The following is a 56,240-nucleotide window of genomic DNA, read 5'->3' on the forward strand; positions in this document are numbered from 1 at the left end:
GCAGTCATATGAATCGCGCAGCCTCTCGTGGCAGGGTCGCGAAGGAATGTTTGGCCCCGCCTATGAAATGCGCCTTGATATAAACAGGAGTGCACATGCCACTGTATGAGCATGTAATGATCGCGCGTCAGGATCTGTCCAACGCGCAGGCGGAAAGCCTCGTCGAACATTTCGGCACCGTTCTGGCTGACAACGGCGGCAAGCTGGTTGACAGCGAGTACTGGGGCGTCAAGACGATGGCCTACAAGATCAACAAAAACCGCAAGGGCCACTATGCCTTTCTGAAAACCGATGCCCCCTCGGGCGCGGTGCAGGAAATGGAACGCCTGATGCGTCTGCATGAAGATGTCATGCGCGTTCTGACCATCAAGGTCGACGGCCACGAAGATGGTCCGTCGGTTCAGATGCAGAAGCGCGACGAACGTGGCGAACGCCGCGAGCGCCGCTGATCAACGCCTGAGAAAAGGACTATAACCCATGGCCGCAAAACCATTTTTCCGCCGCCGCAAGGTCTGCCCGTTCTCGGGTGAAAATGCGCCGAAAATCGACTACAAAGACACCCGTCTGCTGCAGCGCTACATCTCTGAGCGTGGCAAGATCGTGCCTTCGCGCATCACTGCCGTTTCGGCGAAAAAGCAGCGTGAACTGGCCCGTGCTATCAAGCGCGCTCGCTTCCTCGCCCTGCTGCCCTACGCTGTGAAGTAAGGAGAGACTGACATGCAAGTTATCCTGCTGGAACGCGTTGCGAAACTGGGTCAGATGGGCGACGTCGTTGACGTCAAGCCTGGCTATGCCCGCAACTTCCTGCTGCCCCAAGGCAAAGCCCTGAGCGCATCGGACGCCAACATCGCGTCGTTCGAAGCCCAGAAAGCGCAGCTTGAGGCCCGCAACCTGGAAACCAAAAAAGAAGCTGAGGCCCTGGCTGAAAAGCTGGACGGTCAGCAGTTCGTCGTGATTCGCTCGGCATCGGATGCCGGCGCTCTGTACGGTTCGGTCACCCCGCGTGACGCCGCTGACGCCGCAACCGAAGCAGGTTTCACCGTCGACAAGAAACAGATCATCCTGATCGCCCCGATCAAGGAACTGGGTCTGCACACTGTCGCAGTGAAACTGCACCCCGAAGTTGAAGTCGAAATCAAGATGAACGTGGCCCGTTCGGCAGAAGAAGCTGAACTGCAGGCTTCGGGCAAATCGATTCAGGAACTGGCTGCTGAAGAAGAAGCCGCTGCTGAATTCGAGATCGCCGAACTGTTCGACGACATCGGCTCGGCCGCTTCGGATGATGATGACATGGTTGCCGACGCGGCACCGGTTGCAGAAGACGAAGCCAAAGCCTGATCTGGCCGCTTGTGAGCATTCTAAAGGCCGCGCCAAAGCGCGGCCTTTTCTTTTTTCCCTTTGTATTCACATGTCGTACCGGCAAGTTTCAGCCCATTTTCCCGTGTACGCTTGAAGGCTCATTGTCGTTCCGTATCATTGCCGCCAAAATCCAGAGGACCGAAAAATGCTTGTTTATCTGCGCCAAAGTTTCCTGGCACTGTTTCTATTTGTGTCGTTGGTTGCCTGCGGGGCAGACCAGGTCTCCAAGGCGGGTACGCCACATTTTGACCCGCCGCTCCACCCGAATGAAACGCCCGAGCTGAGAGCTTCGATCAACAGATGGGCGGACCATTACGAGATTCCGCGGGAACTGGTTCACAAGCTGGCCATTCGCGAAAGCACACACCGACCATGGGCCGTCAACCGGCCCTATTACGGCCTTCTACAGATCCTGCCAGCCACGGCGCGCTCGATGGGATACACCGGCAAAGCCGAAGGTTTGCTGGACGCCGACACCAACCTTGAGTTTGCCGGGAAGTACTTGCGCGGGGCGTGGATGCTTTCAGATGGGGACCAACGCAGGGCAATTTTTCTGTACGCCAAAGGTTTTTATCCCGAAGCTAAAGCCCGAGGAATGCTGGTCGAAACCGGGCTTAGGCCAACACCCTGACGGTCATTCGCGTCAGAATTCGATCGGAATCAGCACTTGAAACTGAATAGTGACAAAAATGTTCTATTGGGTGTCGCAATATGCGATATTGCACAGACAATTTAGACCTCTCCTTGTCATGTTTAGAAAAGTATGATGTTCTGACTTGGTGAGGTAAACGGGTTCCACTCTGTGTAATACGCATGCTCGACGACACCATCGGGCAGCAAGATGGGCCACAGCTGGTAGGCGCCACATGGAAATTGTCGATCTGAGCACCCTGCCGGATTCAGAAGTTCGATATACCGAATTTCTAAGGCAAATCTGTGAGAAGCATGACATGGATCATGCTGCCTATGCTGGTATGAATCCGGCGGCAGGAACTGTGGCTGGCTTTGTCACCTATGACGACGCCTGGACTGAGCACTACCAGAAACAGGGTCTGATCATGATTGATCCGACCATCCACATGGCTCGCCGCAGTATTGCGCCGGTGGACTGGAGCCGTTTGGAAAGAAGTCCGGACTTTCAACGCGTGTTCCGGGATGCTCATGATTTTGGCTTGCCTAGTCAGGGTGTTACGATCCCGGTACGCGGCCCTTACGGTGATATTGGCCTGCTGAGCGCTACCCGAAATTGCAGCAAGGAAGAGTGGCGTAAGCTTTACACGAACTTTATCGGCGATTTGCAGGCCATGGCCGTGCACATCCACGACAACGTCGTGTCCTCGGATCAGCTGACCGGCGCACTATATCATCCGACATTGTCCTCTCGCGAAGCGGAAATCCTGCAATGGGTCGCTGCAGGTAAGTCGCAGCAGGATATCGGCGATATTTTGTCGATTTCGCACCGAACCGTAGAAGTACACTTGCGTTCGAGCCGGGAAAAGCTTAGTGCGCTGACCACCCCTCAGGCCGTAGGGCGGGCGATAGCGATCGGGCTTATTACCCCGGGATAAACAAAAAAATCCCCAAATTCCGCCAAAATACGGGAATCCCCCAATAGAAAAATCCTTCGAGAGCGGTAACGTCAATATTACCGAACAACCACTCGAAGGGGGAAGAAATGATCATCGTGGTAGATGGCCTGAACAGACATATGTTCAGCGAAGTTCTTGACGAAATGTTCGAGTTGAGAGCACGTGTTTTTGGCGGACGTCTTGGATGGGACGTAAAGATCGAAGACGGCAAGGAAATTGATGAATTCGATCATCTGGACCCGGCATACGTAATCGGACTCGACGACGGGGGGAATGTCGTCGCAGCCGTGCGTGCCCTTCAGACCACAGGACCTCATATGTTGTCGGATGTGTTTTCGGCCATCCTCTGCGGGGAAGCACCACTGCGCAGCGCAACAATGTGGGAATCGACACGCTTCTGCGTGGACACGCAACGCCTTACACGCGGCAAGGAAAAGAACTCAGTCTCTTATGCCACCTGCGAGCTTATGATCGGCTCTCTGGAATATGCCAAGAACGCAGGTATTCAGGATATCATCACCGTAATCGATCCGGTCATGGACCGGGTTCTGAAACGGTCGAACTGCGCGCCATACGACTATGTCGGTGAAACGGTTCCCATGGGGAAAGTCTCGGCACTGGCCGCCCTGTTGGATTGCACCGATGAACGCATCTCGGGCCTGCGTGAGTTTGCAGGCATCCATGAGAACGTCTTTATGGATGACGAAGAGGCACTGGCACTGTTTGCAGCCAAGAAGGCAGCAACCCAGAGCCCGGCCAATCAGGATCACAAGCCACTGACCGAACTTGAGAAGTATTTTGTGGAACAGATGAGCGCCGCAAGAAACGAAGCTGAACGTCAGGACGTTTTGAAGCTGATCGAAGCGCTCTCGGATACGTTCACACCAGAGCAGAAGATCGCTCTGCTAGATACCCCCCGTGCTTTTGCTCATGAGGCCTGACCCCCTCACCTCATAGATACAAAAGCCACCCATGCGGAGCCGTCTGTTTACAGGCGGCTCCGTTTTTTTTACCCCTCTCTGAACAAAGAGGGAAGGAAGAGGATTATTCCTCTTCCAATGCCTCAATGGCTTTTTGCAGGTCGTCCTTGCTGACTTCCTTGTCGCTGACCTGCGCCAGCTCGAACACATAGTCGACAACCTTGTCTTCGAAGATCGGCGCGCGCAGTTGCTGCTGCATCTGAGCGTTCTGCTGCACGAACTCGAAGAACTGGCGTTCCTGACCCGGGTACTGACGCGCCTGGTTCATGATCGCCTGGGTCATCTCGGCGTCGGTGACTTCCACCTCTGCCTTCTGGCCCAGCTCGGCCAGCAGCAGACCCAGACGCACGCGGCGTTCGGCCAGCTTGTTGTGCTCATCGGTGGGTTCGATCTCACCGTGGTCATGACCGGTTACTTCAGGGTTTTCCTCGTGCCACAGCTGATGTGCAATCTGCTTGGCTTCGGCTTCAACCAGCGACGGTGGCAGGTCGAACGACACTTTTTCGTCCAGCACGTCCAGCAGGGCCCGCTTCATGACCGCGCGCGACGCGCCCGCATATTCTGCTTCGAGACGTTCCGAAATCTGAGTTTTCAGAGCGGCCAGATCCTCGGCGCCGAACTTCATCGCCAGCTCATCGTTGATCTCGGCTGCAACCGGCTCTTTCACTTCCTTGATCGTGCAGGTGAAGACCGCGTCTTTTCCGGCCAGGTGTTCGGCACCATATTCTTCCGGGAATGTCACGTTGACGTCTTTTTCTTCCTCGGCCTTCACACCGACCAGTTGCTCTTCAAAACCGGGGATGAAGCTGTTTGACCCCAGAACCAACGGGTAATCTTCGGCCGATCCACCTTCGAATTCTTCGCCATCAACCTTGCCGACAAAATCGAACACGATCTGGTCGCCATCCTTGGCTTTCGAACCCTTGCGGCGGGCTTTGAAGTCCTGAGCGGTTTCAGCCAGGTTATTCAGCGCTTCCTCGACGGCGGCATCATCCGCCTTGACGATCAGCTTGTCCAGCGCGACCGATTTCAGATCGACCTCAGGGATCGCGGGCAGCGCTTCGTAGGACATCGCGACCTCGATATCGTCGCCTTCTTTCCAGTCCTCGTTGGTCATCTTGACTTCGGGCTGCAGCGCGGGGCGGTCGCCGCTGTCTTCAAAATGCTTGTTCATCGCACCGTCGATGGATTCCTGCATCGCCTCACCCAGCAGGCGCTGGCCAAACTGCTTTTTCAGCAGCGCCATCGGCACCTTGCCTTTGCGGAAGCCTTTCATTTCGATTTCCGGCTGTGCTTCGGTCAGCTTTTCATTGACCTTGTCGTCCAGTTCGGCTGCGGTCACAACGATGTTGTAGCCGCGTTTCAGACCTTCGTTCAGCGTCTCGGTAACCTGCATTTTGGTAGTCCCCATAGGATTCGGGGCGCGCAAAACGGGCGCGCCGGGCAAATTTGACGCCTTCTATTTGCCCAGCCGCCAACGTGCAAGGGGCAAAGGCTGAATCAACCTGGTTTTGGCAAAAAAGAACGCCCCGAAAACCGGGGCGTTCGTGTTGGCTCGCTGGAAGGCAATTAAAACTTCCAGCGCGCGCCCAGTACCCAGGCTTCGTTGTTTTCGAACGACGTTCCGTCATCGAAATCGTGGTTGCGATACTTCAGGTAAACATCGGTATTGATCGCTTCGACCTTCTGCACGACAGCGATACCCCATGCCTTGGTGTCGGACCCGTTGGTTTCGAAATCCCCGCCGTCATAATAGTCGATGCCGACACCTGTCTTACCCCAGGATACCCAGTTCCCCTCGTACGAGACCTTGCCGTACCAGTAATTCGGGTCCGTCTGGCCAGCTCGGTCATCGTCACGCGTGCCGCCGGCAATCGTGAACCCCAGACCGCTGGGCAACAGCACCGAGGCCGAACCGAGTGTATCCTTGCGATCCCCTGAATTGTCATCCCGCTCCCGCACCGAATACGCGACAGCTGCCGCAAACTCTACACCGCCTGCAAAGGTGTTTTCATAGAACACGCCGACATCGTAGTAGTCATCATCGTCACTGCTGGACAGAATGTTCTGACCATATGCAAAAGCGGCCGAGAATCCGTTAACCGTTGGAGTGTCATACCGGACGCGCCCACGACGTGAGCCATCAAAGTTGCTGGAACTGTCACCAACCGTAATACCGCTCAGCACACCGTTTGTGCCGCGATAGAAAAAGCCAGAGTTCTCATCGTTTGTGAACGAATACAGCGCGGTGCCGACATAGGACAGGTCCACTTCTGCAGCACCATCTGCCGCCATGCTGCCCTGACCTGCCGAGAACTTGCCGTAGCTGCCCTTCAAGGCAAAATCCACAAACCGGATATCGTCGCGGGTCCAGCCGCTAAAGTTTGTACCGTTCTGGTTCCATTCAGTCGAATTCGGCAATCCCAACGCCGATTCCAAGCGGAAGGTAAACTCGTTCTGGCCAAATGGCTGCATCAGACGCAGGCCAACCCGGCTGTTCGACAGATCGTTGTCGAGGACCCGGGTCTCGGTATCTTGTCCGTCATCAACAGAAATCAAGGCCGGGTTAAACTGCCCGTAAAGCAGCACATAGCCGCCGCTGTTATTTTCGTATTTCAGCTCTGCGGCTGCCGGAACAGCGACCGTGGCAGTCAGAAAGGCGGCAACCGATATCTTTTTGATATTTGGGGTCATTTCACTCACCATAGTTGGTTCGGGGTTCAGATACTGCCCATTTGTTTACTGAATCCGAGCGTTCCAGTGGTCTGCGCCTTGTCTTACGCAAGAATTGTATTTTAGCAACAGAACATACTAATAATTTTGACATTTTACATTATTTTTCATTAACTTACAAGATACGGCTCCATCTCGTACTGGCAGCTTGCAAACGATTAGTGATGCCTGCCTATGCACCTGGCAAATATGCGGTATGCATCTGCACACATCTTGACAGCGAAAACATGCCATTCTGACAGAGCCTGAGCTGCTTTCTGCCCAAAACAACTAGATATTCAGCTGTTTGAAAACACCGGGCAACTGCTCAGGCAGATCCTCGGCGATCAATCCCGGCCCGAAAAGACGTGCGCATTCCACGTGCAGCCATGCTGCTGTCTCAGCCGCCGTCATCGGATCGAATCCCCGCGCCAATAGCCCGGCGATGTAACCGGCCAACACATCGCCTGACCCGGCGGTTGCAAGCCAAGGGGCTGCGCGATCATAGCATGCGGCATTGATCGAGCATCGCCCGTCCGGCGCCGCAATGACAGTATCCGGCCCTTTGAACAACACGACACATCCCGCACGTGCCGATGCCTCTCGCGTTGCGTCCACCTTGGAATAGGCGGGGCCTCTGACCGGCGTTTCGCTCAGCTTTTCCGCCAGATCGGGGAACAGCCGCGCAAACTCTCCGCCATGCGGGGTCAGAACGCAGCGGTCATGCAGCATTTCAAACAGGTTTTCTGGATCGCCCGCAAATGCCGTCAGCGCATCCGCATCCAGAACCGTCGCACGTTTCGCAATCAGGGCGACCGGCACCAGGTCCCGCGCTCGCTCCAACCCCAAACCAGGGCCAAGACAAAGGGCGTTCATCCGCACGTCCTGCAGTACGTCTGACAGCATTTGAGAACCATCAACGCACTGTAGCATGAGGGCGGTGATCCGGCTCGCCACCTCTGCCAAAGCCAAGGATGGCACCCCCAGCGTCACCAACCCTGCCCCAATTCGCAACGCCCCCCGCGCCGCCAGTCGCGCCGCACCTGTCTTGCCGGGCCCACCGGAAAGGATCAGGGCATGCCCATGGGTGTATTTGTGCTCATTCATACTCTTACCAAGGCAAACCCCAGGCAGATTATCCACAGCCTTCGAAATCTCGTCGCCCCCCGCATCCTGTCTCAATCCGATATCTTTCGTGACAACATGTCCGCAAAAATATGGTCCCTCACTCAGCACGTGGCCAAGCTTTCTCGAATGAAACGAAACCGTAAGTGCTGATCGTGCACAGCGACGTCCATGCTGAGGGAAAAGTTCTCCCACGACTTTGCCTGAGTCTGCGCAAAGACCTGAAGGAACGTCTATCGCGACCGTGCGTGGAGGAACTATGTGCGTACCCGCATCCTGACGCCGCAACTCCCTTGCCGTCTCAGCGTCATTATATGCCCAGAGAATTTCCCATAGCCTCACATCTTCAATCGATCGTGTTAGACCGGTCCCAAACAATGCGTCGATGAGAATATCCGGATACAAGATTCTGCCCCGTGCGATCTCAGATACATCCTTTGCCGAACCACCCCATCGCTCATAACTCACCCGCGCATCCGGCGGCAGCCTATCTGGATCGCCATACAGGAATACCTCAACCCTCCAGCCCAGTTCCCGCAAAAGCCGCGCCACGACAAACCCGTCACCGCCGTTGTTTCCGGGGCCGCACAATACGACTGCACGCAGCGGATCCTCTTCATCTTTTTCCAAATACTCCGGGGAGCGCGAGGGGCTGGCCCCTCGCCTGTCCAGATCCGGCCATTCCTCGAAGATCGCCTCGACAACACATTGCCCTGCCCGCTCCATCAGTTCCAAACCCGTAACCTCACCGGACCTGATGGCCGCGTGCTCGATGGCTTTCATCTGCGCTGCTGTCAGCAATTCCGTCATATCACACCTTCGCACGATTCAATTTCGATTACTTTTTGTGCAAACCGCCTAAAATTTAGCACAGAGCCTGATTTCAACGGATACCGACCCAACCGATACCGCAATCACGTTGCCGCCCGATCTTAGACGTGATCACTGCGCCTGAGACAACCATTCAAGGTGAGCCGGAATGAAAAAGATCGAAGCGATCATCAAGCCGTTCAAACTGGACGAAGTGAAAGAGGCGTTGCAGGACGTAGGTGTTCAGGGTCTCAGCGTCGTCGAAGTCAAAGGTTTCGGCCGTCAGAAAGGCCATACCGAGCTGTATCGTGGAGCGGAATATGTTGTCGACTTTTTGCCCAAGGTGAAGGTCGAGGTCGTATTGGACGATGACCAGGTGGATGCCGCCATCGAAGCCATCGTGTCGGCTGCCAAAACCGACAAGATCGGCGACGGAAAGATCTTTGTCTCTCCGGTTGAACAAGCCATTCGCATCCGTACCGGCGAGACCGGCTCGGAAGCGCTCTAACATACCAATCTTCAAGTCAGAGGAATCAAGAGAATGAGCAAGGACGCAGTTCTTCAGCTGATCAAGGAAGAGGGCGCCGAATATGTCGACGTCCGTTTCACCGACCCCCGCGGCAAGCTGCAGCACGTGACCCTGATGGCCGATCAGGTCGACGAAGACTTCCTGGACGAAGGCTTCATGTTTGATGGTTCGTCCATCGCAGGATGGAAGTCGATCGAAGCTTCGGACATGAAGCTGATGATCGATACCGATAGTGCATATGTTGATCCGTTCTACGCAGAGAAAACCATTTGCGTGCACTGCTCGGTTGTCGAACCCGATACAGGCGAAGCCTATGAGCGTGATCCGCGCGGCACAGCGCAGAAAGCCGAAGCATACCTGAAGGCATCAGGAATCGGTGACGTCGCATATATGGGTCCCGAAGCCGAGTTTTTCCTGTTTGACGATGTCCGTTATTCGAACACAATCAACAAGGTATCCTACGAAGTTGATGCAACTGACGCATCATGGAACACCGACACCGAATACGAAATGGGCAATACGGGCCACCGTCCGGGCGTCAAGGGTGGCTACTTCCCGGTGAACCCGATCGACGAAGCGCAGGACCTGCGGTCGGAAATGCTGTCGACCATGAAGCGTCTGGGCATGAAGGTCGACAAGCACCACCACGAAGTTGCGTCTTGCCAGCACGAGCTGGGCCTGATCTTCGACAGCCTGACCAAGCAGGCGGATGAGCTGCAAAAGTACAAATATGTCATCCACAACGTGGCTCATGCGTACGGCAAATCGGCAACCTTCATGCCGAAGCCTATCGCAGGTGACAACGGCACCGGCATGCACGTGAACATGTCAATCTGGAAAGACGGCAAGCCACTGTTCGCGGGCGACAAATACGCTGATCTTTCGGACGAAGCGCTGTACTTCATCGGCGGTATCCTGAAGCACGCCAAGACCCTGAACGCCTTCACCAATCCGGCTACCAACAGCTACAAGCGTTTGATCCCCGGTTTCGAAGCCCCCGTTCTGCGCGCCTACTCGGCCCGTAACCGTTCGGGTTGTGTCCGTATTCCATGGACCGAAAGCCCTAAAGCAAAACGTGTCGAGGCTCGTTTCCCCGATCCGGCTGCAAACCCCTACCTGGCGTTTGCCGCTCTGTTGATGGCCGGCCTTGACGGCATCAAAAACAAGATCGATCCGGGCGAAGCCATGGACAAGAACCTGTACGATCTGCCTGCCGAGGAACTGGCCGGTATCCCGACTGTCTGCGGCAGCTTGCGTGAAGCTCTGGAAGCGCTGGCATCGGATCACGACTTCCTGCTGCAAGGTGACGTGTTCACCAAGGACCAGATCGACGGCTACATCGCCCTGAAGATGGAAGAGGTCGAAACCTACGAGCACACACCACACCCGGTTGAATACGGCATGTATTACAGCTGCTAAGCAACCACGGCATGGATTTGCAGGGGCGCTCAAACGGGCGCCCCTGTTTCATTTGCGCCGGTCTGTCGCTGTTCAGCCTCATCGGGCGCCATAGCGCAGAATACACACTTTTTACCTTCGCCCTTGCTATGCGCCCGATGCTGAGGATCTGAAATCCTTCAAAGGCACTCCGCAGACCAATCAACAGGCATTTGCAGGAGCGGTTGGAGCCACTCCAACGAACTGCTTTGCCCAATTCAAAGCTCAAGGTAGGCTGGCCACAGATTTCAACACCATCGGATAATAATTATGTTTCGTCTTTACGTGTTAATCGCCCTGCTTGTGTCTTCGCCCCTTCTGGCCGCGCCTTGTGGGAATACCAGCGCGGGGTTCGAGGCCTGGAAGGCCGATTTCGCCCAGCAGGCCCGCAAGGCTGGTGTGAAAAAGAAGGGCCTTCAGGCGCTTGCCCAGGCGCAATACGCCACGGGCACAATCGCGGCGGATCGCAATCAGAAAAGCTTCAAATACACGCTGGACAAATTCATGCGTGTCAGAGGCGCTGATGCAATCGTCGCGCAGGGGCGCAAGCGCAAGGCAACCAATCCGGGTTTCTACGCTGCGCTTGAACGGCAATACGGTGTTCCGGCGGGCGTTCTGATCGCCATTCACGGCATGGAAACCGGCTTTGGCAATTTTATGGGAGACAGTCAGGTTGTTTCCGCAATCACGACACTGGCCTATGATTGTCGCCGGTCCGAGTTCTTTGTTCCGCACGCAATCGGGGCACTGAAACTGGTCGATGCAGGAAGCATTACCGTGGCGACAAAAGGGGCAAAACATGGCGAGTTGGGTCACACTCAGTTCCTGCCGGGCAACGCCCTGACCTATGGCGTCGATGCCACTGGCGACCGTCGGGTGGACTTCTATGACATGACCGACGCGCTTGCCTCGACCGCCAATTTTCTTCGCAAGAAAGGGTGGAAGCCAGGGCGTGGCTATCAGCCAGGGGAGCGGAATTTTCAAGTGCTGAAACAGTGGAACGCGGCCTCTGTTTATCAGCAATCCATAGCAATCATGGCCGCCCGAATCGACCAATAGCCCGGTCGCACCAAAAACACACTCCGCACCCGCTTTCGCCACATTTCCGCCACAGTGACAAACAAAAGCCTTTAGTTTCTTGGTTTCCAATGCGTAACCAATGCCGGGGTAAAATCACCTTTTTTGCATTTTCCGCCAAATTCTCCTCACGAATGGTTGTTACAGTGTTTGCTGAACAGTACGCAAAAAAGGACAGTGCAGTGGCTCGGAAGCACAGCTACCATGGCGGCCTGCAATTCAATGGCGACGCAAATGGCGCGATCGAGCGTTTTGGCACAATCGTTGCCACGACGCTGGAAGATTACGGCCATCTGGTCGAACGCAAGGCGTTGCTGAGCAATTCCGAAGCAAGCATTGTTTCAAGTCAGTACCTTGTGCGACTGACCCTGGACACAGGCACCCCCGAGCAGGAAGACCGGTACGAGCGTATGGATCGCGCCGCGGGGCTAAAAACGATAACAAAACCCCGCGCCGCAAATCCGCAAAACAGGTTGGTTCTTTCGATCACGCCGGTTTCCCCCCTGCTGGATGACTCCGAGATTTCGGAACTGATGATGGTCGTCATTCTGTATCGCATGGTCGATATCTGTTCGACCCGGCGCGTTGAATGGCTGTCGCCACACACGGTTCTGACGGTCGAGCAGTTCATGAGCGCCTTTGACACTCTGACCCCCAGCCGAACACGCGACAGAAAACAAATTTTTCAGTCGCTGACCGGGCAGTTTTCGGCAATGAATTTGCCCGAGAACGATGACACCATAAGTGTTCTTCATGCTTCGACGTCCCGCCCGATCCAGCTGACAGATGAACAATTGCTCAGCATCGCGTTTCGCAGTGAAGATACAAACAGGCCAGGTCAGGAATCGTTCGATGACGAAGATGGTGTCGTAAAGCCAAGTGACGTTTTGCGTCTCAGCAGTTGGTGCATGACGGGTGTACTGGCTGGCGTTTCGACCCCGATTGCCCTGTCAATGGCTGCTGTCAATCTGATCCGGGGTGAAGATTTTCGCCTCAACACACAGGTGCTTGTCTTTACCTTCGCGATAGTTGCCCTGAACGCAACGAACGCGTTTGCCGATGTTGCGGCCGCCTTGGGCCAATAAGAGAATTACAGAAGACCCTCCTTGGATGCCCCGCCTTTAGGCGGGGTTTTCCATTTTGGGAACCGCGTTCGCGGCCAGAATATAAGTGTGGATTGAAAAGACGACCGCATCCGTTTTCGGCAAGCGCAGCAGGGTTTGCCGCTCACTTCGCAAGTAGGACGTTTTACGTCGATCTGTGTCGCCCCGCCTGTCACTGGAGCTTCGGGGCTGAAACAGTTCGGGGTCTTCATACCAAAGCGCGTTAAAACGCCAGAGCGGACGGCCGGGCTGTATCCCGTCGAACAGGCGCTGCACCCGCTTGGCGATATTTTCGTCGTAACTTGCGACAGGCACATGGATGTCGATCAGTGGTCGCATGAATTTTTCGGACAAAAGCCAGCTGGCCGGGAAACACAGGATTGCGCCGGTCAATACATGTTCAGTTCCGCGCTTTTGCAGGATGCAAAAATCCTCCTGAACCAGCCTGCACAATGTATCAAGCGGCTGCGCCCGGTCGACTGCGACACTTACTCCGTCGGGTCTGACGACCTCCTCACCCGCATTGGGATAGACCTGCGACAGCACAAGGTCGAGCAGCTCCCGAGCGGCGGGTTCTGCCTGCGGATCAAGCGCCAGAACGTCATCGCGGCGTTCCGTCAGCAGCTTCTGCCGGCGTTGCATCTGACCTGCAAAAGCTTCGTCCCGATGCAACCAGTTTTCCATCGTTGCAGGCTGGATACCCGGTAAAGCACGTAGGTCGCCGACATCATACGGTATTTTATCTTGCAGAATTTTATTCATTCCAGTGGCTTAGCATGGGTCGAAATATTTGTCGGTCGAAAACGACAGGATCGCCGTCGCATTTTTCCAAGACGATCGATATGGGCACCTTAGGTTTGACTGAACAAGCAACGAGGTCCGTCATGAACAAGCATTACCGAGACACGCGCAAGATTGACCCCAGCCGAGGCGCTACGCTGGGTGATGGCACGCCAAACGAAAATGACCGGATCGAGATCGGACCGACACAGCTGGCTTTTGACGAATGGGCTGCTGCGGGGCTGGAACTGCCCAATCTTGCCCGGATGCGGGAACACCGCTGGAAACGACTGACGCAGGCCATCGTTGATCGCGGATATGGTGGCTTGCTGGTTTTTGACCCGCTGAACATCCGCTACGCAACCGACAGCACGAACATGCAGTTGTGGAATACGCATAACCCGTTTCGCGCGGTGCTGTTATGTGCCAATGGCTATATGGTGATCTGGGACTACAAGAACTCACCTTTCCTCAGCACGTTCAATCCGCTGGTGCGCGAGCAGCGGTCAGGCGCGGACCTGTTTTACTTCGACCGTGGCGACAAGGTGGATATTGCGGCAGATGTTTTCTCGAACGAGGTGCGCGTACTGATCGATGCGCATGGCGGCGGCAACAAACGTTTGGCTGTCGACAAGATCATGCTGCATGGTCTGCGCGCGCTTGAGGCGCAGGGCTTTGAGGTCATGGAAGGTGAAGAGCTGACCGAAAAGACCCGTGCCGTGAAGGGACCGGATGAGATTCTGGCCATGCGCTGTGCCAATCACGCCTGCGAAACCGCTGTGGCGGAGATGGAGCGCTTTGCACGCGCGAATGTCGGCAATGGAAAGACAACCGAGGATGATATTTGGGCTGTTCTGCACGCGGAAAACATCCGGCGCGGTGGCGAATGGATTGAAACCCGCCTGCTGGCATCAGGCCAACGCACGAATCCCTGGTTCCAGGAATGCGGGCCCCGCATCACGCAGCAAAACGAAATCATCGCCTTCGACACCGACCTGATCGGGTCATACGGGATATGCATCGATATCTCGCGCACTTGGTGGATTGGCGACCAAAAACCCCGCCCTGACATGATCTATGCCATGCAGCACGCGCATGAACATATCATGACCAACATGCAGATGCTGAAGCCCGGCGTAATGATCCCGGAACTTACCGCCATGTCGCACAGGCTTGATGACAAGTTTCAGGCGCAGAAATACGGCTGCCTGATGCACGGAGTGGGATTGTGTGATGAATGGCCGCTGGTTGCGTATCCGGACAAAGCCGTCGAAGGCGCATATGACTATCCGCTGGAGCCCGGCATGGTGCTGTGCGTCGAAGCCTGCGTTGGCGAAGTCGGTGGCGATTTCAGCATCAAGCTTGAGGATCAGGTTCTCATTACCGAAACCGGGTATGAGAACCTGTCCAGATATCCCTTTGACCCCCAATTGATGGGAATCGAATAAGGCCGGGCCCTCAATTCGACCAATGGGACCGGCGGACATTTCCATGCCAATCTTCCGTGGCAAGGCTGACCTGAACCTGTGAACCACCTTGGGGCGCGGGCCAGGATTGGCCAATCGCGAACCCGGCAACGCCGGCCAAAACTATAGCCAGGATCATACGTGAACGCAGGTCGGGTATCCGGGGTGCAATATCTGCATGTGACATCTGTGTCTCCTGTTTCAGCTTTCAGGAACCACAAATGGGATGTGGAGAGACATAAGTGAAACGAATGTTTGTTTGAACCATCATCAAATTTTTTGATATTAAAAGAAGGTAAGAGCTCTGCCGCCATGCGGCCCGAAGGCGGCAGGGATCTTGCGCAGTCTGTGAAACACCCATTCGTTCTCACCTTCCCGTTACGCGTGTGACTTAAGGGTTGTGACCCAAGGGGCAAATACACAGTATTGGGCGTGTTCCCCCGTACCATTCAAGGAGCCGACATGCCCACGGAACGCATCACTTTTGCCGGACATGACGGCAGCCAATTGGCGGCGCGACTGGATTTGCCGGACGGACCGGTGCTGGCTACGGCCCTGTTCGCCCACTGCTTTACCTGCTCCAAGGATATCCCGGCCGCCCGGCGCATTTCTGCCCGACTGGCTGCCATGGGCATTGCGGTGCTGCGGTTCGATTTCACCGGACTGGGCCATTCCGAAGGCGAGTTTGCCAATACGACCTTCACTTCGAATGTCGAGGATCTGATTTCAGCCGCGCAATATCTGGCTGGTCGAAAAATGGCACCTGCCCTGCTGATCGGCCACTCGCTTGGGGGCGCGGCGGTGTTGCGGGCGCGGGCTGGTATTCCGACTGTAAAAGCCGTCGTGACATTGGGTGCACCGGCTGACCCCGCCCATGTGTCGCATCACTTTGAGGCGGCGCTGCCTCAGATCGAAGAGGATGGCAGTGCCGAGGTCTCTTTGGGTGGTCGCCCCTTCCGCATAGGTAAAGCTTTTGTGGACGACATTGCCAAATCGGCCCTGTCATCTGCAATCGCCGACCTCAAAGCCGCCCTGTTGATCCTTCATGCCCCACGCGACGAAACGGTCAGCATCGACAATGCGAGCGCGATCTTTCTGGCCGCGAAACACCCCAAAAGCTTTGTAACTCTCGACGACGCCGATCATCTGATCACGCGCGCCTCTGACGCCGAATATGCAGCGGATGTTATTGCCGCTTGGGTTTCACGCTATGTGAAACTGTGCCCACCCGCTCCGCCACCGGGAGCGCCAGAGGGCGTTGTGCGCATAACCGAAGCAGATCCGGGCGGGTTCATGCAGGATATTCAGGCGGGTCCAAACCACCATCTGGTCGCGGATGAGCCCGCATCTTACGGCGGTACGGACAAGGGCATGTCGCCTTATGGCTTTGTCTCGGCCGGTTTGGGGGCCTGCACATCGATGACAATACGCATGTACGCCCGGCGCAAAGGCTGGCCCCTGACAAATGTCAGCGTCGATGTGTGTCATGACAAGGTTCACGCACAGGATGCCGGATTGGTGAATGATGGCAAGGTGGACCAGTTTCGCCGGAAAATCCGCCTGAGCGGCCCGCTGGATCAGGAGCAAAGGCAACGTTTGCTTGAGATTGCGGACAAGTGCCCGGTTCACCGGACGCTCGAAGGCTCGGCCCACATAACGACCGAGCTTCTTTCATAAGAAAGGCCGCCTGACAGGCGGCCTTTTGTTCCTTAGCGCCGCGGGCCCGGTCGATGAATGGGCGGGCGGGCAACCGGCGGACGCGCGACAGGTGGGCGCGGGCGCGCGGGAGGTTTGGCCACAGGCGGTCTCGGACGCTCGGGACGCACTGGTCGATCAGGTCGGTTGGGACGATCAACGTCAATATCCACATTAACGTCATGGTAGTAGTCGTTCCAAAGCATCGAGTCGTAAAACGGGTCATACCCGTACCCGACCCCAACCGTCACACCGTCACAGGCCGACAGCGTCAAAGTCGCGATCCCCAACCCCAGCGCAAGGGACATCCGTTTGATCAGTCTGATGCTCATCGCTCCCTCCCTCACTGAAGTGCCCGGAACGACGCGAATACGGCGTTCAGATCATCTGCATAAATCGGGTCTGCCCCGTCCCGCAGAATAGCAACTGCGATGGCAACCCGGCCTTGCGGAAGGTCAATGACGGTGGCGGTAAAGCTTACTCCCTTGCCGTCCCGGTGCCCGGTGCCCCGAAACACGCGGGCTGGCAACCCGCCAATACGGGTATCGCTGGTGCTGGTCGTCGTCGGGTCTTTGACCAGAAACTTGTCGATATCCTGCAAGTACCGGACGCCGCCCTGAATTGTTCCAACCCCCGCAGGTGATACGAAACCCATCCACACTGCGTCGTCTGTCACCGGCCGGAGCCCCATAACCCGCGCGACCGCGCGGGCATCGCCCAGTTCGGTATCCTCAATCTCGCGCGGGCCGCCGGTGCGAAGGATCCAGAAGTCGGGTACGTCAAACCGAAAAAGCGCTCGGCCTTCCTCGGTGTAGGTCACGGGTGTGTCAGCCAGTGCTGGTGCAGCTGCGCCGACGCAAAAAGCACCACAGAGGGCAAGTATCGAACGTGAAAACAAACGCATATCTCAATAACCTGATTATTTCCTTCCTTTCAGATTGAACAGTCAATGTGCTGTTTGTCCAGCATCGCTTGGCAGCAAGGTCAAGACGGGCATCAACCCCAACTGGCTGCATGATCCGGTGAGAACTAATGCGGGTACAAAACCTGCCTTGTAGCGGCACCCTGCCCGTCACTGCCTTGCCATATCCTTTGCAAGACAGTTTCCCGAACCCGTCTGCTGCTGAAAAGCCCGAACAGACGGCAAGAATCAGGGCAAACCGTCTCATATGCGCTCTCGCATCTTGTTCCCTACCTCGCACGCAGCTAAACCCCGCGCCAACGCCTCATCCAATCTGCAAAAAAGGTGCCGTCGCCTATGATTCCCCGTTATTCCCGCCCCGACATGGTCGCCATCTGGTCGCCTGAGACCAAGTTCCGCATCTGGTACGAGATCGAGGCGCACGCGTGCGACGCCATGGCGGATCTGGGCGTGATCCCGCGCGAAAATGCGGACGCTGTCTGGAAAGCCAAGGATGTGGAATTCGATGTCGCCCGCATCGACGAGATCGAGGCCGTCACCAAGCATGACGTTATCGCCTTCCTGACCCATCTTGCAGAGCATGTCGGCAGTGAAGAGGCGCGTTTTGTGCATCAGGGCATGACCAGCTCGGACGTTCTGGACACTTGTTTCAACGTACAGCTGACCCGCGCCGCCGACATCCTGATTGCCGATTTAGAAGGGCTTCTGGCCGCGCTCAAGCGCCGCGCGTTGGAACATAAGGACACGGTTCGTATCGGACGCAGCCACGGCATCCACGCCGAACCGACAACCATGGGTCTGACCTTTGCCCGCTTCTACGCCGAGATGGACCGCAACCTGTCCCGGATGCGCGATGCACGTGCGGAAATCGCCACCGGAGCGATCAGCGGCGCGGTTGGTACCTTTGCCAATATCGACCCGCAAGTCGAGGAACATGTCTGTGACAAGCTGGGTCTGGTGCCTGAGCCGATCAGCACGCAGGTCATTCCGCGCGACCGCCACGCGGCCTTTTTTGCAACGCTGGGCGTCATCGCCAGCAGCATCGAGAACATCGCCATCGAAATCCGCCACATGCAGCGGACCGAGGTACTGGAGGGGGCTGAGTTCTTCTCGATGGGCCAGAAAGGCTCTTCGGCGATGCCGCACAAGAAAAACCCGGTGTTGACTGAGAACCTGACCGGTCTGGCGCGCATGGTCCGCGCGGCCGTAATACCGGCGATGGAGAATGTTGCGCTCTGGCACGAACGCGATATCTCGCACTCATCGGTCGAGCGCATGATCGGGCCGGACGCCACAATCACGCTGGATTTTGCCTTGGCCCGCCTGACAGGCGTGATCGACAAGATGCTGATCTTCCCTGAGAACATGATCGAGAACATGAACAAGTTCCCAGGCCTTGTGATGAGCCAGCGCGTTTTGTTGGCCCTGACCCAGGCAGGTGTCAGCCGTGAGGACGCCTATGCCATGGTACAGCGCAACGCGTTGAAGGTTTGGGAACACCGCACCGACTTCAAGGAGGAACTGTTGGCGGATGCTGATGTAACTGCCGCACTCAGCCCTGCGGAGATTGAAGAGAAATTCGACCTCGGGTATCACACCAAGCATGTCGATACGATCTTTGCGCGCGTGTTTGGCGAATAACGGTTATCTTTTCAGTCTGTTAGCCGGGGGTGCTCTGCCATATGCAGAGCACCCCCTTGCTTTTTGCCAGATCAACGGAAATGCGGTATCCTGCATGTGCTTTTTCCATACGAGGGAAACATCATGATCCGAACACTCCTAAGCGCATTGGCACTGGTTCTTGTGGCCTCGGTCGGGCTTGCCTGCGAAGAGCATTCCAAACAGACCCAATCCTGCGCACCCGGTACGGCCTGGGATACTGAAACAAAAAGCTGCGCGAAATCTGTCAACAGCTGACAATTTTTGTCCAGTTCGTGAATAAAAGCGACCGTTCCACTGTTAGCTTTTTTGTAGATCACACTATGATTTCAATAAGAGCCCCGAGAACGGAGTAAAGAAATGCGCCTTTTGTTAGCTTCTGCCCTTGCCTTGCAAGCCTTTGCCTTCGCGCCAGCTGTCCATGCCGCAGGCGGTGACAGCAGCAGCCCGCCGAAACCTACGAATACGACCAAGAAATGCCTGTTCGGCCGTGTATATGACGAAACCCGTGGAAAATGCGTCAAACCCGACAAGTCAAACCTGACCGATGATCAGCTGTATAATGCGGTCCGCGAACTGGCGTATGACGGGCAATACGGGCACGCTCAGGACATTCTGCGCATCATGGATCAGGACGACGATCGTGTCCTGACCTATTGGGGTTTCACCTATCGCAAAATGGGCGAGCTGGAACTGGCAAATGTCTTTTATCAAAACGCGATCAATGCCAATCCAGACAATCTATTGGCGCGCAGCTACATGGCGCAGGGGTTTGTGTCCGAAGGCCGAACCGATCTGGCGATCGAGCAATGGCGTGAAATAAAGGCCCGCGGCGGCGAAGGCACATGGGCCGAGGCGTCGCTGCGCGAAGCGATCCGAACGGGCCTGACATACAGCTATTAAGGTTCAGGGTTATTTAACCCGACTCTCTCTAATCTGCCTGTGGTTCGAAAACTTTGGCTCCACAGGCAGATGCAGAACACCAACGCATTAATTCAAACGGTTCAAGGGGCTTCGGCCCCGTTTTCCGCAGAGGGTGGCGACAACCCGCGCCTTGTTCCCCGATCTTTGACCAGCCGTCAGAAGGCAGCTGTCGTCGTGCGCCTGTTGTTGAACGAAGGCGCCGATCTTCCGTTGGAGGAACTTCCCGATGACCTGCAAGAAAAACTGACACACCAATTGGGGGAAATGGGCCTTGTGGACCGGGTGACTCTGGGTGCTGTGGCACAGGAATTCAGCGAAGCCCTGGACAATGTCGGTCTGGCCTTTCCACATGGGCTTGCCGGAGCCTTGGATGCCGTCAGCGGAAAGATCACGCCCGCAACAGCGGCGCGTTTGCGCAAAGTTGCCGGAGTTCGCCAGATCGGTGATCCCTGGCAAAGGTTGCGCGACATTCCGGCCCAGGACCTTGCGGCCATGGCACAGGCGGAAAGCACTGAAGTGGCCGCTGTGATGCTTTCAAAAATGGATACAGCACAGGCGGCACAGATGCTGGGCCACATGCCGGGTCCGGTGGCGCGGCGGATCACCTACGCAATTTCGAAAACAGCAAATGTCACACCCGAAGCGGTTGAGCGGATCGGCTGGTCACTGGCTGCTCAACTGGATCAGCGGCCTGTTCAGGCCTTCAATGACGGTCCGGGCGCGCGTGTGGGTGCGATTCTGAACCAGTCTGCGTCCGCCACGCGCGACGACCTGCTGAACGCGCTGGATGAGGACGACGCCGATTTTGCCGATCTGGTGCGCCGCTCGATCTTTACCTTCGCCCATATCTCCAGCCGGATTTCCCCACGTGATGTTCCAGCCATATTACGGGAAGTCGATCAGCCTGTTCTGGTCGCGGCCCTTGCTGGTGCCGCCGCGGATGATGACAAGGCATCTGTCGAGTTTCTGCTGTCGAATATCTCCTCTCGCATGGCAGAAAACCTGCGCGAGGAAATCGCGGAACGCGGGCGGGTCAAGCAATCTGAGGCCGAAGATGCCATGACCCAGATCGTTGGGACGGTTCGTACCTTGTCTGACGCCGGAACAATTGCGCTGATTGAAAAGGAAGACGACGAAAACACGGGTTGAGGCAGGAAAAGGCGCACCCGCCAGATCGTTAGGGCAGCCATTTCGCCAGGGTGCTTGAGGTTACGGGTACCGGGTTGTATGTCTGAGGCAACATTTCGCAACACGCGGTGAGACACCTCCATGCCCGTCGAAAAGTCGGAGCTCAGCCGGTTTGAGCTTGGAAAATACTATGTCGCCAATCTGCTCCTGCAGGGAATCATCGGCGCTATGCGCCTGCTTCCTTATGAAAGGCGCATAGCAACCATGGGTGCAATCATGAAAACCCTTGCGCCCGTCGTTGGATTTCGCACCCGTGTCCGCCGGAATCTAAAGCTCACCTGCCCTGAATTGTCTGACGCCGAGATCACAAAGATCTATCGTGACGTGTCGGATAATGCCGGTCGGGCAATAATGGAGCATTTCTCACCCGAAGGTTTCATCGAACGTCAGGTGAACGCCAAGATATCCGGGCCCGGTATTGCTGCGTTTGACGCCGCGATTGCCGAAGGGCGTCCGGTGATGATGATCACGGCGCATTTCGGTCACTATCTGGCCGCGCGTGTTGCCCTGCAGAAACACAGCGGCAAGCCGATTGGATGCCTCTACCGGCGGATGGCCAATCCCTATTTCAACGACGCCTATGTCGAAGCCTTTTACAAAACCGGCGCGCCGATGTTCGAACAGGGGCGGCGTGGTATGGTCGAAATGGTCCGGTCACTCAAGAACGGTGGAATCATTGCCATCGTGTCCGACCTGCATGCGCTGGGGGGCGAAGAGCTGACATTCTTTGGCAAGCCTGCCGTGACATCCGTGCTGAACGCAGAGCTGGCCATCAAGTACAAGGCCGTACTGATACCGTGCTATGCCGTGCGCCAGCCTAATGGCATCGACTTTGAAATCATCCTGCATGATCCCGTTCCGCACACGGACCCAAAGACGATGACTCAGTTCACCAATGACGATCTGGAACAGATCGTGCGGCAGCATATGGGACAGTGGTTCTGGATCCATCGGCGTTGGAAAAGCTGGAACGGGCTTGGCGTTCAACCGGACGACATGCCCTGATCACTTGGCCCAAGACGCGGCAACTATTGGCCCGTGACCGGCCCTTTGCACAAGCACGACGGCTGGCAAGCCTGGTTCAAGCTGCGCCGAGTATGTCTGCGGCGTTTGCCCATCCCACCGGCCCGCAATCTGCCAGGTCTCGACAACATTGGCATAATCCAATTCCCGCCCTGCTAGTTCACCACGGCGGATCGAGGCATGGCGCAGAGGCGAATACTGAACGATACGCACGTCATAGGTCTCACCTTCGGGCAATTCTACAGGCGTCACACTCACGGTCACTTCGTCAGCGTCTCGGATTGCTGTCACCGCTGCCTCGGGGGCGGCCTTTAGATGCGCATCAATCAGACGGTCGAGCTCCTGAGCCTGAGCGCCGACAATATCGTGCTGACCATTTATGATCATCTGGGGCGTATAGATCATGGATTTTCCGTTTTCGCGGGCATAGGCCCGTTGCCGGAGCGTGTGATCAGGATCGGCATATTCGTCCTTCCAGCCGATGTAATCCCAATAGTCGACATGCAGCGCCAGCCCGATGACATCGTCGCGTTTAGCCAGCTCATGCATGATCCGGTCCGCCGGCGGGCAAGACGAACACCCCTGTGAGGTGAACAGCTCAACCACCACAGGATCCTCACCGGCCATGGACTGGGTGGCGAGCAGGCAGGATATCAGGGCGGTCAAAGCAGCGGGTCTGAACATAAAAACTCTCGGATAAAGCGGGTGTTCTCTGGGATAGCCGTTTTGCCCTTCAACCGCCAATCAACGTTTCTTGAGGGCGGTACTTGCAATTCTCCGCCTAAATGTGTGCAATGGTATACAAAATTGCAAATCCAGTGTCATTGAACCTTGAACCAGCGGCTTGGGTGATGCAGATAACATTCAGCGATGCCCGAAATCCAAGTCATTTGAGAAGGGAGGCCACCCGATGCCCATTAAAGTCGGACAGGATACCGCTAAGACACGCCGCAGCCTGAACGTGAATGGCAAATCCATTTCCTACTATTCGATCCCCGCCGCGCAGCAGGCCGGTTTGGGTGATTTCTCCAACCTTCCTGCCGCGTTGAAAGTCGTGCTGGAAAACATGCTCCGATTTGAAGACAGCGGCTTTTCGGTCTCGGTCGATGACATCAAGGCATTTGCCGAATGGGGTGCCAATGGCGGCAAGAACCCGCGCGAGATTGCGTACCGCCCTGCCCGCGTGCTGATGCAGGACTTCACCGGTGTTCCAGCGGTGGTCGATCTGGCTGCCATGCGCGACGGGATCAAGGGCCTGGGCGGCGACGCACAAAAGATCAACCCGCTGAACCCGGTCGACCTGGTTATCGACCACTCGGTCATGATCGACGAGTTCGGTAACCCGCGTGCGTTCCAGATGAACGTCGACCGCGAATACGAGCGCAACATGGAACGCTATCAGTTCCTGAAATGGGGTCAGAACGCGTTCAACAATTTCCGCGTTGTGCCTCCCGGCACCGGTATCTGTCATCAGGTGAACCTGGAATATCTGGCACAGACTGTCTGGACTGACACCGATCAGAACGGCGAAGAAGTTGCCTATCCTGACACGCTGGTTGGCACCGACAGCCACACCACCATGGTCAATGGCATGGCCGTTCTGGGTTGGGGCGTCGGCGGGATCGAGGCCGAGGCCGCAATGCTGGGTCAGCCGATCTCGATGCTGATCCCCGAGGTGATCGGCTTCGAGTTGACCGGCTCGATGGTCGAAGGCACCACCGGTACGGACCTTGTTCTGAAGGTTGTCGAAATGCTGCGCGCCAAGGGCGTGGTGGGCAAATTCGTCGAATTTTATGGCGAAGGGCTGGACCGCCTGCCGCTGGCTGACCGTGCAACCATCGCCAATATGGCGCCGGAATACGGCGCGACCTGCGGCTTCTTCCCGATCGACGGCGAGACCCTGCGCTACATGCGCAACACTGGCCGCGACGAAGACCGCATCGCGCTGGTCGAAGCCTATGCCAAGGAAAACGGGTTCTGGAGAGGCCCGGATTATGCGCCGATCTACACGGACACGCTATCGCTGGACATGGGCTTGATCGTTCCTGCAATTTCAGGACCGAAACGCCCGCAGGACTACGTCGCACTGACCGACGCCAAGGCCGCTTTCACCAGGGAAATGAAAGAGACCTTCAAGCGCCCCATGGGCAAGGAAGTCGCCGTCAAGGGCGAAGACTACACCATGGAGTCGGGCAAGGTTGTAATTGCTTCGATCACCTCCTGCACCAACACTTCGAACCCTTACGTGATGATCGGTGCTGGCCTTGTGGCCCGCAAAGCCGCAGCGCTGGGTCTGAACCGCAAGCCTTGGGTCAAAACCTCGCTGGCACCCGGTTCGCAGGTTGTATCGGCCTACCTTGAGGCCGCTGGACTGCAAGATGATCTGGACAAGGTTGGTTTCAACCTTGTTGGGTACGGCTGCACCACCTGCATCGGCAACTCGGGCCCGATCCAGAAGGAAATCTCGGAAGCCATTGCCGAGGGCGATCTTGTCGCCACGTCGGTTCTGTCCGGCAACCGGAACTTCGAAGGCCGTATCTCACCGGATGTCCGCGCGAACTACCTGGCTTCACCGCCGTTGGTTGTTGTCTATGCGCTGGCAGGTACGCTCGACATCGATCTGACGTCCGAGCCCATCGGTCAGGACAAGGATGGCAACGACGTCTTCATGAAGGACATCTGGCCAACCCAAAGCGAAATCGCGGAACTGGTTGAAGCGACCGTAACCCGCGAAGCGTTCCAGTCAAAATATGCGGATGTCTTCAAAGGGGATGAGAAATGGCAAAGCGTCGAGGTACCGCAACAGGAAACCTATGACTGGCCGCCAACGTCGACCTACATCCAGAACCCGCCCTATTTCCAGGGTATGGGGGCGGAACCGGGCACGATCTCGAACATCGAAGGCGCTAAAGTTCTGGCCATTCTGGGCGACATGGTGACCACCGACCACATCTCACCTGCGGGATCATTCGCAACCACGACGCCGGCTGGCAAATATCTGACCGACCGTCAGGTTCAGCCACGTGAATTCAACTCATACGGCTCGCGACGGGGCAATCACGAAGTCATGATGCGCGGTACCTTTGCCAATATCCGCATCAAGAACGAGATGTTGGACGGAGTTGAAGGCGGATATACCAAAGGTCCGGATGGTGAACAGACTTCGATCTACGATGCCTCGATGGCCTATCAGGCCAATGGCACTCCGCTAGTCGTGTTTGGTGGCGAACAATACGGCGCAGGCTCAAGCCGCGACTGGGCGGCCAAGGGCACCGCACTGCTGGGCGTCAAAGCCGTGATTGCAGAAAGCTTTGAGCGAATCCACCGGTCCAATTTGGTCGGCATGGGCGTGATCCCGTTCGAATTCACCGGTGGAGATACCCGCAAAACCCTGGGTCTGAAGGGGGACGAAACCGTCTCGATCCATGGGCTGGATACGGTCGAGCCGCTGCAGGTCGTGCCCTGCACCATCACCTATGCAGACGGGGCTGAGACAACCATCCAGTTGAAATGCCGGATCGATACCGCGCCTGAGATCGAATACATCGAAAACGGCGGTGTGCTGCATTACGTGCTGAGAAATCTGGCGAAGGCCAACTAAGCCTAACCGGTCTGGACAAATGACAGGGGCGCCTGCGGGGCGCCCTTTCCTTTTCTGTATTTCAGTATCCCGTTCACGCATTTTTAAGTGGATTCCTTGACCCTGCTACAAAAACCGGAGAAGCGTATGCAGGAAGTCGTCATTGTCAAATCCACGCCCCTGCCGGGGAAATTCGCGGCGCTTGCCAAACTGATCGGGGATCTGGTTGCCGAAACCCGAAAATTCCCCGGATGTCGTGCCGCTTATCTTCTGCTCTCGCCCGCAAACAACGAACAAGTCGTTGTTCACATCTGGGAAAACCCCGACGCGCTTGAAGCCTACCTGAACTGGCGTGCCGACAAAGGCGATTTTCTGCGAATCAACGATTTTCTTGAGGTCGAGCAGGATTTCCAAACCTACCAGCTCGCCTGAACCAGAGGTTGAAAGACCCTACTCTGCCGCTTTCTCAAGCGCAGGCCGGATGGTGTTTTCGATGACACGTTGCGTGATCGGGCCTGCAAAGCGCAGAATGATCGTTCCATCACCGTCGATCACGTAGGTCTCGGGAACACCGTACAAACCCCAATCAATCGCCATGCGGCCCTGTTCGTCGCGGCCGATGGCAGTGTACGGATCGCCAAGATTATCCAGGAAAGCCACGGCATTGCTCAGCTTGTCTTTGTAGTTAATGCCGTAAACCGGGATGCCTTCAGCTGCCAATGCCTCAAGGTTGGGATGCTCGGCACGGCATGGCGCGCACCAACTGGCCCAATAGTTGACCAGCTTGACCTCTCCGTCGCGCAGCGTTTCGTCGTCGAAAAGGGTCTTTCCCGGAAACTCGGTTAGAACCACGGGCGGCGCTGGTTGCCCTTCGCGGGCCGAGGGTAAGGCGTTGGGATCTTCGCGAAACATGCCGATGCCTGCGAGAACCGCAAATGCGCCAAAAATCAGAGGCGGCGCAATCATAAGGGGCGAGACTTTAGCCATTGCGCGACATCCTCTGTTCGACCTTCTCCATTTCCGCGCGCACCTTGCGCCCGCGCATCACGCTGAACGCAACTAGCGCCACGATAAGAGCGATGGAAACAGCATAAGACGACAAAACAGCGTCTGCATATTTTCCAAGATCGGGGATCATCCGCCTACCCTTTCCCGTGCCTGTAGCGCCTTGATACGACGGGCGCGAATTTCCGTTCCGGTGCGGTACAACACCAAGGCGATGAACAGCAGAACAAATCCGATGATGCAGGCCAGCAGAGGGTAGAAAAAGACATTGCTGACTTTCTCTTCCGTATCCGCCCCGGTAACGGCCCCGGCCCGCATGACCGATGCGCCCTGATGCAGGCCCTGATTCCAGAAATTCACCGCATACCGGCTGAGGATCGCAAAGACCGACCCAACCAGGCACAGAACCGAGGTCAGATCGGCTGCGGTATCAGGATCCTCGATAGCTTCCCACAAGGCGACATAGCCAAGGTAGAACAGAAACAGGATCAGAAACGATGTCAGGCGCGGATCCCAGGCCCACCATGTGCCCCACATGGGCTGTCCCCAGATGGCCCCGGTCAGCAGCGCAATCAGGGTCATTACAATCCCGATCGGTGCAGCAGCCCGTGCCGCAAGCGCGCTGACATGGTGGCGACGCACCAGCCAGACCAATGAGGTGGCCAGCATCATCAGCCAGCAATTGATCGCCATCAGGGCCGCCGGAACATGCAAATAGATGATCTTGACCGTCGACCCCTGCTTGTAGTCGTCCGGTGTAAAGAAAAAGCCCCAGGTCAGACCGACAACGATGCAGAGGATCGAGACGATCCAGAAAAACGGCAGGACCCGTTCGCTGGTTTCAAGAAACTTGCGCGGGTTGGCATATTCCCAGAGGGCGTTGGCTTTGGCTGCGATTGACATGGGCCCTATCTAGTCCGAGTTGGGGTGGTTCTCAATTGACATCCATCAAACTTGTCGCGGTTCACCGCAGATTGATACGTAGCACGGCAGCGCTGGCAAAGGGCAACAATGCGATGGTTGCCGCCGTGATCCCGGCCAGCATCAGCAGTGGCGTCTGCACCTCCATCCCTGTTGCTCCACGCCGGGCAACTTCGGCCCCGAAAATCAGGGTGGGGACGTAAAGCGGCAACACCAGAAGCGACAGCAATAGCCCGCCACGTTTCAGACCAACGGTGAGCGCAGCACCAAATGTCCCGATGACGCTCATGGCCGGGGTACCGATCAGGAGCGAGATCACCAGCCAGAAAAACCCCGGTAGCGGCAGGTTCAGCAAGACACCCAGAAACGGCGCGGCCAGAACCAGCGGCAGACCAGTGGTCAGCCAGTGGGCCAGCGCCTTGACTGTGACAACCGATTCAAGCGGCAGCGGTGCCGTGGCCAGCAGGTCGAGCGAGCCGTCTTCCCAGTCCAGTGCCAGCAGGCGGTCAAGCGACAGAAGGCAGGCCAGCAAGGCCCCCAGCCAGAGCACACCGGGCGCAATCGTGGACAGCAGCGAGGATTGCGGCCCCACGGCAAATGGCACCATCACAGTCACGATCAGGAAAAAGGCCAGACCCAGCCCAAACCCGCCGCCTGCGCGGAAAGCCAGTTTCAGGTCGCGCAGCAACAGGGCGATCACAGGAAACCTCCGTCGAAATCGTCGATGGGTTTGGGTTTGGCCTTGTTAGGACCGACGTCCAGAACCTCGCCATCAAGGCCAAGGTCGATATGGGTCGCGATCAGGGCTGACCCGCCCTGCCCCAGATGTGCCCCCACCGCATCGGCAAACATTTGCACCGCGTTCCTGTCCAGCGAGACGGTCGGTTCGTCCAGCATCCAGATTGGCCGCCCTGTGACCAGCATCCGCGCCAGCCCCAACCGCCGTTTCTGGCCCGCCGACAGATTGCCGGCGTGACGGTCGGCGAGTTCGTTCAACTCAAAAGCGTCCAGCGCCGGCTGGATGTCATATGTACCAAAGACCGCTGCCCAGAATGTCAGGTTTTCAGTCACCGACAATGTCGGTTTGAGCCCGTCCGAATGGGACGCGTAGGCGATCCGGTCCTCGGCCCCTTCGATCTTGCCTTCCAGCGGAGGCTGCAAGCCAGCCAACGTGCGCAGAAGCGTCGTTTTGCCGATCCCGTTTGGGCCCCGCAGGATCAGAGCCTTGCCCGGCGACAGCTGAAAGCTGAGGCCCTCAAGGACGGGAACACCGCCACGTGTGATCGACAGATCTGTTACAGTCAAAGTCATGAGACCCGCTTAGCGGATTGTCCGCAGGGGCAAAAGGCGAGATTTGCCGCAGGATGCCAGCGCACCACAGCTGGCACATGTCGGAGTGAGGGGCCAGCCCCTCACACTCCCCGGGATATTTTTGGCCAGATGAAGAGAATCCCGTCAGACAGGGATCAGGGCAAGTGCGATGCGGCGACCTTCGGCGAGCAGCACATTGTAGGTGCGGCAGGCGGCGGGGGAGTTCATGATTTCAACACCAAGTCCGACATTTTCCAACTCAACCCGTAGCGATTGGGGGATGTGGGCCATGTCTGCGCCCGTGCCGATAAGCAGGACGTCGATCCTGCCCGCCAGGTCCAGAAGGGGGTGTCGGTCGTCATAGCCGCCCCACTCTGCCGGGCCTGCCGGGCCTGTCAGGACAGCGCCGTGGAAGACATCGCCGCCAATTCGAAAAAAACCGGGGCCATAACCGTCTATGGGTTTGGCATCTGTAAAAGTAATCTGATTCAGACGCATGATGTCCCTTCTTCAATCCAGAAGCGGCAGTCCGGAAATGACCGCAATCAGGATGACCGAATAGGCCGCGAGGCGGTAGATCCGTTCCAGTTTCGGGTCGAACAATGCTTTGCCGATAAGCGTAGTGATCAGATAAGGCACACACAGCAGCAGGACAATCCATAGGATCGACAAATCTGCGGCACCGCTGATGAGGATGTTGAAAACGATGACAACGTCGAGCAATGCCAGAAAAATGATGGTGTTGGCACGAATCTTGCGCACATCTGTGGAACTGGCCAGATAGAACACGATGACAACCGGGCCGGTCAGCCCGGTCATGCCGCCGACAACGCCTGCGCTACCGCCGATGGCGAGACGTCCGGGCAGTCCCAGTTTACCCTCCCACCGCCAGCCAGTAACCACGGCCAGCAGGGTCAGACCGGTAATGCCGCAAACAACCCAGCGCAGCGCAACCGAGTCCACCTGCACCATGATCCACAGCCCCAGCGGCACGGTTATCGTTGCGGCAAAGCCCAGAGTGCTGATTTCGACCTTGTCACAATCCCGCCACGCCTGCGGAGCCAAGGCAAAGGTTGATGCAATACCGGTGGCGGCCATCAGAAAGACCACTTCTGCAATAGGCAGGAACTGGGTCGCCACCGGCACAAAGATCATCGCGGTGCCAAAGCCTGTGAAGCCGCGGACAAGTCCCGCGGCTCCGATGGTAAGGATCAGCCAAGTGAGGCCCGGCAGGGCCAAGGCCTGTTGTAGAGCCTCAGGCATCAATATTGGCAAACTGGTTGCCCGCCGTATTCGACGGTTTGGACCAGTCGCGCTTGACCCCCAGCCACAGCAGGATGGTTGAGGCCACGAAGACCGACGAATAGGTCCCGACAACGACACCCCAGATCATCGCGAAGACAAATCCGCGGATGACGTCCCCACCCAGCAGATAAAGCGAGATCAGCGCCAGTAAAGTTGTGACCGAGGTCATCACCGTTCGGCTCAGGGTTTCGTTGATCGATACGTTCAGAACCTCTTTCAGGTCCTTCTTTTTGTATTTCCGCAGATTCTCGCGCACCCGGTCGAAGACGACAACCGTGTCGTTCAGCGAATAGCCGACGATGGTCAGCAGCGCCGCGATGATCGCCAGATCGAAGCGGATTTGCAGTTCCGAGAAGATGCCGATGGTCAGGATCACATCGTGCACCAATGCGGCAACTGCCCCCAGTGCAAACTGCCATTCAAAGCGCAGCCAAATGTAGACAAGAACGGCGCCGATGGCCAAGACAACCGCGATAACAGCAGTCTGGATCAGCTCGCCCGACACTTTTGGGCCAACGGATTCGACGCTTTCAAAGGGCAGTTTTAGTCCGGGGTCTGCGGCAGCCAGCGCTTCGCCGACCTGGGTGATCACATCTGCGGTGACCGCTTCGGCGTCTTCCTGAGCCTGAATACGGATCATCGCGACATTTTCATCGGGACCGAAGCTTGGATCAAAAATCTCGGTGATGGTGACGTCACCCAGTTGCAGCGGAGACAAAGCATCGCGGTATACACCCACGTCGATTGCATGATTGCTTTGGGTCCGGATCGTGGTTCCACCGCGGAAATCGATGCCGAAGTTCAGCCCCTGCAGCAGAAATGAGGTGAACGCAATCACCATCATCAGGCCGGAGATTCCAAGCCAGATTTTCCAACGATTGAAGAAGTCGAACGAGGTGTTCTGCGGTACGAGTTTCAGTCTCATGTCAAACCTCGATCGTTTTCGGTCGGCGGCGTTCGAACCACATGACAACCATCAGGCGCGTCACGAAGATCGCGGTGAAGACGGATGTCAGGATACCCAGGCCCAGAGTGATCGCGAACCCGCGCACAGGGCCGCTGCCCATGGCAAACAGGATAACGGCGGTGATGAAAGTGGTTATGTTGGCGTCCAGAATGGCCGACAACGCCTTTTCATAGCCCAGATCGATGGCGCGGGCCGGACCTCTGGCGGATTTCAGTTCTTCGCGGATGCGCTCAAAGATCAGCACGTTGGCATCCACTGCCATACCGACCGTCAGAACGATCCCCGCAATCCCCGGCAGTGTCAGTGTTGCGCCGATCAGGGACAGCAAGCCGAACAACAGGCCCACGTTGATGATCAGCGCGATATTGGCGAAGACACCGAACAGGCCATAGCTGAGCGCCATGAATACCAGCACCGCGACAAAGGCCACGATTGTGGCAACTTTACCTGCGTCGATACTGTCCTGCCCCAGTTCGGGGCCGATGGTGCGTTCTTCCAGGAACTCCAGCCCCGCAGGCAAAGCACCGGCACGCAGCAGGACGGCCAGATTGGTGCTTTCCTCAACGGTGAAGTTACCGGTGATGATGCCCGACCCGCCCGGGATATGGCTTTGGATCACGGGGGCCGAGATCACTTCGTCATCCAGCACGATGGCAAAGGGTGCGCCGATATTGTCACGGGTATAATCCCCGAACTTGCGCGCACCGGATGTGTTGAACCGGAAGTTGACCGCAGGGCGGCCGTTCTGATCGAAGGACGGCTGGGCGTCGACCAGTTCCTCTCCTGTCACGACCGGAGCGGATTCGATGTTGTAATAAACTTCGTTTTCGTCAATCGACGGCACGATTTTTTCACCGACGCCTGCGACGGCATCCGGATCGGTTCCGCGCCCGACAACCGGATTAAACGTCAACTGTGCCGTTGTTCCGATAATTTCCTTAAGTTCGCCCGCACTGCCGATACCCGGCACCTGAATCAGGATGCGATCCGTCCCCTGACGCTGGATTGTGGGCTCTCGCGTACCGACTTCGTCGATCCGGCGGCGGATGATTTCCAGCGCCTGACGCACCGTGCGATCATCCGAGGCCAGTTTTTCTGCCTCGGACAGTTGAACAACAATCGTGTCGCCATCCGCACGGGCTTCGATATCTGTGGCACCTACACCTGTCAGTGTCTGCACCTGCCGGGCCAGACCGCGAACAACCTCCAACGCCTGTGGCATTCCTTCGGGCTGGCTGATGCGCACGCGAATCTCATCCGCGGCCGAGTCCTGACGGCGGATGGTTCCCACCGTGGCACGTTCATCGCGCAGCGCGTCGCGGATTTCCGGCCACATCGCCTCCATCCGGGATTCGTAGACGTCCTGCACCTGAACTTCAGCCAGCAGATGCGCACCGCCGCGCAGGTCGAGGCCAAGATTGACCAGGGATGACGGCAGCCAGTTCGGCCATTGCGCGGCTTCAGCCTGTATCTGCGGCGTGTCATTGCCCAGCTCGATCGCAGCCTTGGCGTCGTTGGATTGCTCGACCCGCGTGTAAAACGCGTTTGGCAGGGCCATGAGCAGACCGGTCACGCAGACCAGCCAGATCAGAACCCGCTTCCAGGTATCAAATTGCAGCATTACCCTGCCTTTTCAAGGAATTGTCGCGCGAAGTTACTTCGCCGGCTCGGTCTTGTTAAGAACCTGGGCGATGGTCGATTTGACCACGCGAATCTTGACGCCCTCGGCGATTTCGACCTCGATCTCGTTATCGCCTTCCTTGACCTTCGATACCTTGCCGATCACGCCGCCTTGCGTGATCACCTGATCACCCCGACGCACGGCATCAACCATGGCCTGATGTTCCTTCATCTTCTTTTGCTGCGGACGGATCAGCAGGAAATACATGATCGCGAAGATCAGGATCAGCGGGAGAAACTGGGCGATTGCGCCACCATCCATGGGACATTCCTTTGTTCTAGTCTTGCGGCACAGTTCCGCAAATTTGGGCGGAACCTATGCTTTGAAATGTCGGTTTGCAAGCAAAGGCGGTCATGTAACCCACTTGAATACAGGCATGTCCCGGCAACTACGGGCAAAGCGTTGCAGATATGTCCTAGGAACATAACCGAAACCGGGTATAGTTTATCTGAAGGGGGACACATGACACGGCCACTCAAGCCTTTCCTTTCGTTGCTTTATTTACTGACTGCCCTGTCGGTGAGCGTGTGGCTGTCTGGTGCGGCCTTGTCGCAGGAAGCACCCGCTGAATCGCCCCTGTCCGAGACTTCGGAATCGGACACGTTCATGGCCCCGGTCATCGTGGACGGGGACGTTCTGTTTCAGGTGCGAGGATCAAGCGCTCTGCCTGCTCCGGAGCGCGCCGAGGACGTACAGAACAAGATCATTGCGGTTGCGGAAGCGTCGGAAGCACCTTTGGTCGAGATCACATATGAAGAGACCGAATTTGGCATCTGGATTCTGGCCGATGGCCAAAGAATCTCGATCGTTACTAAAGCTGACTCTGAACTGGATCAGATGGAACTAAGTGTTCTGAGCGTTTTGCATGGCAATGCGATCAAACAATCCATTGAGGCGTATCGAGCCAACCGAACCGATCAGGCGCGCGTTTCCGGTGCTATCGAAGCGGCTGCCTGGACGTTGGGATTTGCCCTGTTTGTTGTCACAATCCTGTGGCTGCACCGTCGGATCAGGCGTCGCACATTGAAGCTGGTAAAACGCTACTTAAAGGATGTCGAAACGGCGACAGCCAAAAGCGTTCAGGCCGAAGCAATCGCGGCCCTTATCCGCTATGGTCTGAACTTCGTGCTGCTGATCATCTTCTTTCTCGGTTTCTACTATTACCTGTCCTTTGTTCTTTTGGCTTTTGCGGAAACCAGATATTTCGCACAGCTTCTGCTAACCTATCTGACCGAGCCGGTGCTGCTTATCTTCCGGGGCATCCTCAGCTATATCCCCAATCTGATTATGCTGGGCCTGATCACATGGGTCACGCTGTATATCATCAAAGGTCTGCGCGTGTTCTTTGATGCGGTCGAAGCCGGTTCGTTCGAAATGGGTGATTTCGAAAAACACTGGGTCAACCCGACGTTCAACATTGCCCGTGTCGTCGTTATTCTGATCGCGCTGGTTTTTGCGGTTCCCTATATTCCGGGCTCAGACTCGGCCGCGTTCCAGGGGTTAACCCTTCTGGTCGGCGCCATGCTGTCTTTGGGCGCGAATTCAGTCGTGTCCAACATGCTGGCCGGGCTGTTTGTGATTTACCGCAGGTCTACCTCAATCGGCGACCGTATCCAAATCGGAGACCATATCGGCGATGTCGTTCAGATCAAACTGATGGAGACCCATCTTAAGTCGATCAAGAACGAACTGATTTCAATCCCCAATGCACAGTTGATGAATTCAGATGTCGTGAACTTTTCGAAGAAAACTGATGGTAACGGGCTGTTGCTGCACACGACCGTTGGCATCGGCTACGAAGAACCCCCTGAAAAGGTTGAGGCGATGCTGATTGAGGCCGCCAACCGCACCAAAGGTATCAAGGCCAATCCTGAACCTTTTGTGCTGTGGACGGCGTTGGCCGACTACGCGATCAACTATCAGATCAACGGCTATACCACCCGCGGCAGCATCATTCCCAAAATCCGTTCGGACCTGCATCGAAACATTGTTGCGGTATTTAACGAAAACAATGTGCAGATCATGACGCCTTCTTATGTGGCTGACCCGCCTGAGCCTAAAATACCGGCCGGGGCATGGGAGGGCCATCTGGCGCATGAAACCCACGAAGACGCTGATAAGTCGTAACCGGTGCTACACCCTGCCCCGCAGATGGTGCATAAGCGGGTTCAGTGATTCACGCATTCAAGGATCTGAGACATGCACGACATCCGCGCCATTCGCGAAAACCCTGCCGCTTTCGACGCCGCCCTAGCGCGCCGTGGGGACGCGCCGGTGTCGTCAGATCTGCTGAGGCTGGACGAAAGCCGGCGTGCCAAGATTCTGGCAGCCGAAACCGCACAGGCCGAACAAAACAAGGCCAGCAAGGAAGTCGGTGCAGCCAAAGGGCGCGGCGACGGGGCTGAATTCGAACGCCTGCGGGCGCTGGTCGCCGAGAAAAAGGCCGAAGTCGCCCGGATGCAGACCGAGGCCAAGGATCTGGATGCCTTGCTAACCGATCAACTGGCCCGCATCGCCAACCTGCCCGCCGATGACGTGCCGCAAGGCGCGGACGAAAACGACAATGTCGAAGTCAACCGCTGGGGCACCCCGCGCGATTTCAGCTTTGCACCGAAAGAGCACTACGACATTCCCGCCGTCGCAGCCGCAATGGATTTCGAAACCGCCGCCAAAACCAGCGGCAGCCGGTTTGTGAACCTGTCCAAGGGGGTTGCCCGGCTCCACCGTGCGCTGGCCCAGTTCATGTTGGACACACATATCGACAAGAACGGGCTGACAGAAATGCAGACACCGGTTCTGGTTCGGGATGAGGCGATGTATGGCACTGATAAACTGCCTAAATTCGGTGACGACAGCTATCAGACGACCAATGGCTGGTGGCTGATCCCGACCTCCGAGGTCACGCTGACCTATTCAGTGGCCGGTGACATTCTTGAAGAGTCTGCCCTGCCCATCCGTATGACCGCCCATACCGTCTGTTTCAGGTCCGAGGCCGGAAGTGCGGGCAAGGACACCGCAGGGATGCTGCGCCAGCACCAGTTCGAAAAGGTCGAGATGGTCTCGATCACCCATCCCGGCGCGTCAGATGACGAACAAAAGCGCATGTTGCGCTGCGCCGAGGATCTGCTGGAACAGTTGGGTATCCCCTATCGCACTGTTGTTTTGTGCACCGGTGATATGGGCTTTGGCGCGCGCCGCACCTATGACATCGAAGCGTGGCTGCCCGGACAGGACACCTATCGCGAGATCAGCTCGGTCTCGACCACAGGTGCGTTTCAGGCGCGTCGGATGAATGCCCGTTTCCGGCCTGAAAGTGGTGGCAAACCCGAATTTGTTCATACTCTGAACGGTTCCGGTCTGGCTGTCGGGCGTTGTCTGATCGCAGTTCTGGAGAATGGGCAGAATGAAGACGGCACTGTTTCGCTGCCCGAGGTACTTGGCCCCTATCTGGGCGGCAAGCTGACCCTGCAACTTGACGGTACTTTGGCCTGACACACAAAACCGGCACCGTCAGGCACCGGTTAGGACATCAACTGAAGGCGAAGAGGTTTTACTTCTTCGCTTTTTTCTTGTCCTTCTTCTTTCCGCCTATCTTGCCGTCTTTCTTTTTTCCGTCCTTTTTTGACTTTTTGTCCTTTTTGGACTTGGCTTTCACCTTGTCTTTGGCCTTGGAAAAGGCGGCTTCCATCTCTTTGCGCTTCTTCGCGGCTTTTTCGGCCTTAGCCTTGGCTTTGGCCTTTTTCTTTTCAGCAGCCTCGGCTTTTTCGGCGGCTGCTTTTTCTTCTGCCGCCTTGCGTGCGGCTTCCTCGACCCGTTTCTCGGCTGCGGCTGCGGCGATTGTTTTGCGGGGTGCGGCTTTGCGTGCGGTCGGTCTGCGCGTCGCGGGCGTCCGGGCCGCAGTTCGGCGTGTTGCCGGTTTCGCAGCAGGCGGTTTTGCAGCAACGGCATCTTTAGCAGATGCAATCAAAACCAGCGCGCGCGCCTCACCGATCCGAGGGACCTTGACCAAATCAGCAGGAGTGGCCTTGGCTATCGCCTCGGCCGTCTTGAAGCCATTGGCAACAAGGGCCTGGCCAAGTGCCTCTCCTACACCTTTTATGTCGGTCACTGCGGTCATTATAGGTCCTCTCTCTGTCTCGTTACCGACTCGTATATACAAAAGATACACGAGCCCGCAAGCTGTGTGGTGGTCGCCTCTGTTCTGCCAGCTTAGTTATGGGCAAGACCAGCGGCTCGGTTGTCTCTCGGAAAGGGTACAAGGCGCTTGGCATTTTCGTCCCATAGCTTCAGGTTCAATGCTGCCACGGCCTCGGGAAACTTGATCCGGCGAGGGGTGTATTCCGGCGGCAGGTTATAGTGGCAGGCACGCAGGCGATATGATGGGATACGCGCGTTGAAATGGTGGATATCATGCAACGTGATGCAAGCCACAGCCATATCGAACCACCATCCGAAATCCAGCGCGGATGACCCCTCAAGCGCTGCTGTCTGAGGATTCAGGTCAGGGCGGCGATCCCAATAGGTGTCTTCGAAGTTGTGCTGAAGATAAACGAGGAAGACGCCCAGCATTCCACCCAAAAAGGAAAACACCAGCCAGACCCAAATGCCCGTCATACCCGCGATCAGATACAACAATCCAAGAAAAACAACGATCGACAGGTTGTGCAACACCACACCTTTGGCGCCAAAACGCGCCGTATTCTTGGGCCAGCGGTATCGGATGAAGTAGGTGAACAACGCGCCGACCGGAACCAGGATGAACGGATTGCGATACAGCCTGTAAAACAAACGCGTTTTCCAATCAGCAGCATTCCACTCTCGCAGAGTCATCGTATGAATTTCACCCGTCTCGCGATGTTCAAGATTTCCGATGCCCGCATGGTGCAGATTGTGGTTCTGCTTCATCACCTCGAACGGGGCGAAAGTGAAAGGTGACAGGCCATGCCCTGCCCATTCGTTTTGAATCCGTGTTTCAAACAGAGAGTGATGCCCACAATCATGTTGCAGCACATAAAGCCGTACTGCGGCAAAGGCGAACACGATCCCGGCGGGTATCATGATGTACCAGCGATCAACAAAGGTGATCGCAAGGGTCAACGACGCAAAATACACCGCAAATGTGCCAAAATAACTTGCCGCGGCCAATCTGTTGTCCTGCACCGCGTAATGTCTTGTATGTTCCCTCAAATCCATCCAGCCGTCTCCTTACGATGGCCGTTCAGTTTTCTGTTCAAATCTAGGTGCGGCTAGTCCGCGTGCAAGCAGTGCGTGCCCAAACAAATGCACACGCATGAATGCTAGCGTGGAGAACAGAAACTGTCACGCCCCCGTGAGGTAAGATGCTGAAAATTGGCGCAGTTACGCGCGGCCCTTAAGATGTTTGGCCAGCGCGCCCGCATTTTTCTTGCGCCGCCCCTTATATGGGTTCTTGTCGCCCTGCCCGCGCAGCGTCAGCCGGATTGGGGTGCCAGGCATGTCAAAGTCCTGGCGCAACCCGTTGACCAGATAGCGGGTATAGCTTTCGGGCATCTTATCGGGATGAGAACACATCACAACAAAACCCGGCGGCCGCGTTTTCGCCTGGGTCATATAGCGCAGCTTGATGCGGCGGCCCTGTGGGGCTGGCGGCGGGTGTTGTTCCAGCATGGCAGTCAGCCACCGGTTCAACGCCGCGGTTGGCACACGGCGGTTCCAGACGTCATGGGCGCGCAGGATGGCAGCGCGCAATCTCTCAAGCCCGCGGCCCGTTTTCGCCGAGACGGTTACCAGAGGGGCTCCGCGCAGCTGCGGCAGCAAGCGATCGAAGGCTTCTTTCAGTTCCCGCAGCTTTTCCTGCTTGTTTTCCTCGACGTCCCACTTGTTTACAGCGACAACAACAGCCCGACCTTCGCGTTCGGCCAAATCGGCAATTCTCAGGTCCTGTTGTTCAAATGGAATGGCTGCGTCCAGCAGTACGACGACAACCTCGGCGAACTTCACCGCGCGCAGACCGTCTGACACCGAAAGCTTTTCAAGCTTTTCCTGTACCTTCGCTTTCTTGCGCATTCCTGCCGTATCAAAGATCCGCATCGGAGTGCTTTCTCCGTCCGGGTCGGCCCAATCGATCCGCAGGCTGATAGCGTCACGGGTGATCCCAGCCTCGGGCCCCGTCAACAGGCGGTCTTCGCCGATGATCTTGTTGATCAGCGTGGACTTGCCCGCATTCGGACGGCCAACCACGGCCACCTGCAAAGGCTTGGCAGCGGTGATCAGGGGCATTTCGCCCTCGCCGACTTCATCCAGCTCAATATCTGTTTCCGGGGCTTCTTCGACCTGTTTTTCCTCGGCGGCATCCGCCAATGGCATCAGCTGAGCATAAAGGTCGGTCATCCCCTCGCCATGTTCACCCGACATGCGCACCGGTTCACCCAGACCCAGATTGTATGCCTCGAGCACCCCGGCATCCGCTGCGCTGCCTTCAGCCTTGTTGGCCGCAAGGATCACGTGCTTGGACCGCTTGCGCAGGATTTCTGCAAACATCTCATCCGTGGGCGTCAGCCCGACCCGCGCATCAATCATAAACAGGCAGACATCGGCCATGTCCACGGCGCGCTCGGTCAGGCGGCGCATCCGGCCCTGCAAACTGTCATCTGTCGCGTCTTCAAGCCCGGCCGTGTCGATTACGGTAAATCGCAGATCGCCCAGACGCCCTTCGCCCTCGCGCAAGTCACGCGTCACACCAGGCTGATCGTCGACCAGCGCCAGACGTTTGCCCACGAGGCGGTTGAACAATGTGGATTTGCCCACATTCGGGCGCCCCACGATGGCGAGGGTCAGCGACATGATACTCTACTTTCAAGACTCAAGTTGCGCCCTTTAACGCATCTTGCCGTCAACGGAAAGCGTGTAGATCACCTTTGGTCGAAACAACATACAGCGTCTGCCCGGCCACAACGGGGGATGCTGTCGCGCCTCCGGGAACCTCAGCCTGATGTACCAGTGTTCCGTCAACTGGATTGAAGAACCGCAGATACCCGTCGTTGGACGCAACCACGATACGACCCCCGGCCAGAATTGGGCCGTAGTGCGCGAAGATCGGTCCCCGGCGGCCACGCTTGTCCTTGACAAAGCCCGGCAGGTCCTGCGCCCAGATGACAGACCCGTCCGCCGCGTTCAGGCGCACCAGCTGGCTGCGATCACTGATCAGGAAAATGCTGTTGCCCGCAGGCCAGACAGTATCGACCGCACCTTCGTCTGCTGTCCACCGGCGTTCACCGGAAGCGGCATCAAATGCGACGGTCCGGCCCGAGTGATTGCCGATGTAGATACTGTTGCCAACAACCATCGGACCGCCGGTCACATCGACGATCTGCGCCGCAGCTCGCCCGCGACGCCCCCCCGCCACAGACGCGTTCCATCGACGGATACCGCCGCGGCGGAATGTGGCGGCTACGTCGCCCGAGCCAAAAGCAAATACGGCCAGATCAGACGCAATTGCAGGCGCAGGCGCACCCAGAACGTTCCCGACGCTTGGTGTGCCTTCGAATTGCCAGGCTATGCGTCCGTCCTTGGTGTTTACAGCCCAGCCGGTTTCGTCTCCGGCCACAACGTATAACAGCCCGTCGTTCACCAGCGGTGCGCCGCTGCCAGTCGCTTCCAAGCGTTTTTGCCAGCGCACAGAACCCGATTTGGCGTCCAGCGCAGTCAGCCGACCGAACCCTGACGACACATAAAGGACGCCGTCGGCATAAGCCAAGCCACCACCTGTTGCGTCCGAGTCGCCATCACTTGGCGGGATCAGATCGGTTTCCCATGCCAACTGCCCCTGCTGGGTGACCGCTGAAACCGTCGCCCCTGAATCCAGTGTAAAGATCAATCCGCCCGCAACCACCGGCTCGGCGGTAATGCGCTGCTTGCGCGAGTCACCCTGCCCGATCGAAACTGACCAGATCCGCTGTGGCGTCGCGCGCAAAGCGGCATGCGTGGTCCGGTACGCGGGCGTTCCCGGACTTTGTGACCAGTTGGCGTTGACCTGTTGCCCCGGCAAGCTGATCGGTTGCGAGCCGCGCTTTTCGACCGTTTCCAGATCTGAAACAGGGCGAATATCCTCGCGTTCACCGGGCAGAATGGCTTCGGGCGGCTCACAGGCCGCCAATGCGGTCAGGGCCAGCGCCGCAAAAGGCATTCCCGTGCGGGAAAAAAATCTTTTTACCATGATACTCCGAACTCGCCTGTCGTTAAGTCTTTTGTCCCGCCTGGTCAGCCTTGCTGCGCCACCAATGGTTCAGGTTCCCCACCCAAAGCAATGATCATTTGCGCGGCGCGCTGTTGCAGGTCGATACCCACCTCGGCATCCTGCCGCAGCGCCTGCAACCGGTCCAGCGCAGCATCGACATTGCCGTCGGCCACGTCAATCAGGGCCAACTGTTCTTCCGCCAGCAACCGCAGAGGAGCTCCGGGGGATGCCAACGCCTCGAACTGTTGCCGTCGATCGGCGGCAGGCAAAGTATCGCCTTGCAACAGCAGCGATTTGAAGCTTGCAATCGCGCGGTAAATCTCCGGCAGGTCGCCCTGAACGGCAACCGCGTTCAGGCTGTTGACCGCGTCCTCTCGGGATCCGGATTCGACCTGTGACGCGGACAGCAACATATCCAGCACGGCTTTCCCGCCCGGTGACATCGCCTCTGCCTGCGCAAGACCAGCAGCCCTTGCAGCCGGGTCATTTTCGGACAACGCAGCAAGAATGGTGTCACCCAATTGCTGAGCTTGCGCCGTGTCCCGCGCCTTGCGGTATTCATTGAAAGCGGCACCGCCTACGATCAACACGACGGCGACGACACCCACCCAGCCCCAGCGGCGCAGCAACAGATAGATCCGGTCGCGGCGCACCTCTTCGGTGACCTCATCAATGAAACTGTCAATATCGCTCATCCAAGCCCCCGGGCTGTCTATCTTGTATAAGTGCGCCATGTCATACCCCGGCACCAACGCCAAGCCAAGGGTCCGATTTTGCACATTTTGACCGCTTTGCTTCCCTCTTGCGAAAAAATGCAAACCGAACTATTCAGTTCAGTATGGAAAAGATGCCGAACAGACCCCATTTCATGGCGTGACAGCCCAAGTATTAATGGCGCAGATTCTTAGGAGAAACACTGTATGCGTTTGATTTCATTCATCAACGCCCTTCTCGTGATTGTTGCACTGTATTTTCTGGTGTTTGAACGTGACACCTTGTTCGCCTTTGCCGGACGCGGTGATGCCGTGGAAGCAACACAAGACGAAGCAGCGGAAACCGATAACTCCGATATCTCTGCAGTGGGTGTTGTCGCCCTGCGCTCGCAAGCGCGTGAAATTGACAGCGCCGTGCTGCTGCGCGGTCAGACCAAGGCAAACCGGCAGGTCGAAGTACTTTCGGAAACCACGTCCACCGTTATCTCTGAACCTAAACGTAAAGGTGCGTTTGTTGAGGCGGGCGATATATTATGCGAGCTTGATCCCGGCACGCGCCCGGCACAACTGGCCGAAGCCATGGCGGGCAAACTGGAAGCCCAGAGCCGCATACCCGAAGCCGAAGCACGCCTGACAGAGGCACATGCGCTTGTTGCCGAGGCCGAGATCAATCTGACAGCCTCGCGCAAACTGGCTGAAACCGGCTATGCGTCGGAAACCCGTCGCATCTCCAGCGAAGCGGTGATGAGCTCAGCGGAAGCCGGTGTGAAAACAGCCGAAGCCGGACTGGAAGCCACGCGTGCAGGCATCGAAGCAGCCGCGGCAGCAGTCGAGGCCGCACAGCGAGAGGTTGGCCGCCTGACCATCAAAGCCCCCTTCAAGGGCTTGCTGGAAAGCGACACTGCAGAACTGGGAAGCCTGATGCAGCCTGGATCACTTTGCGCGACTGTCATTCAACTGGACCCGATCAAGCTGGTCGGCTTCGTACCCGAGACCGAAGTCAATCGGGTGCTTGTTGGGTCCGAAGCATCGGCAACACTTGTGACCGGTCGGCAACTGGGCGGTCGGGTCACGTTCCTGAGCCGGTCCGCGGACGAGACAACACGTACATTCGAGGTGGAAATCACCGTTCCGAACCCCGACTTGACCATTCGCGACGGTCAGACGGCGACAATCAGCATCGCCGCCGAGGGCGCGAAAGCCCACCTGCTGCCGCAATCGGCGCTGACTCTTAGCAACGAAGGGCAATTGGGTGTGCGCACAGTTGGCGCAGGCAACGTTGTTGACTTCATGCCAGTCCGCATCCTGCGCGACACCGCCGAAGGTGTCTGGATCGACGGTCTTCCGGAAACGGTTGATATCATCGTGGTCGGGCAGGAATTCGTGATCCGCGGTGTTACCGTTGCACCAACTTATCGGGAAGCCTCGCAATGACGGGTATCGTCGCATGGGCCGCAGGCAGGGCCCGAATGGTTATGGCGTTCATCGCCATTTCACTGGTCGTAGGCGGCTTAGCCTATGTCTCGCTTCCGAAAGAGGGTGAACCGGATATCGAAATCCCTGCCCTTTTCGTTTCGGTGCAGTTTCCCGGAATTTCAGCAGAAGACTCGGAAAACCTTTTGGTCAAGCCGATGGAGACCGAGCTGGCGGATCTCGACGGGCTCAAGGAAATGACGTCGACTGCGGCCGAAGGCTATGCCGGGGTCGCGCTGGAGTTTGAATTCGGCTGGGACAAGACCTCGATCATGGCGGACGTGCGCGATGCCATGAACACGGCCCAGGCTGATTTCCCTGAAGGTGCGGAACAATACTCGCTGACGGAAATCAACTTTTCCGAATTCCCGATCGTCATCGTCAACCTGACCGGAGCTGTTCCGGAACGCACAATGGCCCGTGTCGCCAAGGATTTGCAGGACGAGCTTGAGGCGCTGGATTCCGTTCTCGAAGCGGGTATCGCGGGCAATCGTGACGAGTTGCTTGAGGTCATCATCGACCCCCTGCGGCTTGAGGCGTACAACGTGACCGCGGCCGAGTTGATCAATGTCGTGCGAAACAACAACCAGTTGATCGCAGCGGGCGAAGTCGAAACCGCACAGGGTACATTCTCGGTCAAGATCCCATCGTCATTCAAAACGGCGCAGGATGTCTATGCCTTGCCGGTCAAGGTCAATGGCGACCGGGTTGTAACGCTGGGTGAGCTTGCACAGATCAACTACACTTTTGAAGATCGCGAAGGTACCGCCCGTTTCAACGGCGAAGCGACCGTCGCGCTGCAGGTTGTCAAACGCAAGGGATATAACCTGATCGACACCGTAACGCAGGTGAAGGAAACCATTGCTGAGGCCAAGACAAAATGGCCGCCCGAGCTTCAGGCGGCGGTCGAGCTTGGGACGTCAAACGACCAGAGCCGCATTGTCGGTTCAATGGTCAGCCAGCTTGAAGGCTCGGTTCTGACTGCAATCGCCCTGGTGATGATCGTGGTTCTGGCATCTTTGGGTACGAGGGCCGCGCTTTTGGTCGGTTTTGCGATCCCGACCTCGTTCCTTCTGTGTTTCGCGTTTCTTGCGGTCATGGGCATCAGTATCTCGAACATCGTTATGTTCGGCCTCATCCTGGCCGTGGGGATGCTGGTCGACGGTGCCATCGTGGTGGTGGAATACGCAGACAAACGCATCAAGGAAGGTGTCGGCCCGATGCATGCCTATGTCGAGGCGGCCCAACGTATGTTCTGGCCCATCGTATCCTCGACCGCGACGACGCTATGTGCCTTTCTGCCCATGCTGTTCTGGCCCGGTATACCGGGCGAATTCATGGGGATGCTGCCGGTCACGCTGATCTTTGTTCTGTCGGCTTCGCTGATTGTGGCGCTGATCTACCTGCCGGTCATGGGAGGCGTTTCGGGGCGTCTGAGCCGTGTTTTCGACCGGTCTTCGAACTGGCTCCGGGCGCGTACCCGGTGGTGGGTTCGGGCAGTGATGGTACCCCCGTCGCTCTACATGATTTTCCTGGGTGCGATGCAAGTTCTGAACCCTGACTATCTGCTGCCCGGAGGAGTGGTCGCTGGTGCCCTGCTGTTCCTGTTCGGGGCCTTTGCCGGGTCTGTAACGCTGAGCGCAGCCAAGTTCGAGCGGGCGGAAGAAAACCACGTTCACACGGCGGACGAACACACACCTTTCGGACATGTGATCGGGTTCCTTGTCGGCAACCCGATCATGCCGATCGTGTCGCTGGCGGCAGTTTTCTCTGCCGTGTATTTCGTGACCTTCGTCTGGTTCCCGCAGGAATCCCGAGGTGTCGAATTCTTCGTTGAAAGCGAACCGGAACAGGCAACTGCTTACGTCCGTGCCCGTGGCAACCTGTCACTGGCCGAAAAAGACGAGATGGTGCTGCAGGCTGAACAGATCATTGGATCTCATCCGGCAGTAATCAACGTCTTTTCCTTTGCAGGCGAAGGCGGTCTGAACCAGAATACCGGCGGCGCGCAGGCACCGGCCGATACGGTGGGGCGCGTCCAGTTCGAAATTATCCCATGGGAAGATCGCCCGAACGTTTCAGAATCCGCTTTGTGGGGATTGTTTGAACGCCACTTTGTAGCTCCTGAATTTGATGGCGATTACGTAATCGACGATCTTAACGACAAACTTGCGACAATACCCGGTATCGTTGTTGAAATTCTGGCATTGGAACAGGGCCCAGCCTCGGCCAAGCCCGTTCACCTGCGCATCAAGGGGGATGGTTGGGACGAGCTTACATCGGCCACCGTCACCGCGCGCCAGGTCTTTGACGAAACGCCGGGGCTGATCAAAACCGAAGACACCCTGCCCTTGCCGGGCATCGACTGGCAGATCGACGTCGACGTGGCCAAGGCCGGCCGGTTCGGTGCTGATGTGGCCACCGTCGGTGCCATGGTGCAGTTGGTAACACGCGGCATCCTGCTGGGTGAGATGCGCCCCGACAGCACGGATGAAGAGATCGAGATCCGTGTCCGATTGCCGGAACAGGATCGCGTGCTGTCGACATTGGACACGCTCAAGGTCCGCACTCCGGACGGGTTGGTTCCGCTGTCGAACTTCGTGACCCGGGAACCCGTGGCGAAACTGGCCCAGATCAACCGTGTCGACCAGCAACGTTATTATGACGTCAAGGCGGATGTCGAACCGGGGCTGAGCAAGGTTGTGACCAAAGGGCCGGACGGGAAAGAAGAACGTCTGGCCGTAATGCGTGAAGTGACCGACGGTTATACTCCTACCGGCACCGTGCTGGACGGCGACGGTGGAAAGTCCTACGAACTGGTTCAACTGACCGGTGCAGAGAGTATTGACCAGCTGCGTAGCGCGATTGACGCAGGAGACGCGCAGTTCGCCCTGATTAACCCGAATGAGCGGATTGCGGTTCTGACCGAATGGCTTGAAACCAGCCCCTTCGCCAACTCGATCAGTTGGCAATGGACCGGTGATCAGGAAGAGCAGGAAGAATCCGGCGCATTTCTGGTGAACGCCTTCATGGGCGCATTGGGGCTGATGTTCGTGATCCTGCTGGCCCAGTTCAACTCGTTCTACAATTCGGTGCTGGTGCTGTTGGCGGTTGTTCTTTCGACCACCGGGGTGCTGATCGGCATGATCGTGATGGAGCAACCCTTTTCGATCATCATGACGGGCACCGGCATCGTTGCGCTGGCAGGAATTGTGGTGAACAACAACATTGTTCTGATCGATACCTATCAGGAATACAGCGCCTATATGCCAAGGATCGATGCAATCGTCCGCACTGCGGAATCCCGCATCCGCCCGGTTTTGCTGACCACGTTGACCACGATGGCCGGTTTGACCCCGATGATGTTTGGGCTTTCGCTGGACTTTATCAATGGCGGCTATTCCATCGACAGTCCCACTGCCCTGTGGTGGAAACAGCTGGCCACAGCGGTTGTCTTCGGTCTTGGCATCGCCACTGTTCTCACGCTGATCGTGACGCCGTCACTTCTGGCCCTGCGTGTCTGGGTGACAACTTACGCTGTCTGGCTCAGCCGCGGGCTTGCCCGTGTGACTGCGGGGCGGTCCAGTCAGATCGCGCAGGACATGGCTATTGGTCGCTCGGCCCGCAAACTACAGGCGACCGAGATTGTGTGGGACGAACCGTCACAATCCGAAGCCCGGTCACGAGACGAGCCTATAGATCAGGTTCCGGGATCGCCGCTAAAAGCCGCAGAATAAGAATGAAAGGACCGGGATTCCCGGTCCTTTTCGTTTTCTGCCGTCACAGTCGGGACCAGGTCTGGTGCGCGCAAATCGCATGTTCACAGCCTTTGACCATGAGCTTGTTTCCCTGCAACGTCATCTGAGGAACAGCGTCAACGTCGATCAGGGGAACCCAGAACTCACCCCCGCCGTATTTTCCACCGCCTTCGCTCGACACATCCCAGAACAGCTTTTTCCCAATATTCGGCGTTTGAACCTCCTTGCCTGATGAATCAAAAGCCGAAAGTATCGTGCCGCAGAACTTGCCCGCGCAGGCGGATATCTTGATATGCGAGATCAGGTTCTTGCGATCAGGCTCGGTCTTCCAAACGCCCTCGATCGGGTCAGCTGCGACCATAGCCGGAAGAAGAACCGCAACAGCGACAGGTACTATTCGTCTTGCTAATCCATTGATCATGGCGTTCCCCTTCATGCACGGCGCATCCTAGCACATTCCGCAGGGCAAGATGAGCCCCTCAGGCGGCCTCACTGTCCGACTGCTGGCGGTTCCACAGTTGAGCATATCGCCCAGACCGTGCCAACAGCTCGTCATGTGTGCCCTGTTCGATGATCTCACCGGCCTCAAGAACAACAATCCGATCAGCCTCGGCAATGGTGCTGAGGCGATGGGCAATCGTGATCACGGTGCGCCCTTCCCCTGCGCGCGCCAGCGCATCCTTGATGTCCTGTTCCGTGTCGGTATCCAGGGCCGAGGTCGCCTCGTCCAGCAACAGGATCGGAGGGTTCTTCAGCAATGTCCGCGCTATGCCAACCCGTTGTTTTTCGCCGCCGGACAGTTTCAGACCGCGCTCACCCACCATGGTGTCGTACCCGTCGGGCAGCGAAGTGATAAAGTCATGAATCTGAGCGGCGCGGGCTGCGGCCTCGACATCCCCAGGGGTGGCATCGTCGCGCCCATACGCAATGTTGTAGCGAATGGTGTCGTTAAACAGCACTGTATCCTGTGGCACAACGCCGATCGCTGCATGCAGGCTGGTCTGGGTCACGTCCCGAACGTCCTGCCCGTCGATCTTCAGCGCGCCTTTGGTCACGTCGTAAAACCGGAACAACAGCCGCCCGATGGTCGACTTGCCAGACCCAGTCGCCCCGACGATTGCGACCGTCTGTCCGGCCGGAACCATCAAGGAAACACCCTTGAGGATTTCCCTTTCGGGGTCATACCCAAAATGCACATTCTCAAGTGTGACCTCACCACCTTTGACAACAAGCTCGGGTGCATCAGGCTGATCGGTGACTTCGGCAGGTTGTTCGAGCAGATCAAACATCTGCCCCATATCAACCAGCGATTGCCGGATCTCACGATAGACCGTCCCCAGAAAGTTCAGCGGAACGGTGATCTGGATCATATACGCGTTGACCATGACAAAGTCGCCCACGGTCAGGTTTCCATTCTGAACGCCAATTGCTGCCAGAACCATAACTCCGATCAGACCGCAGGTAATCAGGAAGGATTGGCCGAAGTTCAAAAACGCCAGCGAATAGGCGGTTTTCAGCGCCGCCCCGGCATAGGCTTTCATCGACACGTCGTAACGTGCAGCTTCGCGCGCTTCCGCGTTGAAATACTTGACGGTTTCGAAGTTCAGCAAACTGTCAATGGCGCGCTGATTGGCTTCGGTGTCCTGGTCGTTCATCTCACGCCGCAGCTTTACCCGCCATTCGGTCACGGCAAAGGTGAACCAAATGTAAAGGCCGATGGTGACGGCGACGACGACCAGATACCAGACGTCGAACAACCACATCAGGATGATCGCTACCAGCAACAGCTCAAGGATCAGCGGCCCGATTGAGAACAGCAGGAAACGCAGCAGGAATTCAACGCCTTTGACGCCCCTCTCGATGATACGGCTCAGCCCGCCGGTGCGGCGCGAGACGTGATAGCGCATGGAAAGGTTATGGATATGTCTGAACGTCTCCAGCGCCAGCGCCCGCAAGGCCCGCTGTCCAACAGGGGCAAAGGCGGCGTCCCGCAATTGCTGGAACCCAACCGTCATCATGCGCGCCACGCCGTAGGCAACCGTCACACCCACTGCGCCCAGCGCTAGCGGCGGCACGCCTTCACCTGCCAATGAGTCAACGGCGCCTTTGTAAAGGATTGGGGTATAAACCGCGATCAGTTTGGCCAAAACCAGCATCGCCATGGCAATAACCACGCGGCGCTTTACCCAAACCTCGTCCTGCGGCCAGAGGTAGGGCGCGACCTTGCGGATTGTGCGCCAGCCTGAACTGCGCCCGCCGCCCTGCACCCCGTCACTCGAGGCCATCGGAGATGTTCGTCTCATCACGTACCTTGTCTGCGGTCAGAGAAAGGCTCTGGCCCGCAAAGGGCCAGCGCGTTGATTATTCCGGTATCGTAAAGATTTGCCCCGGATAGATCAGATCCGGGTCGCGGATCAAGTCGCGGTTGGCTTCGAACAGGCGCACATACAGGATGCCATCACCAAAGCGGTCACGCGAGATCGCCCACAGCGTGTCGCCCCGCTGCACAGTGACCGACCGGATTGCCGGGGCATTGTCCTGCGCGGCCGTTCCGTCACCGCCACCTGATGCTGCTTCCAAAACTTCCACAGGCTCGCGTTTGAACGGGGTTTCGACCCGGCTGAGGACCTTCCCGTCCGTGTTCACCGCGTCAACACGCAACGTGTAAACACCGGGGTCGATACCGTCCAGATCACTCCGCCAGGATCCATCCTGTTCCGGAGTGAGGTCGGCAACCAGACGATTGTCCAGATACACCCTGATGGCCGCGCCGTCCTGTACTCGCCCGGTCAACTGGACATCACCGGTCTCAGAATACCCGATGGTATCCAGCGCGACCTGTTCCGGCGGGGTATCCCGAACCACGGGTGGCTGCACGAGTTCAACGCCTTCTTCGCCCGACCGCAGTACCGCGATCTGCTGACCCGTTTCAGATGTCTCTGCCGACTGGTCGGCAATCTGCGCTTCGCTGGGTTCTGGCGCGGTCGCCACAGGGTCTGATGTTTCGGTCTCAGCTTGGGTTTCGGTCTCTGGATCGACAACCGCCGAGGCTATCTGTTCTTCAGCTTCGGTTGTTTCGCCCTGATCGGCAGCATCAGGTTTCTGCGCAACCGGCTCTTCTTCGACCGGCTTCGGCAGAGCGGCGATCAGATAGTCGTCAGACCGGGTTGTTTGCCCGCCGTTTTTGCTGTGCAGGATTAGCCCCTGCGCGGCATCGCTGAAGGGGATCGAGACGAACTCGGCGAACTGCCCGCTGCTGTCCACCGTGAACGTGTGCACGGTTTCACCGTTCAACAGAACTTCAATCTGGCTGCCCGGTTCGGCGTCACCTGACAGAAGCGCCGTTCCATCTGCTTCAACAAAAATCTGATCTAAAACCGGGGGGGCCGTGCGTGCCGGTGCATTCTCTTCCGATTGAGCCGCCGCAGGTTCAGTATCTGGAACAACATCTGTTGCCGCAGCCGTATCTTCGACAGGTTCAGCGGTTGGTGCCTCATCCGGTGTTACGGTGGCCTGCTCAGCTGGTTCTGTTGTGGCGGTTTCTGCGGGCGCTTCGGCGGCTTGTTCCTGCGGCTGCGTGGCTGCAACGGACGCGGGTTCCTGCGGTGCATCCGCCTCAGGCTCTGGCGCTTTGGTGAAAGCGCCGGACAGATACAAACCCCCAACGCCCAGCACGGCAACCAGACCCGCAATCACACCCCAGACAAAATTGCCCGAGCTTCCGTTTCCCGATTTGGCGTCCATTGTTTTCCTTTCACCCCGCCGTACAAAAGCTTTGTCTTCAAAAGCCTTCCAGCGGACAGTTGAGCCAATCTATCAATCCCGCTATCAGGGGTCAAAACCTCTGACACAACCCCGGAGCGTCTCTTTCATGTCTCAGAAATCCGTCTGTGTGTATTGCGGGTCACGCAATGGGGCCGAGAAGGCTTATTCTGAAACCGCACGACAGTTTGGCAGCCTGCTTGCGCAGGAAGGCTGGCGGTTGGTTTACGGTGCCGGAGATGTCGGGCTGATGGGCGAAGTCGCCCGGGCCGCGCAACAGGCCGGTGGCGAGACCTTTGGCGTCATTCCGGTGCATCTGGTCAAACGAGAGGTCGGCAAGACCGACCTGACCCATTTCGTGATCACCGAAACCATGCACGAGCGGAAAAAGGTCATGATCATGAACGCTGACGCCGTTGTTGTCCTGCCCGGTGGGCCGGGATCACTGGACGAGCTTTTTGAAGCGCTGACCTGGCGGCAGCTGGGCCTGCACGACAAACCCATCGTCATCGTCAATGTGAACGGCTATTGGGATGCGTTGAAAACCCTGTTGCATCAGGTGATCGGGCAAGGCTTTGCTGATCGATCACTGGGTGACTTTGTCATTTGGGCTGAAGATGCAGAAACAGCGATGACGGCCCTGCGCGACAAGCTGCGGTAAACCCGGCAGGTCGCGAAAGAGTCTGACCGAAAGCAGCTGTGCATCGTTGCCGCACATATGCGGGCAAGACATTGGGCTGGTCGATTTGGTGAAGCCTCAGGTCTTTAGGCAGACAGTTCGATAACCGTGATCTCGGGGGTTACACCAAATCGAACCGGAAGGATGGAACATCCGATTCCGCCGGACACAACCAAATCACGCCCGCCTTCGCGCACATGCCCATAGGCATATCTGTTGCCGTATTTGGAGGGCACGATCGGCGACCAGCCAAACAGACGAATCTGACCGCCATGCGTATGACCGGATAGCGTCAAAGCCACCCTGTCGGGCACTTGAGGGAAGATGTCGGGCTCATGCGCCATCATCACAACCGGGGCATCATCGGTGATTTGCGCCAGTGTCCCCGACAGATCATCCAGCCCCTGCGGTTTACCGTTGCGCCAGATCGCAAGCTGATCTTCAAGACCCGCCAACCAGAAACCAAGAGCTTCTAGCTTGATGGCGGTATTCGACAAAACCGTAATTCCGCTCTGCTCCAGCGCATCGACATATTGGTTGGGGCCAGCACCACGGCGCTGCGCCTGCCGGTCATCCCACCAGTCGTGATTGCCAAGTACAGCAAAGACGCCGTTCTTGGCCTCAAGGTTGGCAAGAACCGGTGCCAGATCTTTCATTTCGACAGGACGCAAAACGCCTTTGTGGCTTGCGAAGAAATCACCCAGAAGCAGGATCATATCCGGCGCAAGCGCATTCGTACGCCGTACCACCTGTTTTATTCGGTCCAGCCCGACCAAAGGTTCGCCCAGATGCAAATCTGCCAGTACGGCAATCCTGAGCGGCGGCGCAGTCCAATCCTCTCGCCGGACGCGCCATTTTCGCACGCGCAGCCGCAGGGCGGGTTCGATGAAAAACCCGTAGACTGATGTGATTAGGCCTGCCAGCGTCACCGCCAGCAGGCCCTTGATAAACCGGCGTCGGTTCAATGACTTACATCCGCGACGCGACGTTCTCCCAGTTCACCAGATTGTCGAGGAAGTTCGACAGATAAGCCGGACGTTTGTTGCGGAAGTCGATGTAGTATGAGTGTTCCCAAACGTCACAACCCAGCAGCGCAGTCTGACCAAAGCACAGCGGATTCACGCCGTTTTCGGTCTTTGTCACGGCCAGCGAACCATCCGCGTTCTTGACCAGCCACGCCCAGCCCGAGCCGAACTGACCGGCACCAGCGGCGCTGAACTGCGATTTGAATTCGTCGACCGAACCAAAGCTTTCGGTCAGAGCTTTCTCAAGCTCACCGGGCATGGCGTTGTCGCCGGGGCCCATCATTTCCCAGAACTGGTTGTGGTTCCACAGCTGGCTGATGTTGTTGAAGATACCGTTCTGCGCGACGGCATTTGCGTCGTAGGTGCCAACGATGATCTCTTCCAGCGACTTGCCGTCCCATTCGGTGCCGGCGATCAGTTTATTGCCATTGTCGACATAGGCTTTGTGGTGCAGATCGTGGTGATATTCCAGTGTTTCCGCGGACATACCCTTGGCTGCCAGCGCGTCATGTGCATAAGGAAGATCAGGAAGTTCAAAAGCCATGTCGGCCCCCTGTATAAATTTGAGTTGCGGTTCCCAAGGTTAAATGCTTTGGCAGCCGCCGCAGGTCAAGGGCCGAGACAAGAAAACCCGGAGGCAGGCGATGCTGACACAGGCGCGCAAGATGTTCTACCGCGCCCGCGGTTACTATGCGGGCAACCTGAACGGTGAGCCGTTTCGTCTGGACCCTTATCACTCAAAGTTCTGGCGCAAAGCCTCCACAGGCCAGTGGGAGCCTGAAACCTTTGCTGTTCTCGACCGGTATCTTTCGCCTGAAAGCGATTACCTGGATATCGGCGCATGGATCGGACCGACCGTTTTATACGGCGCGCGCAAGGCTCGCCATGTCTGGTGTTTTGAGCCAGATCCTTCGGCCTATCGATTTCTGGCGTGGAATCTGGACCTGAACCAGATCAGGAATGTCTCAGCCTTCGGGGTCGCTTTGTCTGACAAGTTCGGCGTGGCCCGCATGGCGTCGGTCTGGGGTGAGCCCGGGGATTCGACCACATCCCTGCTGCACAATGAAGCCCATGGGAATGACGCGCTGACGATTACATGGGAGCAGTTCCAGTCGACCTGTGATCTGTCGAAGGTTTCACTGGTCAAAATGGACATTGAAGGGGCGGAGTTTTTTGTACTTCCCACGCTAATACCCTGGCTCAAACAGCATCGTCCCCCATTGCTGCTGTCAACACATGCGCCACTACTGAATGAGGAAGACCGAGCCGACAGAATGAAGCATCTGGCCGACCTATTGTCGTTTTACGATACATGCCAGCGGGAAGGTGCTGCGTCAGATCACTCGATGACGGATGAGGGTGCCTTGACCCGCTTCCAGACCTATCTTTTCACGTCCTAGTACGATCAGAAACAGCTGTCTGCGGATTGGGAAGAACGCGCGAAACGCTCCCCCCTTCCGCGATCCGAATATCAGTATAGCGTGTGGGTATTGACCGCTTTGCAGCGTCCGACACCGCTTGGCCGGTTAGTTACATTCGCCTGCGGAAAACGCGCAATCATCTCGAACTCATTCGTTTGCGGGTTCATCATTGCGGTGTAGGACACACGCACTTGACCGCCCGAGTTCGCCATGAGGCTGACCCGCCAATTCATCTGGTATTCACCGCGTCGGTTGACCTTGAACTTGGTGTCCTTGGGTTGCTGTTCGTTCCTACCCGCCGATCTGTTGTCTTCGCCGATCACCCAATCATAAGCCCGAGCACGCTTGTTTTCAGCATCAACACTCAGCCAAACCTCGGGCGGGATCCACCCCCGAGCTTCCATACTATGAAGCTCACACATATAGTTCGCAACTTCGGCTTGCGCGGCAGCGGCCAATACAGAAAAACCAATAGCAAGAAATTTTCTTTTCATTTTCAGCACCTTTTTGTCAACTGGATGGTGTGGGTATCTGTTTGCATTTTCCTCGGGCAAAACCATCTCGCGGCAGGTACGCACTGTGTGAGGTTGATCGTGTGGTCGCCTTCAAAGTTCGGCGGTCCAGAAACACTGTGAACTCGTGATTGAGTAGATCGATCGCGTCAATACGCGACTCGTTCGACGCGTAGCTTCTGCCAGTCGCAGAATAGACATAGTCTCGACCGACCCAGGCAACCGACAAGTTTCGAATACTGTCGCGCTTGACCCTGGCTGGTCCTGGCTGTGTATCGATATCTGGCATCTCGATCTCATGGATATAGGCGGAACGACCATATTCATCGACCGAAAACACAAGGAATTCGGGAGTCGGTTTGTTGACAAGGCCATGGCCAAACTTGCACTCATACGTCTCTGTAAAGGTTTGAGAAGCTGAAACAACAGGTGTGGACAACAGTCCAAGCGTCAATGCAAATGCTATCTTTTTCAAAGTATTACTCCGCTCTTTCCTTACCTTTGGAATGGTATCTCAACGCAGATCCCGTTTGCGTTTCCGTCATGTGAAGATTGTACATCCGAATTCGAGCTGGCTATTGCCTTCATTGTTTCGCGATTCAGGAAAATCGAAAACTCTTGGCGCCCTAAATCAAGAACCATCCTGCGAGGGTCACCGCTTCTGGTTCGTCTGCCAGTTCGTGAAAACGTATAGGCGTCGCCCGGCCAACTGATCGAAAGTACCCGAAAGCTGTTTCTGTTGATAGAAGCCGATCTTTTCGGCGTGTCTATACCCCGCATTTCAACTTCGTGGAGCAACGCCTGGCGCCCGTACACGTCAACTGAAAAAACAACGCGGGTCGGAGTTGGCCGATTTGCCAGGCCTTTGGCAAAAACACACTCAAATGTCTCTGAATAAGTCTCGGCTATGGCCACATTAGGTATAGTTGAAATAGCAATTAAGCCGCTTGCGATTAGTCTAAAGAAATTCATAATAAAGTTCTTATTTTTCAGCCTTTTGGTGATCGTTAGCCCAATCACACCGCTCCCGCAACAGGAGAAATCGCGCAACGAAATTCTCGACAGACCCTGTTGTGTGTCCCACACTCAAATCGCTTTGCAGCAGCACAAAATTCGATGGCCGCCTGTCCAGGACGAGGCGGCCATCGAATAAAACGTCAGATGTGTAGACAGGTCAGTAAACGCCAACCTCACTGCCCGGTTGCGCCGCAACCTTCAGCAGTTTGAAAACGTAATCCGCAGCCGAACGAAAGCAGACCACGCGGAAAGTTTCGGCATCGTCCATCCAGAACGCACCTGCCACTTGCGCCAGGCGCGAACGGCGGATTTGGCCGAGTTGGAAGGCCTCGGCCGACAGATCAACCGGAGCGACTTTGCCCAACACTTCTCGTGCGCTGGCGCCTGATATTGTGAAGACCGCGCGGGCATCCGAGACGTTGACGGCCAGTGCGTGAGTTTTTCCCAAAGCTTTGATAATTGCGGCCAGTTTGGCCTCGACCTCGGCATAAGGGACCAGCACCAGCAGCTCGTCCGG

The 56,240-nt window shown here is 56.9% G+C and carries 56 protein-coding genes (1 of these 56 cut by a window edge); 25 read left to right on the top strand and 31 right to left on the bottom strand.

Annotated features, from left to right (window positions below):
- Positions 1–95: 95 nt before the first annotated feature.
- From rpsF to ACR0M9_RS03690, 6 genes are all read left to right on the top strand, one after another.
- Positions 96–449 carry a 30S ribosomal protein S6 gene (rpsF, locus tag ACR0M9_RS03665; RefSeq protein WP_209503558.1) on the top strand — a complete coding sequence of 118 codons (354 nt, stop codon included), beginning with the start codon at positions 96–98 and terminating at the stop codon, positions 447–449.
- 28 nt (positions 450–477) lie between these two features.
- The gene (rpsR, locus tag ACR0M9_RS03670) at positions 478–705 is read left to right on the top strand and encodes a 30S ribosomal protein S18 (protein ID WP_005608650.1); all 228 of its coding nucleotides are present in this window, start codon (positions 478–480) and stop codon (positions 703–705) included.
- A gap of 12 nt (positions 706–717) precedes the next feature.
- A complete protein-coding gene (gene rplI, locus ACR0M9_RS03675; protein WP_480772858.1) occupies positions 718–1,338 on the top strand; it encodes a 50S ribosomal protein L9 in 621 nt (206 codons plus the stop codon).
- Positions 1,339–1,504: 166 nt separating this feature from the next.
- On the top strand, positions 1,505–1,990 hold the full coding sequence (locus ACR0M9_RS03680; RefSeq protein WP_480504716.1) for a transglycosylase SLT domain-containing protein: 486 nt from the start codon (positions 1,505–1,507) through the stop codon (positions 1,988–1,990).
- Positions 1,991–2,225: 235 nt separating this feature from the next.
- On the top strand, positions 2,226–2,927 hold the full coding sequence (locus ACR0M9_RS03685; protein ID WP_267364591.1) for a LuxR family transcriptional regulator: 702 nt from the start codon (positions 2,226–2,228) through the stop codon (positions 2,925–2,927).
- A 107-nt stretch (positions 2,928–3,034) separates the two neighbouring features.
- Entirely contained in the window at positions 3,035–3,889 is an 855-nt protein-coding gene (locus ACR0M9_RS03690) for an acyl-homoserine-lactone synthase (protein WP_209503550.1), read from the top strand.
- 103 nt (positions 3,890–3,992) lie between these two features.
- On the opposite strand, the gene tig is transcribed toward ACR0M9_RS03690, so the two are convergent.
- The 3 genes from tig to ACR0M9_RS03705 all read right to left on the bottom strand — a co-directional run bounded on the left by tig (position 3,993) and on the right by ACR0M9_RS03705 (position 8,575).
- Positions 3,993–5,324 (bottom strand): trigger factor, encoded by a 1,332-nt coding sequence (gene tig, locus ACR0M9_RS03695; RefSeq protein WP_480504714.1) that lies wholly within the window; start codon positions 5,322–5,324, stop codon positions 3,993–3,995.
- A 173-nt stretch (positions 5,325–5,497) separates the two neighbouring features.
- The gene (locus tag ACR0M9_RS03700) at positions 5,498–6,622 is read right to left on the bottom strand and encodes a porin (RefSeq protein WP_480772859.1); all 1,125 of its coding nucleotides are present in this window, start codon (positions 6,620–6,622) and stop codon (positions 5,498–5,500) included.
- Between the two features lie 309 nt (positions 6,623–6,931).
- Entirely contained in the window at positions 6,932–8,575 is a 1,644-nt protein-coding gene (locus ACR0M9_RS03705; RefSeq protein WP_480772860.1) for an NAD(P)H-hydrate dehydratase, read from the bottom strand.
- Between the two features lie 169 nt (positions 8,576–8,744).
- On the opposite strand from ACR0M9_RS03705, the gene ACR0M9_RS03710 reads away from it, so the two are divergent.
- From ACR0M9_RS03710 to ACR0M9_RS03725, 4 genes are all read left to right on the top strand, one after another.
- Positions 8,745–9,083, top strand: coding sequence for a P-II family nitrogen regulator (locus ACR0M9_RS03710; RefSeq protein ID WP_480772861.1), 339 nt, complete (start codon positions 8,745–8,747; stop codon positions 9,081–9,083).
- 33 nt (positions 9,084–9,116) lie between these two features.
- Positions 9,117–10,523, top strand: a complete 1,407-nt coding sequence (gene glnA / locus ACR0M9_RS03715; RefSeq protein ID WP_480538134.1) for a type I glutamate--ammonia ligase — start codon at positions 9,117–9,119, stop codon at positions 10,521–10,523.
- A 288-nt stretch (positions 10,524–10,811) separates the two neighbouring features.
- Entirely contained in the window at positions 10,812–11,600 is a 789-nt protein-coding gene (locus ACR0M9_RS03720) for a lytic murein transglycosylase (protein WP_480485269.1), read from the top strand.
- Positions 11,601–11,800: 200 nt separating this feature from the next.
- The gene (locus ACR0M9_RS03725; protein ID WP_480772862.1) at positions 11,801–12,703 is read left to right on the top strand and encodes a hypothetical protein; all 903 of its coding nucleotides are present in this window, start codon (positions 11,801–11,803) and stop codon (positions 12,701–12,703) included.
- A gap of 36 nt (positions 12,704–12,739) precedes the next feature.
- On the opposite strand, the gene ACR0M9_RS03730 is transcribed toward ACR0M9_RS03725, so the two are convergent.
- Complete coding sequence (locus ACR0M9_RS03730) at positions 12,740–13,483, bottom strand: heme-dependent oxidative N-demethylase family protein (RefSeq protein ID WP_480545395.1); 744 nt, start codon at positions 13,481–13,483, stop codon at positions 12,740–12,742.
- A gap of 122 nt (positions 13,484–13,605) precedes the next feature.
- On the opposite strand from ACR0M9_RS03730, the gene dddP reads away from it, so the two are divergent.
- On the top strand, positions 13,606–14,949 hold the full coding sequence (gene dddP / locus ACR0M9_RS03735) for a dimethylsulfonioproprionate lyase DddP (protein WP_480485264.1): 1,344 nt from the start codon (positions 13,606–13,608) through the stop codon (positions 14,947–14,949).
- A gap of 10 nt (positions 14,950–14,959) precedes the next feature.
- On the opposite strand, the gene ACR0M9_RS03740 is transcribed toward dddP, so the two are convergent.
- On the bottom strand, positions 14,960–15,154 hold the full coding sequence (locus ACR0M9_RS03740) for a hypothetical protein (protein WP_480485263.1): 195 nt from the start codon (positions 15,152–15,154) through the stop codon (positions 14,960–14,962).
- A gap of 275 nt (positions 15,155–15,429) precedes the next feature.
- Between ACR0M9_RS03740 and ACR0M9_RS03745 the strand changes: the two genes are divergently transcribed.
- Positions 15,430–16,644, top strand: a complete 1,215-nt coding sequence (locus ACR0M9_RS03745) for a bifunctional alpha/beta hydrolase/OsmC family protein (protein ID WP_480485262.1) — start codon at positions 15,430–15,432, stop codon at positions 16,642–16,644.
- Positions 16,645–16,676: 32 nt separating this feature from the next.
- Here the strand turns inward: ACR0M9_RS03745 and ACR0M9_RS03750 are convergent, their stop codons facing one another.
- Together ACR0M9_RS03750 and ACR0M9_RS03755 are read right to left on the bottom strand one after the other, a co-directional pair.
- Positions 16,677–16,994: a hypothetical protein gene (locus ACR0M9_RS03750; protein WP_480772863.1), complete on the bottom strand. Its 318-nt coding sequence runs from the start codon at positions 16,992–16,994 to the stop codon at positions 16,677–16,679.
- Positions 16,995–17,005: 11 nt separating this feature from the next.
- Complete coding sequence (locus tag ACR0M9_RS03755; protein WP_480772864.1) at positions 17,006–17,566, bottom strand: hypothetical protein; 561 nt, start codon at positions 17,564–17,566, stop codon at positions 17,006–17,008.
- Positions 17,567–17,920: 354 nt separating this feature from the next.
- Between ACR0M9_RS03755 and purB the strand changes: the two genes are divergently transcribed.
- From purB to ACR0M9_RS03780, 5 genes are all read left to right on the top strand, one after another.
- Positions 17,921–19,225 (top strand): adenylosuccinate lyase, encoded by a 1,305-nt coding sequence (purB, locus tag ACR0M9_RS03760; protein WP_480772865.1) that lies wholly within the window; start codon positions 17,921–17,923, stop codon positions 19,223–19,225.
- A gap of 123 nt (positions 19,226–19,348) precedes the next feature.
- Entirely contained in the window at positions 19,349–19,501 is a 153-nt protein-coding gene (locus ACR0M9_RS03765; RefSeq protein ID WP_480504699.1) for a hypothetical protein, read from the top strand.
- Positions 19,502–19,603: 102 nt separating this feature from the next.
- Positions 19,604–20,146 (top strand): tetratricopeptide repeat protein, encoded by a 543-nt coding sequence (locus ACR0M9_RS03770; protein ID WP_267364901.1) that lies wholly within the window; start codon positions 19,604–19,606, stop codon positions 20,144–20,146.
- A 69-nt stretch (positions 20,147–20,215) separates the two neighbouring features.
- A complete protein-coding gene (locus tag ACR0M9_RS03775; RefSeq protein WP_480772866.1) occupies positions 20,216–21,316 on the top strand; it encodes a flagellar motor switch protein FliG in 1,101 nt (366 codons plus the stop codon).
- Between the two features lie 120 nt (positions 21,317–21,436).
- Complete coding sequence (locus ACR0M9_RS03780) at positions 21,437–22,360, top strand: lysophospholipid acyltransferase family protein (RefSeq protein WP_480480353.1); 924 nt, start codon at positions 21,437–21,439, stop codon at positions 22,358–22,360.
- On the opposite strand, the gene ACR0M9_RS03785 is transcribed toward ACR0M9_RS03780, so the two are convergent.
- Positions 22,361–23,062, bottom strand: a complete 702-nt coding sequence (locus tag ACR0M9_RS03785) for a DUF1223 domain-containing protein (protein WP_480538141.1) — start codon at positions 23,060–23,062, stop codon at positions 22,361–22,363.
- A gap of 226 nt (positions 23,063–23,288) precedes the next feature.
- On the opposite strand from ACR0M9_RS03785, the gene acnA reads away from it, so the two are divergent.
- Together acnA and ACR0M9_RS03795 are read left to right on the top strand one after the other, a co-directional pair.
- A complete protein-coding gene (gene acnA, locus ACR0M9_RS03790) occupies positions 23,289–25,979 on the top strand; it encodes an aconitate hydratase AcnA (protein WP_480772867.1) in 2,691 nt (896 codons plus the stop codon).
- Positions 25,980–26,105: 126 nt separating this feature from the next.
- Positions 26,106–26,390 (top strand): putative quinol monooxygenase, encoded by a 285-nt coding sequence (locus ACR0M9_RS03795; protein WP_480772868.1) that lies wholly within the window; start codon positions 26,106–26,108, stop codon positions 26,388–26,390.
- Positions 26,391–26,408: 18 nt separating this feature from the next.
- Here ACR0M9_RS03795 and ACR0M9_RS03800 read toward each other — a convergent pair whose 3' ends face one another.
- The 10 genes from ACR0M9_RS03800 to yajC all read right to left on the bottom strand — a co-directional run bounded on the left by ACR0M9_RS03800 (position 26,409) and on the right by yajC (position 33,409).
- Entirely contained in the window at positions 26,409–26,945 is a 537-nt protein-coding gene (locus tag ACR0M9_RS03800) for a DsbE family thiol:disulfide interchange protein (protein WP_480772869.1), read from the bottom strand.
- Complete coding sequence (ccmD, locus tag ACR0M9_RS03805) at positions 26,938–27,096, bottom strand: heme exporter protein CcmD (protein ID WP_209503508.1); 159 nt, start codon at positions 27,094–27,096, stop codon at positions 26,938–26,940. Before ccmD ends, ACR0M9_RS03800 begins: the two co-directional genes overlap by 8 nt.
- Positions 27,093–27,866 (bottom strand): heme ABC transporter permease, encoded by a 774-nt coding sequence (locus tag ACR0M9_RS03810; protein WP_267366837.1) that lies wholly within the window; start codon positions 27,864–27,866, stop codon positions 27,093–27,095. Before ACR0M9_RS03810 ends, ccmD begins: the two co-directional genes overlap by 4 nt.
- A gap of 61 nt (positions 27,867–27,927) precedes the next feature.
- On the bottom strand, positions 27,928–28,584 hold the full coding sequence (gene ccmB / locus ACR0M9_RS03815) for a heme exporter protein CcmB (RefSeq protein ID WP_480480342.1): 657 nt from the start codon (positions 28,582–28,584) through the stop codon (positions 27,928–27,930).
- A complete protein-coding gene (gene ccmA, locus ACR0M9_RS03820; protein WP_480480340.1) occupies positions 28,581–29,195 on the bottom strand; it encodes a heme ABC exporter ATP-binding protein CcmA in 615 nt (204 codons plus the stop codon). Before ccmA ends, ccmB begins: the two co-directional genes overlap by 4 nt.
- A 144-nt stretch (positions 29,196–29,339) precedes the next feature.
- Positions 29,340–29,693, bottom strand: coding sequence for an Mth938-like domain-containing protein (locus tag ACR0M9_RS03825; protein WP_480480338.1), 354 nt, complete (start codon positions 29,691–29,693; stop codon positions 29,340–29,342).
- A gap of 12 nt (positions 29,694–29,705) precedes the next feature.
- A complete protein-coding gene (locus tag ACR0M9_RS03830; RefSeq protein ID WP_480480336.1) occupies positions 29,706–30,458 on the bottom strand; it encodes a sulfite exporter TauE/SafE family protein in 753 nt (250 codons plus the stop codon).
- Positions 30,451–31,425 (bottom strand): protein translocase subunit SecF, encoded by a 975-nt coding sequence (gene secF / locus ACR0M9_RS03835; RefSeq protein ID WP_480480334.1) that lies wholly within the window; start codon positions 31,423–31,425, stop codon positions 30,451–30,453. Before secF ends, ACR0M9_RS03830 begins: the two co-directional genes overlap by 8 nt.
- Before the next feature lies 1 nt (position 31,426).
- Complete coding sequence (gene secD, locus ACR0M9_RS03840) at positions 31,427–33,088, bottom strand: protein translocase subunit SecD (protein WP_480480332.1); 1,662 nt, start codon at positions 33,086–33,088, stop codon at positions 31,427–31,429.
- 33 nt (positions 33,089–33,121) lie between these two features.
- Positions 33,122–33,409 carry a preprotein translocase subunit YajC gene (gene yajC / locus ACR0M9_RS03845; RefSeq protein WP_209503494.1) on the bottom strand — a complete coding sequence of 96 codons (288 nt, stop codon included), beginning with the start codon at positions 33,407–33,409 and terminating at the stop codon, positions 33,122–33,124.
- 201 nt (positions 33,410–33,610) lie between these two features.
- Between yajC and ACR0M9_RS03850 the strand changes: the two genes are divergently transcribed.
- On the top strand, positions 33,611–35,275 hold the full coding sequence (locus tag ACR0M9_RS03850; protein ID WP_480504676.1) for a mechanosensitive ion channel family protein: 1,665 nt from the start codon (positions 33,611–33,613) through the stop codon (positions 35,273–35,275).
- Positions 35,276–35,347: 72 nt separating this feature from the next.
- Entirely contained in the window at positions 35,348–36,640 is a 1,293-nt protein-coding gene (gene serS / locus ACR0M9_RS03855; RefSeq protein WP_480772870.1) for a serine--tRNA ligase, read from the top strand.
- A 58-nt stretch (positions 36,641–36,698) separates the two neighbouring features.
- Here the strand turns inward: serS and ACR0M9_RS03860 are convergent, their stop codons facing one another.
- The 5 genes from ACR0M9_RS03860 to ACR0M9_RS03880 form a co-directional block, all read right to left on the bottom strand.
- Positions 36,699–37,265 (bottom strand): helix-hairpin-helix domain-containing protein, encoded by a 567-nt coding sequence (locus tag ACR0M9_RS03860; RefSeq protein WP_480480326.1) that lies wholly within the window; start codon positions 37,263–37,265, stop codon positions 36,699–36,701.
- Between the two features lie 92 nt (positions 37,266–37,357).
- Complete coding sequence (locus tag ACR0M9_RS03865) at positions 37,358–38,341, bottom strand: fatty acid desaturase (RefSeq protein ID WP_480772871.1); 984 nt, start codon at positions 38,339–38,341, stop codon at positions 37,358–37,360.
- 165 nt (positions 38,342–38,506) lie between these two features.
- Positions 38,507–39,970, bottom strand: coding sequence for a ribosome biogenesis GTPase Der (gene der / locus ACR0M9_RS03870; RefSeq protein WP_480772872.1), 1,464 nt, complete (start codon positions 39,968–39,970; stop codon positions 38,507–38,509).
- A 49-nt stretch (positions 39,971–40,019) separates the two neighbouring features.
- A complete protein-coding gene (locus ACR0M9_RS03875; protein WP_480772873.1) occupies positions 40,020–41,342 on the bottom strand; it encodes a PQQ-like beta-propeller repeat protein in 1,323 nt (440 codons plus the stop codon).
- Between the two features lie 44 nt (positions 41,343–41,386).
- On the bottom strand, positions 41,387–42,058 hold the full coding sequence (locus ACR0M9_RS03880; protein ID WP_480480318.1) for a hypothetical protein: 672 nt from the start codon (positions 42,056–42,058) through the stop codon (positions 41,387–41,389).
- 225 nt (positions 42,059–42,283) lie between these two features.
- Between ACR0M9_RS03880 and ACR0M9_RS03885 the strand changes: the two genes are divergently transcribed.
- A complete protein-coding gene (locus ACR0M9_RS03885; protein WP_480480316.1) occupies positions 42,284–43,510 on the top strand; it encodes an efflux RND transporter periplasmic adaptor subunit in 1,227 nt (408 codons plus the stop codon).
- Positions 43,507–47,286 carry an efflux RND transporter permease subunit gene (locus ACR0M9_RS03890; protein ID WP_480772874.1) on the top strand — a complete coding sequence of 1,260 codons (3,780 nt, stop codon included), beginning with the start codon at positions 43,507–43,509 and terminating at the stop codon, positions 47,284–47,286. The genes ACR0M9_RS03885 and ACR0M9_RS03890 overlap by 4 nt, the downstream gene beginning before the upstream one ends.
- Positions 47,287–47,329: 43 nt before the next feature.
- Here ACR0M9_RS03890 and ACR0M9_RS03895 read toward each other — a convergent pair whose 3' ends face one another.
- Genes ACR0M9_RS03895 through ACR0M9_RS03905 form a run of 3 tightly spaced genes read right to left on the bottom strand, consistent with a single transcriptional unit; the run spans position 47,330 to position 51,051 of the window.
- On the bottom strand, positions 47,330–47,728 hold the full coding sequence (locus ACR0M9_RS03895; RefSeq protein WP_480564186.1) for a DUF2147 domain-containing protein: 399 nt from the start codon (positions 47,726–47,728) through the stop codon (positions 47,330–47,332).
- 58 nt (positions 47,729–47,786) lie between these two features.
- Positions 47,787–49,610 (bottom strand): ABCB family ABC transporter ATP-binding protein/permease, encoded by a 1,824-nt coding sequence (locus ACR0M9_RS03900; RefSeq protein ID WP_480772875.1) that lies wholly within the window; start codon positions 49,608–49,610, stop codon positions 47,787–47,789.
- Positions 49,611–49,668: 58 nt separating this feature from the next.
- Positions 49,669–51,051, bottom strand: coding sequence for a LysM peptidoglycan-binding domain-containing protein (locus ACR0M9_RS03905; protein WP_480504659.1), 1,383 nt, complete (start codon positions 51,049–51,051; stop codon positions 49,669–49,671).
- A 127-nt stretch (positions 51,052–51,178) separates the two neighbouring features.
- Here ACR0M9_RS03905 and ACR0M9_RS03910 point away from each other — a divergent pair, with 127 nt between their 5' ends.
- The gene (locus ACR0M9_RS03910) at positions 51,179–51,730 is read left to right on the top strand and encodes an LOG family protein (protein WP_267366848.1); all 552 of its coding nucleotides are present in this window, start codon (positions 51,179–51,181) and stop codon (positions 51,728–51,730) included.
- A gap of 104 nt (positions 51,731–51,834) precedes the next feature.
- On the opposite strand, the gene ACR0M9_RS03915 is transcribed toward ACR0M9_RS03910, so the two are convergent.
- Entirely contained in the window at positions 51,835–52,713 is an 879-nt protein-coding gene (locus tag ACR0M9_RS03915; protein WP_480480305.1) for a metallophosphoesterase, read from the bottom strand.
- A 4-nt stretch (positions 52,714–52,717) separates the two neighbouring features.
- Positions 52,718–53,317: a superoxide dismutase gene (locus ACR0M9_RS03920; RefSeq protein ID WP_170704218.1), complete on the bottom strand. Its 600-nt coding sequence runs from the start codon at positions 53,315–53,317 to the stop codon at positions 52,718–52,720.
- 100 nt (positions 53,318–53,417) lie between these two features.
- Here ACR0M9_RS03920 and ACR0M9_RS03925 point away from each other — a divergent pair, with 100 nt between their 5' ends.
- Positions 53,418–54,173: an FkbM family methyltransferase gene (locus ACR0M9_RS03925; protein ID WP_480538155.1), complete on the top strand. Its 756-nt coding sequence runs from the start codon at positions 53,418–53,420 to the stop codon at positions 54,171–54,173.
- Positions 54,174–54,244: 71 nt separating this feature from the next.
- Here the strand turns inward: ACR0M9_RS03925 and ACR0M9_RS03930 are convergent, their stop codons facing one another.
- The 3 genes from ACR0M9_RS03930 to ACR0M9_RS03940 all read right to left on the bottom strand — a co-directional run.
- Entirely contained in the window at positions 54,245–54,697 is a 453-nt protein-coding gene (locus tag ACR0M9_RS03930) for a hypothetical protein (RefSeq protein WP_480492703.1), read from the bottom strand.
- A gap of 7 nt (positions 54,698–54,704) precedes the next feature.
- Complete coding sequence (locus tag ACR0M9_RS03935; RefSeq protein ID WP_480492704.1) at positions 54,705–55,181, bottom strand: hypothetical protein; 477 nt, start codon at positions 55,179–55,181, stop codon at positions 54,705–54,707.
- A 699-nt stretch (positions 55,182–55,880) separates the two neighbouring features.
- A protein-coding gene (locus tag ACR0M9_RS03940; protein WP_480480299.1) for a sarcosine oxidase subunit gamma crosses the window boundary here: on the bottom strand, positions 55,881–56,240 show its 3' portion. It continues 207 nt past the right edge of the window; 360 of the gene's 567 nt are visible here — the last part of the coding sequence; its start codon lies off the right edge, out of view; its stop codon occupies positions 55,881–55,883.

Source organism: Ruegeria sp. CH2 (assembly GCF_056537065.1).

What these genes read in the sequence shown, in the direction of transcription:
- purB (WP_480772865.1), top strand. Translation starts at nt 17,921, where the DNA reads ATGATTCCCCGTTATTCCCGCCCCGACATGGTCGCCATCTGGTCGCCT.
- ACR0M9_RS03865 (WP_480772871.1), bottom strand. Translation starts at nt 38,341, where the DNA reads ATGGATTTGAGGGAACATACAAGACATTACGCGGTGCAGGACAACAGA.
- ACR0M9_RS03860 (WP_480480326.1), bottom strand. Translation starts at nt 37,265, where the DNA reads ATGACCGCAGTGACCGACATAAAAGGTGTAGGAGAGGCACTTGGCCAG.
- ACR0M9_RS03690 (WP_209503550.1), top strand. Translation starts at nt 3,035, where the DNA reads ATGATCATCGTGGTAGATGGCCTGAACAGACATATGTTCAGCGAAGTT.
- ACR0M9_RS03810 (WP_267366837.1), bottom strand. Translation starts at nt 27,866, where the DNA reads ATGTCAATCGCAGCCAAAGCCAACGCCCTCTGGGAATATGCCAACCCG.
- ACR0M9_RS03730 (WP_480545395.1), bottom strand. Translation starts at nt 13,483, where the DNA reads ATGAATAAAATTCTGCAAGATAAAATACCGTATGATGTCGGCGACCTA.
- tig (WP_480504714.1), bottom strand. Translation starts at nt 5,324, where the DNA reads ATGCAGGTTACCGAGACGCTGAACGAAGGTCTGAAACGCGGCTACAAC.
- rplI (WP_480772858.1), top strand. Translation starts at nt 718, where the DNA reads ATGCAAGTTATCCTGCTGGAACGCGTTGCGAAACTGGGTCAGATGGGC.
- ACR0M9_RS03925 (WP_480538155.1), top strand. Translation starts at nt 53,418, where the DNA reads ATGCTGACACAGGCGCGCAAGATGTTCTACCGCGCCCGCGGTTACTAT.
- ccmA (WP_480480340.1), bottom strand. Translation starts at nt 29,195, where the DNA reads ATGACTTTGACTGTAACAGATCTGTCGATCACACGTGGCGGTGTTCCC.
- ACR0M9_RS03825 (WP_480480338.1), bottom strand. Translation starts at nt 29,693, where the DNA reads ATGCGTCTGAATCAGATTACTTTTACAGATGCCAAACCCATAGACGGT.
- ACR0M9_RS03750 (WP_480772863.1), bottom strand. Translation starts at nt 16,994, where the DNA reads ATGAGCATCAGACTGATCAAACGGATGTCCCTTGCGCTGGGGTTGGGG.
- ACR0M9_RS03795 (WP_480772868.1), top strand. Translation starts at nt 26,106, where the DNA reads ATGCAGGAAGTCGTCATTGTCAAATCCACGCCCCTGCCGGGGAAATTC.
- glnA (WP_480538134.1), top strand. Translation starts at nt 9,117, where the DNA reads ATGAGCAAGGACGCAGTTCTTCAGCTGATCAAGGAAGAGGGCGCCGAA.
- ACR0M9_RS03710 (WP_480772861.1), top strand. Translation starts at nt 8,745, where the DNA reads ATGAAAAAGATCGAAGCGATCATCAAGCCGTTCAAACTGGACGAAGTG.
- ACR0M9_RS03800 (WP_480772869.1), bottom strand. Translation starts at nt 26,945, where the DNA reads ATGGCTAAAGTCTCGCCCCTTATGATTGCGCCGCCTCTGATTTTTGGC.
- ACR0M9_RS03830 (WP_480480336.1), bottom strand. Translation starts at nt 30,458, where the DNA reads ATGCCTGAGGCTCTACAACAGGCCTTGGCCCTGCCGGGCCTCACTTGG.
- ACR0M9_RS03885 (WP_480480316.1), top strand. Translation starts at nt 42,284, where the DNA reads ATGCGTTTGATTTCATTCATCAACGCCCTTCTCGTGATTGTTGCACTG.
- ACR0M9_RS03875 (WP_480772873.1), bottom strand. Translation starts at nt 41,342, where the DNA reads ATGGTAAAAAGATTTTTTTCCCGCACGGGAATGCCTTTTGCGGCGCTG.
- ACR0M9_RS03755 (WP_480772864.1), bottom strand. Translation starts at nt 17,566, where the DNA reads ATGCGTTTGTTTTCACGTTCGATACTTGCCCTCTGTGGTGCTTTTTGC.
- ACR0M9_RS03780 (WP_480480353.1), top strand. Translation starts at nt 21,437, where the DNA reads ATGCCCGTCGAAAAGTCGGAGCTCAGCCGGTTTGAGCTTGGAAAATAC.
- ACR0M9_RS03765 (WP_480504699.1), top strand. Translation starts at nt 19,349, where the DNA reads ATGATCCGAACACTCCTAAGCGCATTGGCACTGGTTCTTGTGGCCTCG.
- ACR0M9_RS03720 (WP_480485269.1), top strand. Translation starts at nt 10,812, where the DNA reads ATGTTTCGTCTTTACGTGTTAATCGCCCTGCTTGTGTCTTCGCCCCTT.
- dddP (WP_480485264.1), top strand. Translation starts at nt 13,606, where the DNA reads ATGAACAAGCATTACCGAGACACGCGCAAGATTGACCCCAGCCGAGGC.
- rpsR (WP_005608650.1), top strand. Translation starts at nt 478, where the DNA reads ATGGCCGCAAAACCATTTTTCCGCCGCCGCAAGGTCTGCCCGTTCTCG.
- ACR0M9_RS03685 (WP_267364591.1), top strand. Translation starts at nt 2,226, where the DNA reads ATGGAAATTGTCGATCTGAGCACCCTGCCGGATTCAGAAGTTCGATAT.
- der (WP_480772872.1), bottom strand. Translation starts at nt 39,970, where the DNA reads ATGTCGCTGACCCTCGCCATCGTGGGGCGCCCGAATGTGGGCAAATCC.
- ACR0M9_RS03705 (WP_480772860.1), bottom strand. Translation starts at nt 8,575, where the DNA reads ATGACGGAATTGCTGACAGCAGCGCAGATGAAAGCCATCGAGCACGCG.
- secD (WP_480480332.1), bottom strand. Translation starts at nt 33,088, where the DNA reads ATGCTGCAATTTGATACCTGGAAGCGGGTTCTGATCTGGCTGGTCTGC.
- ACR0M9_RS03850 (WP_480504676.1), top strand. Translation starts at nt 33,611, where the DNA reads ATGACACGGCCACTCAAGCCTTTCCTTTCGTTGCTTTATTTACTGACT.
- ACR0M9_RS03745 (WP_480485262.1), top strand. Translation starts at nt 15,430, where the DNA reads ATGCCCACGGAACGCATCACTTTTGCCGGACATGACGGCAGCCAATTG.
- ACR0M9_RS03770 (WP_267364901.1), top strand. Translation starts at nt 19,604, where the DNA reads ATGCGCCTTTTGTTAGCTTCTGCCCTTGCCTTGCAAGCCTTTGCCTTC.
- ACR0M9_RS03680 (WP_480504716.1), top strand. Translation starts at nt 1,505, where the DNA reads ATGCTTGTTTATCTGCGCCAAAGTTTCCTGGCACTGTTTCTATTTGTG.
- ACR0M9_RS03880 (WP_480480318.1), bottom strand. Translation starts at nt 42,058, where the DNA reads ATGAGCGATATTGACAGTTTCATTGATGAGGTCACCGAAGAGGTGCGC.
- ACR0M9_RS03900 (WP_480772875.1), bottom strand. Translation starts at nt 49,610, where the DNA reads ATGAGACGAACATCTCCGATGGCCTCGAGTGACGGGGTGCAGGGCGGC.
- acnA (WP_480772867.1), top strand. Translation starts at nt 23,289, where the DNA reads ATGCCCATTAAAGTCGGACAGGATACCGCTAAGACACGCCGCAGCCTG.
- secF (WP_480480334.1), bottom strand. Translation starts at nt 31,425, where the DNA reads ATGAGACTGAAACTCGTACCGCAGAACACCTCGTTCGACTTCTTCAAT.
- ccmD (WP_209503508.1), bottom strand. Translation starts at nt 27,096, where the DNA reads ATGATCCCCGATCTTGGAAAATATGCAGACGCTGTTTTGTCGTCTTAT.
- ACR0M9_RS03740 (WP_480485263.1), bottom strand. Translation starts at nt 15,154, where the DNA reads ATGTCACATGCAGATATTGCACCCCGGATACCCGACCTGCGTTCACGT.
- ACR0M9_RS03890 (WP_480772874.1), top strand. Translation starts at nt 43,507, where the DNA reads ATGACGGGTATCGTCGCATGGGCCGCAGGCAGGGCCCGAATGGTTATG.
- ACR0M9_RS03910 (WP_267366848.1), top strand. Translation starts at nt 51,179, where the DNA reads ATGTCTCAGAAATCCGTCTGTGTGTATTGCGGGTCACGCAATGGGGCC.
- ACR0M9_RS03895 (WP_480564186.1), bottom strand. Translation starts at nt 47,728, where the DNA reads ATGATCAATGGATTAGCAAGACGAATAGTACCTGTCGCTGTTGCGGTT.
- serS (WP_480772870.1), top strand. Translation starts at nt 35,348, where the DNA reads ATGCACGACATCCGCGCCATTCGCGAAAACCCTGCCGCTTTCGACGCC.
- ACR0M9_RS03700 (WP_480772859.1), bottom strand. Translation starts at nt 6,622, where the DNA reads ATGACCCCAAATATCAAAAAGATATCGGTTGCCGCCTTTCTGACTGCC.
- ACR0M9_RS03775 (WP_480772866.1), top strand. Translation starts at nt 20,216, where the DNA reads ATGCAGAACACCAACGCATTAATTCAAACGGTTCAAGGGGCTTCGGCC.
- ACR0M9_RS03920 (WP_170704218.1), bottom strand. Translation starts at nt 53,317, where the DNA reads ATGGCTTTTGAACTTCCTGATCTTCCTTATGCACATGACGCGCTGGCA.
- ACR0M9_RS03785 (WP_480538141.1), bottom strand. Translation starts at nt 23,062, where the DNA reads ATGTTCAGACCCGCTGCTTTGACCGCCCTGATATCCTGCCTGCTCGCC.
- rpsF (WP_209503558.1), top strand. Translation starts at nt 96, where the DNA reads ATGCCACTGTATGAGCATGTAATGATCGCGCGTCAGGATCTGTCCAAC.
- yajC (WP_209503494.1), bottom strand. Translation starts at nt 33,409, where the DNA reads ATGGATGGTGGCGCAATCGCCCAGTTTCTCCCGCTGATCCTGATCTTC.
- ACR0M9_RS03905 (WP_480504659.1), bottom strand. Translation starts at nt 51,051, where the DNA reads ATGGACGCCAAATCGGGAAACGGAAGCTCGGGCAATTTTGTCTGGGGT.